Source organism: Micromonospora sp. KC606, assembly GCF_004348675.1.
In the GTDB taxonomy this organism is placed as follows: Bacteria; Actinomycetota; Actinomycetes; order Mycobacteriales; family Micromonosporaceae; genus Micromonospora.
Map to the genome: position 1 here is coordinate 1 of NZ_SMKN01000018.1, position 56635 is coordinate 56635.

Below are 56635 nucleotides of genomic sequence, written 5' to 3' on the forward strand. Positions count from 1 at the left end.
CGGCAGCAGCGGACGGACAAGTCCCGCCAAAGACACAAAGCCAGTCAGACGAAGAGTCACACCCACTGCTGCCGGCTATCAGCTCACCACTGCTGAACCGACCCCGCCATGCTCACAGTCAGCCGAGGACGCCGAACGAAGCCGCGCCTTGTTCCGCGGGACCGGTGACCGCTGGGGCCAGGCCCAAGCCGGCGCCGTGCTCGGCAGACTCGCTGAGATCGCGGGCGACTACCCCGCCGCGGCGGGCTGGCACCGAGAAGGAGTCGAGCTAGCCGAGGACCTCGCACTGTGGCCGGACGTGTCCATGCGCTGGTCCGAACTCGGCCGCATCGCCCTGCTGGAAGGCGACCACGACCGCGCCGACGACCTACACAAACGCGGGCGGGCGGTGGCCGTCGAGCACGGCGACCTGGCCGGTCGGGAATTCGCCGAGGTGGGGCTCGGCCTGTCCGCGCGCCGCCGAGGCCGGTACGCCGAGGCCGAAGCCCTGCTCGGGCCATGGCTGGAATGGAACCGCACGTTCGAGGCGGACAACGGGGCGGCGCTGATCCTCGCCGAGTTGGGCTTCGCCGCTGAGCAGCGCGGCGACCAGGTCGCGGCCCTCGACCTGCACACGCAAGGGCTCGCCGCGGCCCGGCGCACCGGCGACCCGAGGGCCATCGCACTCGCACTGGAGGGGTTAGCTGGCGCCCAGCTGCTCGCAGGCGAGCCAAGGCGCGCGAAGAGCCTGCTCGGCGCGGCAGCCCGGCTGCGCGAGTCCGCCAGCGCGCCGCTGCCACCCGGCGAACGCGGTGACGTCAACCGCATTGAAACCGCCCTGGCGAAACAGCAGCCACCCCGAGCCCACGAAACCGGGCACTACGAACCACATGTTCAAGTCGCTGGTCGGCTCCTTGACCATCCGCAGCCTTGTTAGGCGCGACATCCACCGCCCGAGCAGACAAGATCGGATGCACTCAATTCGGCAAATGCAGTGGCGAGGTGTTTGAGTCGGCGGGTGGCGGCGTGCCGGTCCATCCGCCGAGCGTGGGTGTTGCGCAAAATCGGCCCACTGGTGCGCTCGCCGACGGCCCGGTCGATAGCTCGGGCCACCGCCGGCGGCAGCGGGACGAGCACGACCTTGCCGCCCTTGCCGCGCACGCGCAGGACCCGGTGGCCGTGTTCCTCGCCCAGGTCGGCAATGTTCGACCCGCAGGCTTCGAAGATCCGCAGCCCGAGCAGGCCCAGGAGGGCGACCAAGGCGAAGTCGTTCGGGTTCGAGGACGTGCGGGCGGCGGTTATCAGGGCTTCGAACTGTAGGTGCCCCGGTCCGAGGGTCGGTGACTCGGCCGGCACGGTGGGTCGGCGGACGTAGTCGGCTGGCGAGTGCTCCAGGATGGCGTCGATGACGCAGACCCGGTAGAAGCCGACCACGACGGACAGCCGGCGGGACACGGTCGAGGGCTGGTACCGGCGGACGTCTTGCAGCCAGCGCACGTACCGCTCGATATCCACCCGCACCGCAGCCAGCGGGTGCAGGCCGTGGTCGGCGCACCAGCGCAGGAAGACTCGCAGGTCGGACTCAGTATGGATGCGTGTCTGGCCACGGTAGCGGCCCAGGAAGGCGGAAACTGCGGCTCGCACAACGAGTTGGTCGGCCGGCATGGCACTGGAAGCGGGAGCAGGAGAGGTAGCCATACATTACCGTGCGTTACCAGCGGTGATGAACGCCAGCACGCCGGGAGCGGCAGATCTGGATGGCGCATCATGACGGCGCCAGGCATCATCATCGCGTGAATGCCTACCGAACGGTCGTTCTGGTCGATGACCTCCGTTCGTTCGTAAACGGCCGCAGGGCCGAGGTGGCCCGTACGAGCGCTGCCGGAGTCAAGTTTCTCGAGCGGTACCGGGACGGACGCCTGGACGAGTTGTGGCTCGACCACGACTTGGGTGGGCGAGGACGACACGATCTGGCCGGTCGTGGAAATCCTGGAACAGGCCGCCTTCGAGAAGCGACCCCTCGACATCGGCGTCATCAATGTCCACTCCGCCAACCCAGGCGGCGCCGCGAGAGTCGCACAAGTCTTACAACACTGGGGCTATCGTGTCCACCTCGCGTCGGGCTCCCCGGACGTCGGCTACCTCGACGATCCGCGGTGATCTGACCGGTCCGAACGCGTCGCCGGGCGGCCGCCACAGTCGGACGGCGGCAGGCACGTACCCTGCTTGGACTTGCCGCCACGTCACCAAGAAGGAGTGGCCCGTGCGCTCGACGCTGACCCTCGCGGCGATCACGCTTGACTGCGCCGACCCCCTGGAGTTGGCCGCGTTCTACCAGCGGGCCACCGGACTCGCACTGCACCCCAAGTCCGACGATGAGTTCGCCGGGCTCACCCGGGATGACGGGCTGTTCATCGGCTTTCAGCGGGTCAACGACTACCAGCCGCCCCGCTGGCCTGACCAGAGCGTGCCCCAGCAACTACACCTCGACTTCGCAGTCGACGACATCGGCGCAGCGGAAGCGTTCTGCTGGAGCTGGGTGCGGCCAAGCCTGAGCACCAGCCGGGTGGAGACCGGTTCCGGGTGCTCACCGACCCGGCCGGGCACCCCTTCTGCATAGTCCCGAGCCGGCACTGACAGCGTCCGAGCGCTTCGCGGCAGATCAGCGTGCCGGAGCCGCCGTACGCTTTCGTCATGCCGAGCCGTTACTTTCGCCGTCGTTGGGATGACTCGCGGGGCGACGAGTTCGACGGTTGGGGACACTCCGTCTGGTACTTCGAGGTCGATGACAGCGGGAGGTCGATGACAGCGGCTGGCCTGTCCGCCAAGTGGAGGCGTACGACGCTGGCCCTGTGCTCCGCTACGGGCCCGACCACGAGGAAGACCAGTATGGAGGTCTGGGTCAGGTCAGCCTTGATGACCCGGAGGACTGGAGCGCGTACATGATCGGCCGAGACGAGTTCGAACGCGTCTGGCACTCGGCCGGCGAGTAGGAGTCGGCAATCGCCATCGACGCAGGAGCGCGTGCCGCGGCATCTGGGGTCACCGACCGTGGCAACGCACCGACGACCGGCGCGCACGCAGGGCGGCAGATCCGTGCGTCAGCGCCAGGACGCCGATCGATATGGCAAGATCCGGCCATGAATAGCTTCGATCAACCACTCGACGGCATGAATGCACTGGTTGTCGGAGGTGGGGGCGAAGGAATCGGGCGCGCGGTCTCGCGTGCGTTCGCCGGGGCTGGCGCAGCCGTCGCTGTCGCTGACATCGATCCGGGCCGGGCGCGAGAGGCCGTCGAGGAGCTGACCGGGTCGGGCGCCCGTGCTGTTCCGCTTGCTGGTGACGTACGGTCCCGGCCGGCGGTGGACGCATTTGTTGCCTCCACCGTCGCTGAGTTCGGTCGGCTCGACACGCTCGTGACCGTCGTGGGCGGGCAGGTCGCGTTCGTGCCGGCGGTACGGCTGCACGAGATGAGCGACGACGACTGGGATCTGGCGTATGAGATGAACCTCGGCTATGTGGCGCGCGCGGCCCGCGCGGCGATCCGTGCCTTCCTGGCCCAGGGACAGGGCGGATCCATCGTGAGCATTGGTTCGGTCACCGGCGTCATGGCTGCGCCCATGCAGGCCGGCTACGGCGCGGCCAAAGCCGGCCTCGCGAGCCTCGCCAAAACCGTCGCTGCGGAGTACGCCGGCGACGGGATCCGCATGAACGTCGTGGCGTGCGGCGCCATCGCAACTGCGGTGGCAAATGCTGCGCAGCCCGCCGACGAGGTGCCCGAGATTCCGATGCGCCGGCTCGGTGTCCCCAACGACGCCGCGGCGGCGGCTGTCTATCTGGCCTCGCCGCTTTCGTCCTACGTGACCGGGCAGAGCCTTGTCGTCGATGGGGGTGTCACGGTGCGAGGCCCGTTCTCCGCCTAACGCTGGTCCCGCGCTTAGAACCAACAGCAGCCTGAACGCGGTCACCGCACCGAGCTTCCGGTATCCGGCATCCGCACATCGGCTACTTGTCCGTGCGCCCCCGCAGCTGTCCACGCCCGAAGTCGGCAGCTACCGAAGGCGCCGGAGGTGCCGGCACCGGCGCACGCACGCCCGGCGGCTATGAGCGGAAACGTAATCAAGCGGTGAGAGGCGAGCAGACGCCGGCATCCAGGCGATGCGGGCGTCCGATCCGCCGATCCGGCTCCCCCACGCGTTAGACCTTCTCGCGTTCCGTCACAACGCCGGAGTCACCAGCGACACCACGGGTCGATAGCTTCGCAGCCCGCACTGGACCACACCTTCGCTCGACTCGGGACCCTGAAGCGTCCAGGCGCACGAAGCGTTAATCATGACCATGACAGCCGCGGTCCGGCCGGTGCGCGGACGGCGGCAGATGCGGATGCCGATCAATGGCCTTGTTCCATCCTGGTTTCCTGGTCAAGTGGTGTTGCAGGATTGGGACGATTGACGCTCGGCTTGGTCACTCCGTGTGGATCTTGCTTGGTGATCATCTGTCGGTCTGGCGCAGATCGGCTCCAGTCACGGCCAGTGGTAAAACCTGAGGGCTGAGTCCCGGTCAGTACCACGGGGCGGTGACCGTAACCGGCGGCGAAAGCTCGCCGCTCGTGTAGCCGGAGCCCACCAGGGCGTGGGCCTGAACGGCGAAAGTGCGGGTGCCGCCTGGGGTCAGATCGACGACGAAGGTGTTGAAGGGCATCGACGCGTAGCCCTGCCAGGCGCCGTCGACAAACTGCTTCATCTGGTAACGGAACACGGGCCCGGCCGGGCGAGTCCAGGTGAGTCGCGCACTCGTCGACGTCAGCTCGGACACGACTGGCTGGCCGGGCGGCGGCAGCGGCGTGAGAGTCCCCGCGGACGCAGACGCGGGCGCGGGCTGCCCGGCGAGCGTCGCATCCGCGGGGCCGACCACGCCGCCGGCCAGAGCGACGACTGCCGCGAAGAAGAGCGAAAACCCGCTACGCACCACGATTCCTCCTACGTCAGACATTCATGTTGGTCGAATTATATCCGAGGCTGACCGTCAATGGGCCGCTGCGCTGTAGCCGCTTGCGCAGCCGCCCGCCTCGCCGCCACCGCATGGCATCCGATCGATCGGCGCTGTGGACAACGCACTGATCGCGGCAAGACCGGTTATCGATCGATCACGCATCGTGTCAACGGTCAGGACGAACTGCCCGCTGGCGGCCAGTGGGCGACCAACACGGCCACTACGGAGTGTGGTCGGCGCGAAGGGCGGTTTTCGACGACGTCGCTCCCGGACCTGGCGACAGGGGGCACCCGACGGAGCGACACCGAGCGGTTCCGGCGTGCCGCGTCAGCGCGACAACCCGAGAGAGCACGGCACTTGCGAGTGGCTCCGACAGGCCCTCGGCTAGTCGCCGCTGTCGGCGTACCGTCCCGCAGGCCAGGACGTATGGTCGGCGGCTACACGCCGTGCAGGCGCCTCAGCCACTCGTGCCAGCCGGCTTGCAGTGGGGCTGTTCGGTCGGCTGCTTGTGCGACAACCCTCTCCGCTGTCTCGTCGGGCGTCAGAGCCGACGTGTCGAACCACCAGCCGGCGTCACTGAACTCGCGTTTCATGTCCGCGTCAAGGCGCTCGTAGCCATCGAAGTTGAACCGCTCCTCCAGCGGTCGCGTCTCGTTCCGGTGCTTGCAGACCTCGATTCCCGGAGCGAGGGTCACCAGGCGCACAGGCCGGGGCGACAACAAGGCTAGGAAGAAGTCCAGCTCAGCTCGATCAGCCAGAACCGTGTCCATAAACACGGTGAGGCCGAAGTCGACGAAGTTGCTGGCCAGCGCGCACATGTTGCGGTTGCAGAGCTCATCCTGTCGGAGCGCGGCCTCGGCCGGCTCGCCCATGAACCAGACGAACCCACTGCGGATCATCCTGCAGACGTCGTCCCCGCCCACCACCGCCGCCCGAGGCAACAGCCCCGCAGCCAGTGACGCCACCGTCGACTTTCCCGCCCCCGGCATCCCGGACACGATCACGCACCCGGACAGCGCCCCAACGGTCATGGGCAGTGAAACTTCCACAACGCCCATCCCTCGGCAACCGCATTTATGTACCGGATGCCCTGCTCCATCGGAAAGCCGCCCGGCACCCGCACATTGCCGGGACTACGTGCGGTCCGCTCGTCGGGCACCGGCCCGGTATCGCTCGGAGCCGGCGTTTGTGGACGTTTTCCCGACGAAGACGTTGCCGCGACTGAGCCCTGGCCTTGTCGCAGCCCGACTTGGGTCACGTTAATGATCATCTTCTGATCTCAGCGCTGTGACCTGCTTCGTTGCTCGCGACGGCGCCGGGCCTTGCGCACTACAGTAACCCGAGTCCGCGTACTCACCCTCGACAACATCATCGTCGGCGACGATGACCTTGCGATTCGGCTCGGAGATCCACCCAGCCCGGTGCCGCAGCCGTTCGCCACACTGTTGCTCGAGCTATACGCGAGCCGAGAGAACCTCACCGTGCCAGCAAACGCGTCCTGCCGGTGGCTGTTCCCGGGACGGGGCCCGGGCCAGCCGGTTGGCTATACAGCGTTGCGGCAGTGGGTAACGAGTGTCGGCCTACACGTTGGCCGCGCTCGCGTCTCGGCGCTGCGCCGACTCGTGCTCGACGTGCCGCCACCCGTCGCAGCGACGGCGTTCGGCTTCGCCCAGTTCACCGCACACTGCCACGTCGAAGCCGCTGGCGGCACGTGGAACCGTTACGCCACCGTCAACCGGGCGCCACAGCAGCCCTCGCCGGCAGGGCACGTAGCGCCGGACCGTCCTTTGAATCACGGATCGTGACGAGGCGCGGAGGGTCGCGCGCGTTGTGTGAGTGAGTCCGACCGGCCGGTCCGCTCATCGGCTACGTCCGGACGCCGGCGACCGGTGCCGACATCACCGTCGGTGACGAGCGCTTCGCGGCAGTTGAGTACGTGGTTGGGGTCGCAATCCGGTCGACCGTCGGTGGGTCCTGCAACGATGCCCGGGTGACCTCCTTCATCTCCCATACCAGCGTCGACTGTGCCGATGCGTATGCCTTGTGCCGCTGGTGGCAGGCCGTCCTCGACTACGTCGAGGACCCTGATGATCCGAACGAGCCGGCCACGAGGAATGCATGATCCTCTCTCGGGACCGGACGCATCGACTGCTCTTCATCGAGGTACCAGAGGGGAAACGCGACGAGCCAAGAACCGATTTCGGATTCCCGCCCACTGGCAGCAGCAGGACGGCCGTACGATGGCGCGGCGGCCCTGACCGCCTGACCGCAGGCTGTATGAGGGCCGGTCAGCCGCTGATAATCCTCGAAGATCAACAGCACATGCCTCGGGCGTCCTCGGTCGGTGATAAAGACCGGCCCGCTTCGCTGCGATCTTGGCTCGGCCCGTGTCCTGGTTGAACTCGCGACTCGACAGCGTGGTGACAGCAATGTCCACCCGTCAGCCGTCGCCATCTGCTCCCCCGTCTCCGCCCCCGTCCATCACATACGCCGCGAACGATGCGTTCACGTCGGCGAAGTCGTCGCGCTTCGGCCGGATGTTCCACCGTGAGTCGGTAATTCCCGATGCGAGATTGCGGCGCAGCCCGTCGTCACTGATTGCCGCCAAGCCGCCGAGCGCGACCCGAGGAGCCTCACCCGCACGCGCCGGTAGGCCGTCACCAAGCTGCCTCAGCACCTCGCGTCCCAGGGTCGTGGTGGGGTCGGGTCCGGTGTAACCGTGCTTGCGTACGTAGATGGCTGCGGCAGGAATCATTGCCATGAAACCGAGGAAGATCGCGAGCCCGAGGCCGGGAGACGACTCCAGTTCCTGGAACTCCCGGTAGGCCCGGGCCGTGCTCAACATGCCGATGAGGAAGACCAGGACACCGGCCCCCATCGGGGCGGCAACCGTCATCGCTTCCCACTTCCGGCGTCGCGGGCTAACGATCAGCCGGTCGACGGCGGCCCGGTCCAGCGCCCCCCGTAGGCCCGCCACCGGGGCCCGGTCCCGGACAGCGGCAAGGCCGCGCTCGCCGACGTCACGGACCGCTTCGAGCAGCCGAAGCCCGTCGTCGCGATATGATGCCTCGGCTAGGCGCGCCTCGCCGGCCGGGGTCAGGCCGAGCCGCCCCGGGTCGGCCCGGACCAGTCCGTCATCGATCATCCGGACCACGCCGGCATCGATGCCTCGGACGATCCCGCCACTCAGGACCGCGACGTCCACGTCATTGCCATAGCCTGCGACCAGCGAACGAGCAACCTCGGGACGCGGCCGCCGGTCACGGACAACGATCGCCACCGATGTGACCAGCCCACCGCCGACCACCAGCCCGTAGAGGATCCACCAGACGGTCATTCGTACCTCCTGCGGCGCCCGCACTCGTTCGAACCGTACCGGCCCTTTGCGATCGACTCACGCCGATGGGGTTACGCGAGTGTACGAGGCGTCCGACCAGAAGGTCGAGTTGCACTCGAACGAGTCGATTCACAGCTCGAACCCGATGTACCGCAGGTCGTAGCCGGGGCAGTTGTGGGACTCGAACGACGGGCTCAGCCCTCCGGCGACACCCGGCGGGCGCAGAAGGTCGCGTCCTGGCGCTGATCCTGAGGGAGACGAGCTGCATTCTCCGGGGTACCGCCGAGGTTGCTGCTGGGCCAACAGGACACCACCCACGCCGCCGGAACGTGCTGTCGGCACGATCGTTTCCCGCCGGGCCACGGTGCCATCACCGTCGGTGACGAACGCTTCGCGGCAGAGGTCTTCTACGACTTCTCGGACGCCTTGCTCTTTCCCAGCTACTTCGGCTGGAACTGGGCCGCACTGTCCGACTGCCTCACAGATCTGCACTGGCTGCCGGCGGACGGCTACCTGGTGATCGTCGAAAACGCGCCCCGGCTGCTGCCGGACAGCACCCACGACCAGCACACACTCTTCCGCATTCTCGCCCGGGCAGTTCACCACTGGGCCAGCCCGCTCGACCAACCGGAGGGGAAGATCGTCCCCTTCAAGGTACTGCTGCTGTGTAACCGCGAGGAGGAGGCAGTACATCTGCGGCAGGACATCACCCGAGCAGTCCACAACGCGCGGTGACATCCCGAACCGCTCGCGACCGCCGCCATCCATTCATCGGCATAGCCGCGAGCCATCTGTGGCATCCGTCCGAGGCGCTGCGCGCTGCTTGCGGCAGATCGGTACATCTGACCTTCGTCGACGCCCAGCCACGGGTGAGGCAATGCGCCCGGCAGCTACCCGAACGCATCGACATCGGCAGGGTCGCACACCGGTCGTCTCCAACCGGTGGCGTCGGCGGCGATCAGGTTCCTGATCAGAAGGGGGGTGCGTCCTCGCCCATCAACGCCAGCACGACGCCGCCCTTCCCGCGCTTGAGACTCTGGACCACGACCTTGCCGGTGCTGCCGTCGGGCAGCTCCAACGTAAAGGTCTGCCCGACCGCGTTCTTGGGACCGCTGCCGGCGCTGTTGGCGGGTCGGAAGTCGCCTGCCCACGGCGGGGTCCCACCCTTGCGAGCGGGCTCGGCGAAGAGCGCGGCGGTGCCGGGAGTCCTGATGCCGTCCGAGGAAAGAAGCACTGAGGCGCTGCGATAGGTAGCCATATACGCCAAGGCTATCCCGGACTGCGCTCGTTCGCGCCACGACAACCGTCCCATAACGGCTCTTCGAAGTTGAGCGGGGTTCGCGGCTGGAGCCGACCCGAGCGTGAGGTGCTCGCAGCCCGTCGGTGATCATCTGAGTGTCGAGTTCGGATGGTCACAAGTGAAGAGCTGCGAGCATGGTCAACGATACGACCCGGTTGCTGGGGCTGGACGGCCTGGTGGTGGAGCGGGTCGAGGTGGACGCCGAGGGCGTCGCGGTGGTGGACCTGTCCACCGGTGATGAACAGGCACGATGTTGCCCGGAGTGTGGGCAGCGAGCGGTCCGGGTGAAGCAGTGGGCCACGACCCGGCCGCGGGATCTGCCGGTGGGTGGCCGGCCTGTGCGGCTGCGTTGGCGGAAACGACGCTGGTACTGCCCGACGGCCGGCTGCCCGCGCAGGTCGTTCACTGAGCAGGTCGCCCAGGTACCCGCCCGTTCCCGGCTCACCACTCGGTTGCGGCAGGCGGCCGGGGCGGCCGTCGCCGACGCCGGCCGCACGATCGTGCAGGCCGCCCGCGACCACGGCCTGTCATGGCCGGCCGTCGCTGAGGCGTTCACCGCCCACGCGACCAAGGTGCTGCCGGCCGAGCCGGAGCCGGTCGCGGTGCTGGGCATCGACGAGGTCCGTCGGGGCAAGCCTCGCTGGGTATACGACGAGCAGGCCGAATCATGGACCACTACCGCCGACCGGTGGCACGTCGGCTTCTGCGACCTGTCCGGCGGACAAGGGCTGCTCGCCCAGGTCGAAGGCCGCACCACCGCCACGGTCACCAGCTGGCTCGCCGCCCGCCCACAGGCCTGGCGCGGCCAGGTTCGAGCCGTCGCGATCGACATGTGCACCGTGTTCAAGGCCGCCATCCGGCAGGCGCTGCCACACGCGGTGCTGGTGGTCGACCACTTCCACATCGTGCAACTGGCCAACCGGGCCGTCACCGAAGTCCGCCGCCGGACCACCCTCACCCAGCGGGGCCGCCGCGGCCGCGGCAGCGACCCGGAATGGCGGATGCGCAACCGGTTGACCCGCTCGGCTGCCCGCATGTCCGGAAAGCACGTCGACCGCCTGGTCGACACCCTCGACGCCCTCCCAACGGCGATCGGCGCCCCGATCCTGACCGCGTGGAACGCGAAAGAAGACCTGCTTGACCTGCTCGCGGTCGCCCGCACCCAGCCTGACCGGGAACACGTCCACCGGCTGCTACACCGCTTCTACACCCGCTGCGCCGCCTCTGACCTGCCTGAACTCCACCGGCTTGCCGCCACGATCGAAACCTGGTGGCCGCAGATCCACGCGTTCCTGCACACCGGCATCACCAACGCCGGCTCCGAAGGAACCAACCGCGTCATCAAGACCGTCGCCCGCGATGCCTACGGCTTCCGCAACCCCGAAAGTCAACGCCTACGAACCCGTGCCGCCACCACCCGCCGGCACCGCGGACACCTCAACCCCGCTTAAGTTCGAAGAGCCCCCATAACGCAAACAGCCACGGGAAGCGACCTTGATCTGCTCTCACCCCTGGGTCGACCGTGCGTTGGCCGCAGCCCGAGCTAGACCCCCCCCCTCGCCGAACCTGCGGCTTCGGCGGCCGACAGCCCGCCGGCTCGGCCGACCTCTCGCCACCGCGTCCGCACTCGCCCGCACCAGGCCCAGACACCTCGCAGGTTGTCGGCACGCACGATCGGCGGCATGTGAGTAGGCCGGCTCCCCGGAGAGCGCAAGTCACGAGCGCCGGCGCCAGTGCCGCGTGGTTTCAGTGCCTCAGAATCTGTAACTCGTCGCCCCGGCCCGGATCCTGCCGATCATGGCCTTGACCGGGCTCACGGTGTGCAGGCCGGCAGGGACCTCGTCGTCGTTGCGGGTGGCCATCACATACGCGATGTCCTGTTCCTCAAGCCAGTCTCGCAGCCCCGGGTTCTGCCCGAACGCCTCGTCGGCGCTGAACCAGGCGAACGGCACCCCCGCCGCGATGGCCCGTGAGAGCATCGTCCGGGCATGCTCGGGCTTGGTAGCGAACTTGACGTCGTCGGGCACCGCCGCCCGTTCACACCGCTGCGGATCACAGATACAGGACCTCGGCAGGTACAACTCCCGATCGACCAACGCCCGGCCCTTCGGCGAGACGTAGGCCAGGAACGTGCCAATCTGACAGTTCTCGACCTTGCCCGCGGTGCCCGAGTACTGCCGCTGCGCACCGGCCGACCGCAGGCCCTTCTTCACGAACCCGGTGTCATCGACGATCAGCACACCCTGCGGATCCCCGAGATGCTCGACCAGGTAACCGCGAACATCATCACGAACCAGATCCGGCTCCCAGCACGGGCTGTACAGCATCTCCTGCACCGCATTCGGCGAACTCCGGCCGGCGTGCTCAGCGATCGTCCACCCGTTACGCCGCTCCAACGGCGCCAGCAACCCCCGCACATACGCGAACGCCAACCGACGCGGCTCCACCCGCGAAAACCGGCCCGCGATCACCGCAAACAAATCATCCAGACCCGACTGCCACTCCGCCAGCACCTCACCACCCAGCACGCCCCGTCAAGCATTTCCTGCCGCTGCTGCGTCGGTCCGCGGCCCGGGACATCGTGATGATGGTGTCCGCCGCGGGCACACCCGGCAATTTCGGTCCGGCGCGCACGAGGCCTTCTACGCGGCGAAGTGGGCCCAGGCGGGCCTGGCCCGCATCCTGTCACACCGGCTGCGTCCCGAGGGCATTCGGGTGGTCGGTCTCTACCCGCCGGACTTCGACAATCCCGACCCGTTCACCGCTGGCTGGGACACCGCACCCAGGACCGTGTCCTCACCGCTGACCGCAGACTCGATCGTCCGATGCGTCCTGTTCGCGGTCACCCAGCCCCGGGACTGCTTTATCCGCGACTTCCACTTCGAGCAGGTCTGAGCGCGTCCGCGGAAAAAGCAGCACCGAACCGACCACGGTGACCGCCCCGGTGACCTCCCAGGGCGTGAGCCGCTCGCCCAGGGAGACCATGGCGACCGCGACGCCGAACACCGGAATCAGGTTGAGAAGCATGCCGGCCTCACCCGCTGGAATGGCGGCGAGACCGTAGTTGAAGAGCAGAAAACTGACCGCGTAACCGAGCAGGCCGGCGGCGACCGCCGTGCCCCACGCCGCCGGATCCGCAGGACCCGGCAATTGCTCACGCCCGCTCACCCACAGCGCGATCGTGAGCGGTGCCAGGCAGAGCAGTCCGAATAGGAACTGGTACGCGGTCATGGTGAGGGTGTCCACCCGCGGCGGGAACGCCTTCGCGACGATCGCGTAGCCGGCCGCGGCGAGCGCTCCGGCCACCACCAGGGCATCGCCGAGGTGCAGCCCGCCGCCGAGCCCGCCCTCCAGCAGCCATACCCCGGTGACGGTGAGGCCGAGGCACAGCAGCACCCGAGCGGTGAGCCGTTCCCGCAGGAAGACGGCGGCCAGCAGAACAACGAAGAACGATTCGGTGTCGGCGAGAACCGCGGCGTTGCTGGCAGAGGTGTACGCGAGACCCCAGATCATGCCAACGTAGGTGAGGCACGGCTGAAGCAGGCCCAGCACGGCCAGCCGGCCCCGGTCCGCGACGACCGGCTGCGGCCGGGACCGGTGGCGCAGCAGCAGCACCGTCCACAGTGCTGCCGTGGCGATGGCAAGGTCGACGGTCAGCAGTGTCATTGGGCCGAACGCGGTCAAGCTGAACTTCGAAAGCGACGCCGAGGTGCCCCAGCAGAAGGTGGCGGCCACGATCGCACCGGCGTACCGGGCCCGGTCAAGAGGCATCGTCGAGTTTCCCGGCCAGTTGCCGCAGCACGCCGGGCAGCTGAGCCACGTCGGACGCGGTGGTCCGCCAGTTGACGAAAGCCGGCCGGAAGGCGACCCGGCCCCGATGTCGGGTGGTGCCCAGGTGGACGCGGCCGTCGTCGAGAACGGCGGACCCGAGCGCCGTGTTCAGCCGGTCGGCCTCCTCGTCGGTGACACCCGGCGGCCGGTAACGGAAACACACCACGTTGAGTGTTGCCGGGGCCAGCAGCTCGAAGTCGGGCGCCGCCTCGACCGCGGCGGCGAGCTGCCCGGCCAGGTCCAGGTGGTGCTCGACCATCGCCCGGTAGCCGTCCCGGCCGTACGCGGCCAGCGTCGCCCAAGCCGCGAACGCCCGGACCCGGCGGGAGTTATCCGGGCCGACGTTGCTGAAGATCGGGTGCGGGTCGTCGGGATCGACCAGGTAGGCGGCGCTGTTGGTGAAGACGCTGCCGAGCAGGCCGCGCTCGCGCACGAAGGCGAAGCCGCAGTCGTAGGGGACGTTGAGCCACTTGTGCCCGTCGGCGGCCACCGAATGCGCCTGTTCGAGGCCGGTGGTCAGCCCAGCGGTGCGCGGGGAAAGCCGGGAGAACAGCCCGAACGCGCCGTCGATGTGCAGCCACGCGCCGTGCTCGCGGGCCATCTCAGCCAGCTCGGCGATCGGGTCGAAGTCGCCGGTGTCGGTTTCCCCCGCGGTCGCCAGGATCAGCGCCGGGGCGCCGCCGAGCGCGGCCAGTTCCCGGCTCAGTGCCGCCGGGTCGAGGCGGCCATCGGGCCGGGCGAAACGCCGCAGGCTGGACCGGCCGATGCCGAGGACATCCAGCGATTTCACCGCGCTGGCGTGTACGTAGCCGCCGCCGAACACCGGCATCTGGGGCAGCCCGGCGAGTCCGTCCGCGTCGACGTCGATCCCGTGCCGCAGCCCCCACCAGCGACGGGCTGCGGCGATGCCGGTGCAGTTGGCCATCGTCGCGCCCGTGGTCAGCACCCCGTCCCAGCCGCCCGGCAGCTCGAAGAGATCCTGCAGCCAGTCCAGGACGGCGGTTTCCGCGCGGGCGGCGAACGGTGAGCAGACCCAGGCGGCACCGTTCTGGTCAGCGACCGAGGTGAGCCAGTCGGCGGCGAGCGCAGCCGGTGTTGTACCGCCGGTGACGAAGTGGAAGTAGCGCGGCCCGGACGACCGGGTCGCGGCGTCCAGCAGACCGTCGCCGAGCAGGCGCACGGCGGCCTCCGCGCCCAGCCCGGCCGCCGGCAGCGGCCGGTCGAACGGTGAGACGACCGGTTCGGGGTGGCTCACCGGCCGGCCGGTCAGGTCGAGCAGGTAGCGGTGCGCGTACTCGGCGGCCACCCGCAGCGCGGCGGCGCTGTCGTCCTGGAAGGCGGCCATCACGACAACCTCAGGACCGGGCGGCACTCGTCGATCCACGCGGCCAGGTCCAGCCAGCGTTCCACACCGGTCCGGTCGGCGGAGTTAACCGCGGCCGGCTCGGCGTTCGCAAGGGCGCGTAACCGGTCCCGATCGGCGAGGTCGGCGGCCGGGTGCCCGGCGGCCAGCAGATCCCGGACCTGGGATTGCAGCTCCACGAGGTACTGCGGATCGCGGGTGGACGGGTACGGTGCCTTGCGCCGGGCGAGCGTCGGTTCCGGGAGCAGCCCGGCGCCGGCGGCCCGCAGCAAGCTTTTCTCCCGGCCGTCGAAGGTCTTGAGAGCCCACGGGGTGTTGAACGCGTACTCGACCAGCCGGTGGTCGCAGAACGGCACGCGTACCTCAAGCCCGACGGCCATGCTCAGCCGGTCCTTGCGGTCAAGCAGGATGCGCAGGTAGCGGGTCAAATGCAGGTAGCTGACCAGCCGCATGCGCGCCTCGAACGGGTCCTCCCCGGCCAGCACGGGTGCCTCGGCCACCGCCTCCGCGTAGCGGGCGGCGATATACGGCGTCAGGTCGAGCGCCTCCCGCAACCCCGGGTCGAAGACGTCGAGTCCGGTGTACGGGCTGGTCACGTGGGTGTGGTCGACCCAAGGGAAGACATCCGCCCGCTGGGCGACCGAGTCGTGCATCCACCGGTAACCGCCGAACACCTCGTCCGCCGATTCACCGGACAGGGCCACCGTCGACCGTTCCCGGACCGCGCGGAACAGCAGGTAGAGCGAGTTGTCGGCGTCACCGAAGCCGACCGGCAGGTCCTTCGCCCGGACGACGGCGCGGCGCACGTCCGGATCGGCGATCGACTTCGGGTCAAGCGCGACATTGTGGTGCGCGGTGCCGGCGTGCCCGGCGACCAGTTCGGCGAACGGCGCGTCCGGCTGGTCCCGGAACGGGTCGGGGGTGAACAGGTCGCGATGCCCGACGAAATCGACGGCGAACGTGTTGAGCCGCTCGCGGCCGGCCAGGCGCCGCTGGGCGAGCGCGGTGATCAGGCTGGAGTCGAGGCCGCCGGAAAGCAGGGCGCAGCGCGGCACGTCGGTGACCAGTTGCCGGTCCACGATGTCCTCAAGCAGTTCGCGGATCGCGGCCACGCTCCGGTCCCGGTCGTCGGCGTGCTCGGCGGCGGTCAGCGACCAGTAACGACGAACCTGCGTACCAGCCCGGTTGAAGATGACCACCGTGCCCGGCAGGACCTCGCGCAGCCCGGCCCAGACGGCGTGCCCGGGGGTGCGGACCCAGCTGAACGCCTCCCGCAGCCCGTCCAGCCCGACCACCCGGTCAGCGTATGGGTGCGCGTGGATCGCCTTGGGCTCGGAGCCGAACAGCAGGCTCGGGCCGATGCTCTGGTAGTAGAGCGGCTTCACGCCGAGCCGGTCGCGGACCAGCAGGAGCCGCTCGTCGCGCTGGTCCCAGACGGCGAAGGCGAACATGCCGTTGAGCCGCTCGGCGAGACGGTCACCCCAGGCGAGGTAGGCGGTGAGGACCACCTCCGTGTCGCTGCCGGTGCGGAACGAGAACCCGGCCCGCTCCAGCTCGGCACGCAGCTCACGGTAGTTGTAGACCTCGCCGCTGTAGGTGATGACGACCGGACCGTCCGGGGTCGCCGCGATCATCGGCTGGGTGCCGCCGTCGATGTCGATGACGGCGAGCCGCCGGTGCCCGAGCAGGGCGTGCGGTGTTGCCCAGGTGCCGTCCGCGTCCGGACCACGGCAGGACATAGTGCGCGTCATCGCCTCGATGACGGCTCGTTCGCTGCTCAGGTCGCGGTTGTGATCGACCCAGCCGGTGATGCCACACATGGCGCTGCCTCTCGGGGTGGGTTCAGCGGAGTGCCGGCGGACGGCCGAAGACCGCGCCGTCAGCCGGCCGGATCGGGTGGGCCGGCGGGAGCGGTTGCAGGGCCGCCGCGTCGACCGGGCGTCCGGGGTCCACCCCCAGCAGGTGGGCCAGCCGCACCGCGCCGTCCGGCAGCACCGGCTCGGCGGCCGCCGCCAGCAGCGCGGCCACCGCGAGTTGCCCGCTCACCGCAGCGGCGTGCGTCCCGGCCGGGCGTGCTCGCTCGTGCGCCTGTTCATGACCGAAATCCACGGCCATCGCCACGATCTCGTCGAGGAGGGCAACCGCTCGGCGCGGATCAAAACCTTCCGGCGCGTACGCCTCCCTCAGTTCGGCAACCGCACGCAGCACCCGCCCGTGCAGCACCTGCCAGGCCGCGCCGTCCGGCCGTTCCCGTGGTGCCCGGCCCTCGTGGTGCTCCCGTACGTCGGCGAGGAGCCGGTCCAACCAGCCGTTCCAGACCTGGTGCAGGTGTTCCCGGGCGTGGTCGAGGTCGGCCGGTTCGAAGTTGGTCTGCCGCCCGGTCGGCCGGTCGGTGAACACGTGCCACCGCAGCACGTCGGCACCGACCCTGGCAAGGGCCTCGCTCGCCCAGACCGCGTGCCGGCGGCTCGTCGAGAATTTCTTGCCGGACAGCCGGTAGAACTCGTTGACGACGAATGCGGACGGCAGCGCCAACCCCGGGTCGTACGCCATGAACAGGGCGGGGAACAGCACGGCGTGGAAGTAGCCGTTGTCGAAGCCGAAGAACTGCACCGGTGCGGGGCGGGGCGCCGGATGCTGCAACAGGTAGCCGGGTGCCATCTCGAACCAGACGTAGACGCGCTGGTCTTCGAAGCCCGCAGCGGGCACCGGCACCCCCCAGTCGGACGGGTGGCTGACGGCGATCTCGGGCAGCCCACCGGCGAGCATTACCTCGCACAGGGCCCGCAGATGCGGCGGCATCCGGGTACCGGCCCAGTAGCTCGCCAGCCGGTCCGCGAAGGGGGCGAGCGGCAGGTAGAGGCGTTCGCAGTCACGCAGCCGGGCGGCGGTGCCGCACACCACGCAGTGCGGGTCGCGCAGGTCGCCGCACTCGTTGGGCCGGCCGCACGCCTCGCAGGCGTTGCCGCCGGACTCGGCGCCGCAGTGCGGGCACCCGCCCGCGACGTACGCCTCGTACAGCCACCGTTCGCAGCCGTCGCACCACGGCAGCGGCCTGGTCCGTGGCACGATTGCGCCGGCGGTCAGCAGGGCGGCGAAGAACTCCTGGACGAAGGCCGTGTAGCCGGGGTCGCTGCGGGGCCGGACGACCGGGTCGTAGCGGGTCGCGGCATCGGTCCAGGCGGCAACGATCGCGGCGCCGTACCGGTCGGCCACCTCTTCGCCCTTGAGGCCGTCGCGGAGGCCGCGTACCGGCACATAGCTCTGGTGGTCGTCGAGGCCGGTGGTGAGCCGTACGGTGTGCCCCTCGGCGGACAGGAAACGGCGCAGCACGTCGGCGGCGAGATAGGGGCCAGCCAGGTGCCCGACGTGTAGTTCACCGTTGGGGGTGGGCGGCGTGGCGGTGATCCAGAACGGCCCGGTCATGCTGTGGCCCCCGGCACGGGTTCATACAACGGCCAGTAGACCGACAGCCAGGACAGCCGGGTGCCGGCCGCGCTGTGCACGACGTGCTCCCGGTTGCGCGGCAAGAAGACAAGGTCGCCGGGGCCGATCGGGGTGCGTTCGCCGGCCAGCGTCACCGCCCCGGTCCCGGCGATCACCACCATCAACTCGTCCTGGTCGTGGCAGTCCGGGGCGCTGTCGCGGCCGGCTTCCAGGAAGCAGGCCATCGCGCCGAGCGGCGGCTCCTGCGGCCCGATGGCCTGCGGGATGAGCCGCTGGCAGCGCATCCCGAACTCCTCGACGGCCGAGTCGGCGTCGATCGTCACTTTCTCGATCACGATGTCACCCTTCGTCCGCGACCTGGAAGATCCCCTGGCCATTACGGGTCTGGTAGTAGGCGATGTCGGAGCGAATGACGGCTTCCTCGTCCGCGCGCAGCAGCAGGGTCGCGACCGGGGACTCCCCGGAGTCCGCCACCGTCAGCCGGTCGCCGGGGGTCGGCATGTGCCAGATACGCCGGAAGCTGGGCCGGGCGCACAGCTCGTCGAGCCCGGCGATGGCCACCAGCCGCCCGGCCCGGCGCACGATGAACGAGTAGTCTGCGGCATAGCCGGGTGCGGGCCGGCGGCCGGTGATGATCGCCTCCGCCGGGTCGCCGACGGCGAGGGCCGCAGCCTGGTCGATGGTGCCCAGTTCGCGGCACAGCGTCGATAATGGCTCGCCGGCCACCCTCGGCGAGCATTTCACCAGGCGTACGGTGCCGTCGGCAACGACCACGGCCTCGAAGTGCACCGGCCCCCAGGCTATCCTGGCGACCCGGACGAACTCTTGCAGCGACTTGTTGAGCAGCTCGAACACGGTTGTGCCCGGCCACACGTTGAGGACGCTGGTCAGCCGGATCCGGTTGTCCTCCTCGATCTCGCCGCATTCCCAGCAGTCGGTCAGGTGCAGCCGGCCGGCGACGACCACACCGTTGGCGAAGTGCGGCGTGCCGGGTACCCAGGGGTGGGCGAGTACCGGCCCGCCGTCGCGCCAAAGACCGGCCAGCAGCCGCTCGGGCGGGGGTGCTCCGGGTTCGCTTACGATCGCCGATCCGACCCCTGCGCTGCTTGCAGGCCGCAGGATCAGCCGTTCCCGGTCGAGCCGCAGCGAGACCGGCTGGTCATGCACGGTGCTGGCGAAGGCGAGCCCGGCGGCCACCGCCAGGTGCGCCTGGTCGACCTTGCTGCTCAGGCGTTCGGTGAGCGGGGTGCCGGAGGAGTCAACGGCGACCTTCTGTTCGCGGCACAGGTCCGGCATCCCGGTGAGCGTGCTCATGCCGGCTCGAAGTGGAACTCGCGGATGAAGCAGTCGCGCGGCTGACCGACTGCGAAGGTGATGCAGGCCAGCAGCGACTGCGCGGTGAGCCGATCCTTGGCGGTCCGGGACGCGGTCGTCCACTCCGGAGTGGTGGGGTCGATGTTGTCGAAGTCTGGCGGGTACAGCGAGATGACGCGTACGCCCTGGGGCCGCAGCCGGTGCGCGAGTGTGCCCGTGAAGGCCGCCTGCGCGCCCTTGGCCGCGTAGAACGCGGGGTGACCTGTGCAACCGTGGAAGTTGGGCAGCGCCGCCGCCGAGATGAGGTTGACGATGTCGGGCCGTTCGGAGCGGACGAGCAGCGGCAGGAAGTACTTGACCATCAGCACCGTCCCAGCGCCGCCGGAGGTCACCGTGTCGATGATCTCCTGATCGTCGGCGTCGGCGAGGTCGGCGCCCTCCAGCCAGCCGGCGCCGTTGTTGAGCAGCACGTCAACGCCGTCGGTGCGCTCGGCGACCTGGTCGGCGAAGTCGCGGATCGAGGCCGGCTCGGTCAGGTCGCAGCGGAAGGCGTGCACCTGCTCGTGGCCCCGCTCGCGGATGAGATCGCGGGTGCGGCGGGCCGCGCCGAGGTCCCGCGCGGACAGGAAGACCTCGTAGCCCAGGCCGGCGAAGTGGATGGCGGCGCTGCGCCCGAAGTCGCGGGCTGCGCCGGTGATGACGATCGAGCTCATTGTCGTATCCCCTCCCGCAGGGATCGGGATTCCAGTTGGTGGTAGCCGGTGTCCGGGGTCAGGTCCTCGGCCCAGAAGTGCGATTCGGCGGCGTCCGCCGGCAGCTCGCGGACGCCCCGAGGGTCAAGCGCGTAGCGGGTCACGAAGACGAAACCAGTCTTCGCGCGCAACGCGGAGGCCCGGTCCTGTGAGCTGTCCCCGACGAGTACCTTCCGGGCGCCGGGGATTTCCCGCAGCCGCTCGTGCTTGGGTCGTTCCCCACCGAGCACCTGCCCCAGGTACGGGCGCAGGCCGTTGACCGTGAGCACCTGCTCCGCCTCGGTCGTGGCCGTGCCGGTCGCGACGGCCATCGGCACGCCGCGGACGGCCAGGCCGTGCAGCATGGCCGACGCCCCGCGGCAGAGCGGGGCCGTCGGGTAGATCTCGGCCAGCAGCGCCGCGTAGCGACCGGCATAGGTCCGGTAGAACCGGTCGAAGTCGCCGGTACGCCCCAGGTGCTCGGCGTACAGGCTGGCGAAGTGTTCCCGCCGGGTCCGGCCGAAGGTGCACCGGAACTGGTCGAGGAACGGCCGCACCACGTTCGGGTCGAGGTCGGCGAGTGCCTTGGTCAGCGCTGCAATCTTGAGTTCGTTGGAGTCGACGACGACCCCGTCGAGGTCGAAGACGACGGTGTCGTACCCGGCGAGCAGGTCGATCAGGGTGTGCTCAGGCATGGGCCAGCACGTGGCGCAGCCGGTCCGCGGAGAACTTCGCCGCACCGTCCCGGCCGAGTTCCCGGAGAATGCGCATCTTGCCGGTCACGTCGATCGACGCGTCCTGCTCGAGGTGCTGCACATAGCTGGGGTGGATCTCGCGAAGCCCGGCGAGCGCGTAGTAGACGTTCGCGCCCCAGCCGTGCTTCTGCTGCAGCGGGATCATGAACCGGGCGACGAAGTCGAACAGCGGCTCGACGTCGATGGTCGGGCGCAGCACCGGCAGCAGTTGTTCCATCCGGGCGTTGCCGGCGCCCCGGCCCATGCCGCTCATGGTGGCGTCAGCCCAGGTGGCGCCCGCGTCGAGCACAGAGAGGGTGTTGTGCAACGCCAGGCCCTGGTTCTCGTGGGCGTGAAAGCCGATCGGCGCGGTGACCGCCTCGGCGAACAGCCGGGTGAGCAGGCGGGTCCGCGCCGGCAGCAGCGAACCGAGCGAGTCGGCCAGGTAGAGCGCCTCCAACCCGTCCATCCGGCGAACAGCGTCGAGCACCGTGTGCAACTCGGTCTCGGTGGCCAGGCCGATCTGCATGAGGTTCACACAGACCCGGAAGCCCGCGGCACGCAGGCCGTCGACGAGTTCGACGGCCTGCTCGGCCAGCCGGAACGACACCGCGATCCGCACGATCTCGACGGGCAGAGGGCTGCCGGCGAGCCGGTCTCGCACCACGTCGCCGGTGTCCGCTCGGCCGAGGAAGTCGGCGCCGTCCACCATGACGGCGAACCGCGGACCGCCCTGCCGCGGCAGCACGGCGGCCAGGTGCCGGTTCAGCCCGGCTGGCAGGTTGCCGAACGGGCCCGAGCCGCTGGGTTCCGGGCGGACGTAACCGAGTTCCACGACGTCGATGCCGGTCGCCACACAGGCCGCGAGGTACGCCTCGACCAGGTCCTCGGTGAAGTTCCAGTTGGTGTAGTAGCCGCCGTCGCGCAGGGTGCAGTCGAGGATCGTCGGCACGTCACTCCTCGTCCAGATCGGGCAGCGTGCCGGTGTGGTCCACGTGGTGGATGCGCTTCATCGGCGCCCACTGGGTCGGGCCGGGATGGTCGATGCGCACCAGCAGGGAGTTGTCGCCGCTGTGCATGAGGTCGTCCCACTCCTGCACGCGCGGGTCGAGCGTGTTGGCCCGGGGGAAGTCGCGGTTCGGGTCGAAGTCGTCGTCGGCCTCGATGTACATGAACAACGTCAGCGGCTCGATGAAGAAGATCTGCAGCTTGCGTACGCCGATGGTGTCCAGCGCGCCGCCCGGCCCGACGATCTCCGGCCACACCTTGCGGTGCATTTCCTTGTACTGCTGCGCGGCCTTGTCGTCGCGCAGCCGGATCGTGAAGGCGTGGTTCTTCACAGGTTGAACTCCTTTGCTAGGGCCAACAACTTGTCGTAGGTGTGATCCACTTCGGTCCGGGTTTCCTCGTCAAGGTGGAAGTCGACGGGACCGCGGACGTGGCACGTGCTGATCAAGCCGCGCCGGTGCAGGAAATGCTTGGCGATCGTCACGTAGCAGTCGACGCTGTTCATCATCTGGCACATGAGGTAGGCGAGCGGGTGGCCGAGGCGTTCGGCGTTCGCGCGGTCGCCCGCCTCGAGCAGCTTCCACAGCGCCACCACGATTTCGGCGATCTCGGTGGCCGGGATCGTCCCAGTGAGTCCCCGCCGATGGCAGTCGAGCAGCATCATGCCGCCGTCGCCCTCGAAGATCCGGGCCCGGCCGCCGGTCGCGGCGCGCAACTGGCTGACCCGGGGCGGGGTCGGCGAGGCCTCCGGTTTGAACATCACCCGGTCCGGCCCGAACCGGTCCAGCAGCCGGGCCTGGGGGGCGATGCCGAGCGGCTGTTTGGCGAGCGACTTCGCGTGGTGGATCAGCACCGGGATGTCCACCGACGCGATGACGGCCGCGAAGTAGGAGTACATCTCGTCGTCGTCGAGAGCGAGCGTCGCCGGGTGCATGAGCAGCAGGGCATCCACCCCGGCCGACTCGGCGTGCCGGGAGAACTCGATGGCGGCCTCGGCGCTTTCCGCGCCGGTGCTCATCACCGATACTCCCCGGCCGGCCGCGCCCTTGGCGCACAGCTCGGCTACCCGGAACCGTTCCGCCGTGGTCAGGCGCAGCACTTCGGACACCTGGCCGACGACGAAGCCGTCGCAGCCCACGTCGAACATGTGCCGGGTTTGCCGCAGGAAGTCGTCCTCGTGCAGAGCTCCCGACTCGGTGTAGGGCATCAGCACCACCGGGAGCACGCCCCGGATCTGGCTTGTCATCGTGCAACGCTCCCTCTTGTCGTGGTGAGGACGCCGGCCAGGACGCGGGCTGTCTCGTCGGCAACCCAGGGTCCGAGCCGGATGCCGGCGCCGTTGAGGCCGGCTGCGGTGATCAGGGCGGGAAAGCCGGGCACCGACCGGGCGGGCAGGGTGCGGCCGGCGGTGTAACACTCGGCGGAACGGACCCCGCCGTGCGGCCGGACGCCGCTCGTCCAGGCGAACCGGGCGGCACCGGCCCGCAGCGTCCGCACGGTCTGCGCGGCGTCCAGGGGCTGCGGGCCGCACGGTGCGTCCCGCAACCCGGTGGGATGTCCCAGGTAGACCGAGCCGCTCGCCGGATCGCCCCGCCCGTGCAGGTCGTAGAGGTCGTCGATGAAGGCGGGATGGCCGGTCACTCCGCCGACGGCGCAGAGGTCGACCTGAATCACCCGAGTGTGCAGGTCGTGTTCGACGCCGAGCGCGTCGAGCAACGGTGCGGTACGGGCTCCGGCAGCCAGGACCACGGCGTCCGCGTCGAGCACACCTGCGGTCGTGCGGACCCCTGTGATCTGTGCGCCGTCGCGTTCGACGGCGTGAACCTCCGTGCCCTCCCAGACCTGCCCGCCGGCAGCCCGACCCGCCGCGACCACCGCCTGGACCATGGCCACCGGTGCGACGTAACCAGATGCGGGTTCCCACACCGCGCCGGGTGACGTGTCGGCGAGGAGGTGACCGAAGCGGGCCCGCAGCAGGTCCGGGGTCAGCCAGGTGACGGGCAGTTCCCGGGACAGCTCACCGGCCAGGTGCCGAGCGGCCGGGGCGCGGTCGAGCGCCGGGAAGTAGAGGAAGCCGGCCGGCTGGAACCGCACCCCGGACCCGGGCTGCCTGGCGAGTTGCCGGAAGAACCGCCAGCCGATCGCGTTGCGCCAGGCCGTCTCAGGGTCGTCGTCGAAGCAGCGGACCACACCGCCCGACACACCGGTCGCCCCCATGCCCAGCCGGTGCCGTTCGAGCAGGTGGACGTCGGCGCCGCTGAGGGAGAGCCGGTGGAAGACGAGTGCGCCGACCAGGCCACCGCCGACCACCGCGACCCTAGGCATGCCCGCCGCCCGTGTTGCTGAGGCTCATCGTGCGCAGCTCGCCGAAGCGGGCCGACGCGGTGATCGAGGCGAGGATCTCGCCGGCCCGCACGGCCGAGTTGGACAGTAGCGACGCGGTGATTCCGTGCGTGTGTTCGGTGCCGCCCTGCAGGTAGATCCCACCGGTCGCAGGGACCCGCAGCCGCAGCCGGTAGTCGCGGTCGACTACGGGGCGGCCCGCGGTGTCCCGAACGACCAGGTCGGCGACCCCACCGAGCAGCGGTGTGTGGTCCGGCGGTCGGTATCCGGTGGCGAACACGACGGCGTCCGCCTCGATCGTGCTGATGGTGCCGTCGAGCTGGTGCGCGACGCGCACGACGACCGTGTCGTCCCGCTCGTCCAGGCTGGCGATCCGCGACGCCTTGAGGAACCGCAGGCGCTCGTGGCCGTTGACCCGTTCCTGGTAGTGGCGGCGGTAAAGCTCGTCGATCAGCTCCAGGTCCACGACCGAGTAGTTGGTGTTGGCGTGGTACTTCAGCAGGCGCTGTTTGGTCTCGTCGTCGGCGGCGAAGAAGTCGTCGACCGCCGCCGGGTCGAAGATCCGGTTCGCGAACGGGCTGTCGTCCGCGGGTGAGAAGCCGTACCGCGCGAAGACTAGGTTGATCTCGGCGGTGCCGAACGTGCGGTGCAGGTATTCGGCCGTCTCGGCGGCACTCTGCCCGGCACCGACCACGACCAGCCGGCGCGGTGCGGTGTCGTGCAGCGGCCCGGTGCGGTAGAGCAGCTCGTGGTTGTGCCACACCCGGGGACCCGGTTGCACCCCGTCGGGCATCCGGGGCCGCAGCCCGGTGGCCAGGACCAGGTTGCGGGCCGGCAGCGGCCGGTCGGGCGAGCGCCGGGTGTGCACCGCGAAGTGCGCGATCCGGTCGCCCGCCCAGACGGGTTCGATGTGGGTGACTGCGCACTCATACGTCACCAGGTGTTCGAGCCGGGCGGCGGCCCAGGCGAAGTAGTCGTGGAACTCGGTCCGCGACGGATAGAGCTCCTTGTGGTTGATGAAGTCGATGAGCCGGCCCTTCTCGTGCAGATACGAGAGAAAGCTGTACGCGCTGCTCGGGTCGCGGAGGGTGACCAGATCCTTGAGGAACGACACCTGCATCGTCGCTCCGTCGATCAGCATGCCCTCGTGCCAGCGGAACGCCGGCTTCGACTCCAGGAAGGCCGCCGCCAGTGCGTGCTCGTGCTCGTGCTCCGCAACCGCGACGGCCAGCGCCAGGTTGGACGGCCCGAACCCGATGCCGATCAGGTCGCGCAGGTACCCTCGCTGCTCGATGAGCCCTTCATCAACGATCAAGGCACTTCCCTTCAGGATTGCGGTCGGCGCACGGTGCATCGCTGGCTGCATGAGCGGTTGAAGCAGCAAGGGGACTCGATTTTCACGCCATCAAAATGGTCAAATATTGGCACTCAACAATGAGAATTCATCGTGTGGGAAGAGCTGGAAATCGCTTTTTTGGCGGTGCCACGACGGAGCATACGGGCCCACATCGGAGGGTAACAACCTAACTACCTAGTGGCGTACGTCACAGTGATTGGCATCCACCTTGCGGATAACCTTCGATGCATGGGCGGGCCCGGAGGACGATATGGATAACCTTGTTTTCCCAGCTCAGGGGTTAGTTGGCTGATCGTTCAGGCATACCTGTGTCCGTAGTGGACACCTTCGAAGACTCGATCTTTGCGCACTTGCGGATCATGCATTCGCGCAGGTAATTCACGCATTCCATTCATGCCTAAATCGCCGAACGACCCGGAGGGTCATCCACATGACGTTGCTGCGGGAACTCTCCAGCGTCAACCAGAATGTCGTGCTTTTTGCCAGTGAGGATCCGACGGAAATCACCGCCCGCCTGGCCGTGAACGGTGTGCTCTTCGAACGCTGGACATCGCCGGGACTGCCACCGGACGCCTCCGACGAGGCGATCCTCGCCGGGTACGAGCGGGACACCGCGCGCCTCAACCACGATGGCAGATTCCGAGCGATCGAGATGGTCCGGATGGACCCGGTCGACGACCAGGAATGGCGCGACCGCGCGCACGAGTCGCGCGAGAAGTACCTGAACGAGCACACCCACACCGACGACGAGGTGTGGTTCTTCGTGACCGGCCGGGCCTGCTTCTACCTCCATTTCGGCGACGTCGTGCAGATCGTCGTCTGCGGGCCGGGCGACCTGCTCTCCGTGCCGGTCGGCACCCGGCACTGGTTCGACATGGGACCGCGTCCCGAGTTCTGCGCGATCCGCTTCTACGAGGAGCCGTCCGACGTGTGGGTCGGCGAGTTCACCGGTGACCCGATCGCCGCCCGGATGCCGCGGGTGCTCGACGAACTGGCCGAGCCACAACCGTGAACCTGCCCCGGATCGCCGTCGTCGGACCGTTTTCCGGACCGCGGGCGGCATGGGGATCGCTCCTACGCGACGCTGCGGTCCGCTACGCCACCCCGGAGGTCGCCACCACCTACTTCGACGACGAAGGTGACGCGGAGACCGCCGTCCGGCGCGCCCGGCAGATCAGCCGGGACGGCGCCGTCCGGGCGGTCATTGGACACTTCAACAGCGCCGGGGCCGCCCGCGCGCTGCCGATCTACGCCGCCGCGCGGCTGCCGGTGATCCTACCGCTGGCCTCGGCGGCCGGGGTACTCGACGGGGCCGGCGGTTGGGCCCTGCGCTGGTGCCTGGACGATCGCGCCCAGGCGGATACGCTCGCCGACGCCGTCCGGGCCCGCGGGCACCGGTCCTGGACGGTGCGCGACGACGGCTCGGCGTACGGGCGGGGACTGGCCCGTCTCGTGCGGGCAGCGCTGCCGGCGGCCGTTGGGGAGCCCACTGCCACGGTCATCTGCGGAACGCACCACGGGGTCGCCAGCGCGCTGGTAGCCGAGCCGCACCACGGCGAACTGTTCTGCACCGACGACTGCGACGTGCCGGAATTCGTCACGATCGCCGGGCCGGCCGTCGCCGACGGCCTGGTGGCCCGGGTGTCCGGCGGCCCACAGCGGGTCGTCGACGACGCTTTCCGCGCCCTAATCGACACCCTCGCCGAGCAGCCGTTAGTGTCCGGAAAGGATCTGCTCGGCGCTGTGCGGGCGGCCAGCCGGATCACGTTCACCGAACAGGGCGAGCCCGCCGACGGTCCGCCTTGGCAGGTGGTGCCCTTGGTCACCAGGCCGGCCTCGCGCACCCGGCATCGTTCCCCCGACCGGTTCGACGTCGCGGTGGTCGGCGCCGGCATCGTCGGCGCCGGGGTGGCCGCCCGGCTGGCCGAGGCCGGCCTCTCGGTGGTCTGCTTCGACAAGGGTCCCGGCGCCACGATGAACTCCGGCGCACTGGTCCGCGCCTTCGAGACCAGCCCAGTCATGCGCGCCCTCGCGGTACGCAGCAGCCGGCTGGTCTGGGCCGACGAACGGGCCGCACGGGAGTACGGATTCCGCCGCACCGGTTCGCTCGTGCTGCTCGGCGACGCCGACCTCGCCACCGCGGCGGACTCCCTCGGCGAACTGGCACAGGCCGGCCTTCTCGCCCGGCTCCTGCCCCCGCGGGAGATCGCCGGCCGCTGGCCCAGCATGTCGCTCGACGGCGTCGCGGCCGGTCTGTGGGAGCCAGGCGGCGGATACGCCACCCCGGCGGCGGCCATCGTGTCGCTGCTGGACCGAATGCGCCGGGCCGGCGCCCTGATGCTGACCGACCGCCGAGTCGGCCGGGTCGAGCGGGCGTCCGGCGCCGAGGCCCGACTGATCACCGATTGCGGCACGGTCAACGCCCGGGCCGTGGTCCTGGCCGCCGGGGCGGGCACCCCGGCGCTGCTCGGCGCGGCCGGTGCCGGCCTGCGCAGCAAACGCATCACCTACGCGCTGTTCGGCTACTCTGGCCCGCCGCTGCCGACGGTCGTCGACCTGGTCACCGGTGTCTGGGGCCGTCCGGCTCCCGATCAGTCGTTCCTCGCCGGATCGCCTTTCGAGGACTGGGACGTGCCGGCGGACGGCTCCTCCGACGTACCGGCATCGCGGATAGCCGCCCTGCGCAGGGAGACCTCGCGACGCTGGCCGTGGCTGCGCACGGCGCCGCTGCGGTCCGCCACCCAGGGCGTCGACCTGTACCGGCCGGATGCGCCGTTGCAGGGCCTCACCTCCACCGACCCGGTGACCGTGGTGGCCGCGGGCTGGTCTGGCGGGGGCTTCAAGACTGCGCCGGCCGCGGCCGAGAACGCGGCGCGGCTGGTCGCCGATCTCATCGGCGCCGGCGCCCTACCCGAAGGGATCGCATGAACGACATCCGCGCCGGCCTAGCCGGCCTGCCGCGGTCGACGGCCGGGTTCGGGCCCGACATGGAACGCGCGCAAGAGGTTCTCCTGTCCGGGCACAGCCGGGAGGCGAAATGGGCGGCGCTGCTGACCTGGCTGGCGGCCGGCCAGCCGTGCGTGTTCGGGCGGATCGCGGCCCGGTCCGGCGCCGAACCCGAACTCGAAGTCTGCGTGGTCGACGCCGACGACCTGGAGCGTGGCTGGGAGCACGTCACCGGCGTGGTGCAGCACGTGCGGCACCGGTGGAAGAGCAACGCGATGGGCGGGCGACCAGCAGTCTGCAGGTGTTGTTCAGCTGCCCGGAGCTGGCCCACGCCGCACCCGGCCCGTCGATGATCGACGTCCCGTGCCAGCTCGTCGAGGTTTACCTGCCGGAACGTCCCCGATCCGGACTGGCACCCCTGTACCTCGACTCCGTCCCGCTGCGCCGGCCCAACGGAAGCGTCGAGATGTTCCTGGCCAACGTAACGGTCTTCTTCACCGGCGCGCATCGCACCGCCTTCCACGACCATCGGGCGCCCGGCGGCGTGCTGCTCAACATCAACGCGATCGGGCATCACACCGCCGCGACGATCGACAGCGGGCGGTACGGTAGCCCCGCCGCCGTGCTGGACCGGATGCACACTACCGCGCTGCGCAGCGTTGGCAGCGGCGGACTCGGCGACCCGCACCAGCCGGGCAGCACCTGGCACCTGGACAAAGGACGGCGATCCGCTGCCGCCGCACCCGGCCGGGCCGCCCGCCCAGATCCCCGACGGGGCGGACCCGCAACAACGGTACGGCGGCCGCTACCACGTTGACGTTGCCGTGCCGAGCCTGTTCGCCGATCCGGCTCCTATGACCGGATCGCACGGCGGGCGGGCGGATGGACCAACATGCTCGACTACTTCACCGAGGACCGGCTCCCGCCGTACCGCCATCCGGCTCTCATGCACGGGCGCCCGGTCAGTGCCGAACACGCGTATACCAATCTGTGGCCGTCGCAGCCACGTCCGCCGGAAATCAGGGCCTTCTGACGTGGACAGCAAGCCGATCCGTCAGCTGCTCAGCCGGGCGACTACGTCGATGTGCTCGGCACCGGGGCGTACAAGGCGTCGTACTCCTCGGCCGGGTTCAACGGCTTCGCGCCGATGTGCACGGCGCCGGATATGCTGTCCACCGCCCAGCTACGTCGGAGAGTGCGATGACTGACCGTCCCCTGTCGTTGTCGGCCACCTCCCGCACGCGGTTGCGGCGGATGAAAGAGAAAGGACGGACCCGGCCAGAAGACCTGTTCGCCGTGCTACGGGCCGGGTTCGTCGCGCATCTCGGCGTCGTCGTCGACGGTCACCCGATGGTCGTGCCGACCGTGTACGGGTTCGACGAGGAGAACATCTTCTTCCACGGTTCGGTGGCCAGCCGTAGTCTCACCACGGATGCGGAGGTCTGCCTGACGGTGACCCTGCTGGAAGGCCTGGTCCTGGCCCGCTCCGTCTTCGAGCACGGCATCAACTACCACAGCGCGATGATCTACGGCACCCCGCGTACAGCCACCGGCGACGACGCGAAGTTGTACGGCCTGCGGCTGCTCACCGAGCACGTCGCTCCCGGCCAATGGGACTACGTCCGGCAGCCGTCCCGCAAGGAACTGGCCGCGACGGCACTGCTGTCGCTGTCGCTGGCCGAGGCGTCCGTCAAGATCCGTACTGGTCCGCCGGACGACGGTGACAGCCCCGACGCGGAACTCGGGCTGTGGGCCGGTGAACTCCCGGTGGTCCCGCGCTGGGATCAGCCCGTGCCGGACCCGGCCCTGCCCCGTCCGGTACCCGCGCTGCCCGCCCACATCGCCGGCCTGGTCGGCCGCCGCCTGAATCGCGGCTGACCCGCCGCCGGTCGAGACCGGCCGGTACCGTGATCAGCGAACGCCGCCGATCGTCGCCGCCTGTGGAGGCACCGGGGCCAGCACCGGCGGGGTGCCCACCCGGCGCACGTGCCGGATCGCGACGGTGCCGTCCCAGCGGGGTTCGCCTTCCTCACCGAGCGCCTGCCACAGGCGCGTCGCGAAGTCCGGCATGATCGGCGCGGCGAGCTGTGCCAGCAGGCGGACGGCACCGACCTGAACCGCCAGAGCCGCTGCGGCCTCGTGGCTGCCGGGCGCGTCGGCGAACAGCCGGGCGTGCGCGCCCGCGTGGTCGGCGCCGAGCCGTACCACCTCGGCGAGCAGCAGGCAGGAGGGCCGGTGAGAACTTGGCCGCGGTGTACGCCCGCAGGCATTTCCCCGCAATCCGGTCCAGCCGGTCGAGGAACCGCTGATCACCCGGCCCGGGCTCGGCAACCGGCGCGACCACCCCGTCGTGGTGGGTGTTCAACAGTGTGAACAGAACGCCCAGCCACGCGTTCCAGCTGCCCGCGAGTTCCCCGTCCACGACTGCGGTGAAGCCGTGCCAGGTGAACGTGGTCCGCCGCTGCTCCGGCCGTTGCCTGCCAAGGACAAACCGGACGGCGGCGGCCGGCACCTGTTCGAGCAGATCCTTGGCCCAGATCGCGTGTCCCGGCTGGTCGAGAACTTGGCCGTCTTAGATTCAGACGATCAACGCAAACGGCCTGCGGGGCCCATCAACGCGGTGGTAAGACGTACAGTGATACGACGTGTAGCGGGAGAGCTCGAACAGATAGCGGTAGCATCGCGTAGCCTGACCGGCAGAGTTACCGAGGTCGCCGAAGGAAACCACCGACTGCTCGGCCACCGTCACAACGAACCGGACGTCGATGATGGCCTGCTCACTTCCGGCGGTTCGACCCGACCAGCCCAACGGCTCACGTCGGTCGGTCGAGCCGCCGCCCTCCACCTCTTTGGAGATCTCGGTCGCGGCGATGTACTCGGCGTCCCGAACCCGGTTGCGGTAACCGAGGTCGTCATCGAGGAGGGCCGCTTCGGTGGCTGCGATGTCCCACGCCAGCGAGTCGCCGTCGCGGTAATCCGAGCATCCGGTCAGTACCAGGCAGGCCACCGTCACCGCCACGCCGGTCAACGGCGGGGCCCCACCACGCCGGCGTGCGCCGCGAGCTCTCGCCAGTCGTCGCGCCGTGGCCGGCGATTCAGGTGTCGACATCCGTATCCCCGCTCGCGCCGACACGGTACCGTCCGCATCGCGACCCTGGACTGGATCTTTAGCCGCGAAGGGCGTAGGTGCGGGCCGTCAACTGGACAGCTGGAGGATCTTCTCCAGCCCGGCCCGCAGCCTGCGTCGCGCCGCCGGCTTCACCACAAGCCGGAACCGCATCCAGCCATCGGCGTCGCAGATCTCCAACTCGCTGGCAGTGTCCTCGGTGAACCGCAGAGCCAGCTCGCCGTCGGACAGCGCCCACCCACGCAGGCCAGCCTCCACCACACTGTGGGCGGGCTCGAAACACACCGTGTCAGGCTCGCCCTCATCGGAGTCGTGCTGGATGACGATCCCGCGCCGGGTACCGTCAGCGTGCTCGGCCATCCAGACCGAGAAGATGCCGTCGACCCGGCCCGAACCAGCCAGCCGGAGCGTGTCCGGCGGGCCGCCCGCGCACCATGGGCAGTCGTTCGGCTCCGGCTCCGGCGGTACGGGCACCGCCCAGATCGCATCCTCGAGCACGAACCTGCCCTGCCAAGCGCCCTCACTGTCCATCCACGCCTGCACGATCCGTCGGCGTGGCCCTCGGTGCACCTGGTAGACGAGCCCATCGACATCCACGTCACCGCAGTACGTGGCGCTGCCATGCCCAGAACGGGTGCCCAGCAACGTAACGGTGTAGCCGTCACGGCCGGCGTGGAACGACCAGTGCTCGACCGCTTCGCGGCGACCCGGCTCACCCTCCGCCGGCGCGCCCGACCGTACGCCGAACAGCAGGGTGGACGGGTCCGGCAGACGACTCAGCTCCGTCAGCTTTTCGTAGGTCGGCACGCCCCGAATGGTAAACGTCGATCACCGACTGCCCCGCTCCCGAGCGCACGTCGGTATGGAAGCGGACTCGCTCACATCGACGTTCACTCATCTGCCGCCGACCAGGCATCACCGTACGTGACCAAGCAGGGCAGCGCCCTGCGCCCCGGTTGTAGCCGATGAGAGTGAACCCGCCGGAAGGAGGGCGCTATCACGGCGAGTCAGGCGGTCAGAAGATGTAGACCGTGTAGTTGTAGGGACGGCTTCGTTCGTAGATGGCACGCAACCGTGGCTGCCTGACCTCGGGCAGTCGGGCCAGAACGCTGAGGAAGATTTGGCCGTCGGGCTCGAACCGGTAGCCCGGGAGCAGTGCCGGCAGGGCCTCCGGCGGGATCGGGACCGACCGCCCGGCTTCGGGGCTTGGTGGAACGCGAGGTGCCGCCAGGCGTCCCAGGCCAGCGGGACCGGCTTCACCGGCGGGGCCACCGGCCAGAGTTCGCCGGTCTGCGGATGTTCCGGGATAAGGGCGAAGTCGACGTCGGCGTCCGGAAGGCCGGGCCCGGCCAGGACGAGGGTGCGCCCCGGCCCCGTGCCGACCGGGCCGACGAGACGGTCGAGAGTGGGCCGGAAGACCTCGGCGACCTGGTGATCGGGGATCAGGATCGGGTCGCCGCCCGAGGCAGCCAGCAAGTGTGCCAGCGCCGAGGCTGCGGTGGCCGCCCACATCGGGTGCCAGCCGCCGTCCGGTTCGGACGGCGGGATACCGGGCCGCTGGTCGATCAGGTCCGCCCAGCCGAGCACCGGGTGCGGGCCGGGACCGTCCTCGATTACGCGGGTGGTCAGCGGGTCCAGCCAGATTGCCTGTCGTAGGCCACAGTCGTCGATCCGGATGGCCACCGGCGTGCCGCAGGTGACGCAGACCATGTTGGGCTCGCCGCCGTCGAGGCCACAGCACGCGGAGTCGCCGACCAGCGCCGGGTCGATGACGGCGCCGCGGACGTCCCCCGGGGCGAGCAACACCCGGCCGACCGGCCCGGTGGAGATCCTGAACCTCGGCGCGTACCAGCCGAGCGCCTCGGCCTCACCGGCTTCGAGTTCGGCCCACCGGCGCCATGGCGAACCAGAGGGCAGCGGATTCACCGCGAACGTGCCGGGCTCCAGTGCCGGCGCGAGCGATCCCGGCCCGTTCCCGTACTTCTGGTCCGCGTGCACGGGCAGCGCCACCCTCGACACCGGAACCGTCAGAGCGGCGTCGCAGCTCCTGCAGCCGAAAACCGTCATGTATCCCCCGCGCGTCGACTGACGCCAACCTAGATCATCGGCCCAGCCCGCCGGCCGCGCCGCGGCCCGTGCCGCGCGGACCTCCCGCGACATTTCTGTATCGGCAGGCTGCGCCCTCAGCAGGGCCTCGCAACGACTTCCGGTGAAGCATCCTCATCTGCCGCCGATGGTGCGTCACGTTGAGTATCTGGCCAGGCGACACTCGACGGGCGGTCCTGCCGATGAGAATGCGCTGTCGGGATCCCCTCGGGATACCTGGCTCACGACGCGGCGGGGCGACTAGCCAGCAGTGCGAATGCGTTCGGGAGCCGACCGCGGAAAGCGGCCGCGTCGATGTCACCCATGCGCCAGAACGGTTCCGCATACTCCTCGAGGCGCCGCACTTCCAGACCGGCCCTGACGACTGCGGTGACGGTCTGACCGAGCGTCCACTGCCACATGACAGCCCCATTCGCTGGGAAACTGTAGTCGTCGCAGACGAAAGAGCGCCCGAAGTAGCTGCGGTCGGATCGGATGCGCGGCTCGTCCAGATCCCAGGTCCACAGCTCGGTAGCCGGGTGACCCTCGTGGAGGAACAGGTGACCGCCGGGCCGCAACAGGCGGGCCATCTCGACGGCCCAGGCATCGATGTCGGGCATCCAGATCAGGGCACCCTTGCCCGTGTAGACGAGATCGGCGCAGCCGTCGAGCAGCGGCACGCCGGGGACCGTAGCGATCACATAGCGGCAGGCGACGCCAAGATCGTCTGCGCGCCTCTGCGCGGCACGGACCGCGGTCTCGCTGTAGTCGACCCCGATCACCTCACGAGCGCCAGCCTGGACCAAGGCGATGTCATCCTGCCCGTTGCCGCTCTGCGGGTGGACTACCACGGGCCACTCCGCCAGGATGTCCTGAAGCAGCTCGCGTTCGCTGGCGACAAGCGTGACGCCGGTCGCCGCCTCGGCCAACATCTCGTCGTAAGCGTGGAGTTGCTGCGTCTGGTAGGCCTTGTCCCAAGCGGTGCGGTTGGCGAGCGTCGTCTCATCCATGCGGGAAACCTTTCGCACGAGTGCCCGGGAGGCAACCACTTTGTCCCCGTATCCCTCCCGCCGCACGACAGACCGGTCCGTCAGGATGAAATCTGCCTTATCGCCGCCCCTTGGCCGGGGTCACCGTCCCTGGCGATGCTCACAGGAGCTTGGAGATACCCATGCACCGTGGCGGTCCGGCCGATCCACCGCACCCTGCTCGGTACCCGAATAAATCCGCACGCCGCGACTCGCCGGCTCAAGTATCTGCCGTAGCGCGAGCCCTTTCGGTCGTATGGCGGCGCACTGATCTGCCGCCGAGCGGGCGTCACAGTACGTGACCGAGGAGGGCAGAGACACGGCGCCCGGTCGTGCCGATTTGCGGATGGCCGCCAGTGTGTCGTACGCGACAGGTGCCAGAGGCGCGAGCTGCGGCATCTCGAAGACAGGGATCCACCGGAAGACCGTCCACATCCCGATGCCCACCATCGCTAGGAACCAGACAACGACAGTGATGGCGCAGCCCCCGAACACGATCCCCTCCCACCGTTCGCTGGGTTCGCCAACCGGCCCAATGTCCCGCGTTCCGCCCTTGTCCGCTTGCACGGCCGCTCGCCTCAAACCTTCCAGCGGCTCGGTGCTGGCTGTGCGTCGGACCGGGCCAGGGATGCTGTGCCAACGTGCGATGTCATTCCGGTGCTGCTCCAACCAGGCCGAGATCGAGCGTTGCGCTACCTCGTCGTCGCGGCCAAGGACGAACCACAGAGCACCCGCGGCGGGCAGGTCTTGCATCCCGTAGTGAACCGTTGCCAGAAGGTCGAGCACCTCGTGATCCTGGCGATGCGCCAAGACGCCGTTCAGCCGGTCACGTGCCTTCCAGGGGCGACCAGCAGCGAGATCGGCGCGCGCACGCGCTAGTCCGTCGCTCACCCCGCGATCGTGCCAGCCACATCGGGCTAGATCGAGCGAGAATCCGACGACCACGCCACGCGAGAGGACCACCCAGATCCCGCGCCCCCGACGCCACGACAGGCGGGAAACGCACGGACATGCCGCGATCCGCGCGCTTCGTAGCGTCACGGTAAGGTGGGCGGCTGACGCACGGACATGTCGATGAGCGGACATGTTGCGCCGTCTCTGAGGAGGTTTAGGGGCGTTCGTCGAATTGGGCGCGTGCGTCGAAGACTCGGTCCATGTGCGTCTCCGCCCAGTTCTTGATCGCGATCATGATCGGAAACAGTTCGTGGCCGAGCGGAGTGAGTTCGTAGTCGACGCGGACCGGTACCGAGGCGGTGACCGTGCGGGTGACCAGGCCGTCGCGCTCCAGCGTGCGCAGGGTCTGGGTGAGCATCTTCTGGCTGACGCCGGCGATGCGGTTGGCGAGTTCGCTGTGCCGCTGCGGGCCGTCGGCGAGGGCTGGGATCACCAGTGCGACCCACTTGTCGGTGAGCCTGCTCAGCAGCTCGCGGGTCGGGCACCGTTCCAGGAACGCGTCGTAGTCGCGTTTTGCCTGTTCGCGGCGTTGTGCTGCGGTCGTCGTCGCCATCTTGTCCTCCACCGGTGCCCTAGGCACTTCGCGGTACCTACTTTCTCATGGTGCCCGCTGATTCGTACGGTCTTGGTGATCACGAGAGTCCACCAAGGAGACAACGATGCGCGCAGTCAGCTATGCACAGTTCGGCGGGCCAGAGGTCCTGCACGTGGCCGACGTGCCGGTGCCCGAGCCGGAGCCGGGGCAGGTACGGGTGAGGGTCACCGCGTCCGTCGTCCACCCAGTCGACCTGATGATCCGCTCCGGTCGGTTCCCGGCCCCGCTGCCGACCGGTCTGCCGTACACGCCCGGCTGGGATGTGGCCGGCACCGTCGACGCGGTCGACCCGGCGGTCGAGCAGTTCACGATCGGCGACGAGGTCATCGGTTTCTCGCCATGGCTGCAAACCACGGTCGGTGCCCACGCGGAGTATGTGGTGCTCGACGCCGCCTGGCTGGCCCTCGCGCCCGACGGCGTCCCCGCCACCGAGGCGGCGACCCTGCCGACCAACGGCCTCGCCGCCGCCCAAGCCCTCGACCTGCTCGCGCTCCCGGCGGGTTCGACCGTGCTCGTCACCGGCGCCGCCGGGCAGGTCGGCGGGTTCGTCCTGGCGCTGGCCCGAGCGACCGGCCTGCACGCCACGGGACTCGCCGGAACCGACGACCGTGCGTTCGTGGAGTCGCTGGGTGCGGCATTCCTGTCGCGCTCCGACGACCCGACGGGGACGTTCGATGCGGTCATCGACCTGGCGGTGATCGGTGCCTCGCTGCTGGGCCTCATCCGCGACGGCGGCGGCTACGTGGCCGCGTCGCCTCCGCTTCGCCCGGAACCGGTGCGGGGAATCCGGACCTTCGCGCTGGAGGTGCTACCGGACGGATCGCGGCTGGGTGAACTGGTCAAACTGGTTACCAGCGGCGACATCCCGCTCCGGGTCGCCGGCGTGTACCCCTTCGCCGACGCCGCGGCCGCTCACGACCGGCTGGCCCAAGGCGGCGCCCGCGGCGGCGTGGTGATCGTCCCATGACCCCCAGCCAAACCTCCGCCGTCACGATCAACTGACGCCCCCCACGGTGAGTACGCTGCTCGCGCCACGCCTGCTGCACGGCGCGACGCGGCGTGAGCACCTTCACCTGATCGACCGTGAACACCGCTACCGGCCAGATGTAAGCCGTCACCGGGATGGACCTTTTGCCAGCAGCCCCCTTTTGTGGCGTTGTCGCTCCTATCGGGCGCCGGCGATCTGGGCGATGAGGAGGTCGAGGCGTTCCTCCTGCCCGTCCGGGGGGATGCGGCCGCTGCCCGACAGGACGGCGATGCCGTGTAAGGCGCTCCAGATGACTTCGGCGAACAGCTCGCGTCGCTCGTTGTCCGGGTGAAAACAGTTGACGAACTCGTCGAACGAAGCCCGCAGCGGGGCCGGCGTCTCGGTGCTCGCGAACTTCAGGTCGGTGGGCAGGATGAACATGGCCTGGTAAAGGGCGGGTCGCTCGGCCGCGAACTCCAGGTAGGCGTGGCTGACGGCGCGCAAGGCGCGTCCGGGTTCAGGGGCCGCCTGCCGTGCGTGGCGCAGGTGGGCGGCGAGTTCGCTGAATCCGTCCAGGGCGACGGCGCTGACGATGGCGTCCTTGCCGTTGAAGTGGCTGTACAGCACCGGCTGGCTGTACTCGACGCGTTCAGCCAGCCGTCGTGTCGTGACCGCATCCCAGCCTTCGGTCTCCGCGAGTTCCCGCGCGGCGGTGATGATCAGCTGGTGACGGTGAGCACGTTCACGCTCGCGGCGCTCGCTGATGGCGGACATGACGACATCCTAGCAACGCTAGACATCCTGCCGAAGACAAACTATCGTCGCTACCGCAACTAGCGTCGCTAGAAAGACGCTGCTGTCACCAAGGGGGAAGCCGCCCATGCTCACCACCATCGCCAACGTGCTCGCCGGACTGATCGGCGCAGGCATCATCTTCATCGGCGTGAACGCCTTCCGGGCGCCGCGGGCCGCAGCCGGCTTCGGCATCCCCGACACGCCGACCGAAGACCGCACCTTCCAGGCCTGGCTGACCGTCAAGGCCGTGCGCGACATCGCCTCCGGGCTCTTCATCTTCATCCTGCTGGCCGGAGCCACACCCCACCTGCTGGGCTGGTTCATGCTGGCCGCCGCCGGCATCCCCGCCGGTGACGCCCTGATCGTGTTGCGCAGCAACGGGCCCAAGGCGGCCGCCTACGGCGTCCACGGGGCCACCGCCGTGGTAATGGTGGCGATCAGCGTGCTCCTGCTCGTCGCGTGACCACGTGTCACGCCGCTTCGGCCGAAGATCGCATTCACTGAAGGGAACAACCTCTCTCCATGCCCAGCTTCGAGATCGATCCGATAGGTACGGTCCAAAACGACAGAACGGATGTCCAGCACACCGACCACTGGGGTGCCGTCCGCAGCACGATCACCATCGACGAGCGCTTCGGCGACGCGTGCCTGCAAGGCATGGAGGGCTTCTCCCACGTCGAAGTCCTCTTCATCTTCGACCAGTTCCCAGAGCACGACGACTACCGCGAACCCCGCCCGAACCGCGGCCGCGCCGACCTCCCGCCCGTCGGCATCTTCGCCGGTCGCGGCCCCCGCCGACCAAACCGCATCGGAGTGACGTGCTGCGCCATCGAATCCGTGCGCGGCCGCAAACTGACGGTGGTCGGCCTCGACGCGATCTCGGGCACCCCCGTCATCGACCTGAAGCCAACGATGACCGAGTTCCTGCCGGTAAACGTCCAACAGCCGGAATGGGTCAGCCACCTGATGTCGGAGTACTTCCAGCCGTAAGCAAGGGCGTGACGGTGGAGCCGATTCCCGAGCGCATCGACCTCTCGTATCCACAACTCCGTCGACCCCAACCAGACTCAGCGGCCTTTCCGAAGAGAATCCCGAGCCGGTCGCGCAGCCGTGATAGAACGTACTCTCATGCCGCGAAGCGCTCGGACGCTGTCAGAGGGCGTTCGATTTGTTCTTGATCTACTAGTATGTGCCTCGCCAGGTAGGTGTGGCTTCGCCTGTTATGCGGCGGCTGATGTTGTCGATCATCGCGATGTGGATCATGGCCTCGGAGCTGGCCGGCAGGGTCTCGTAGTCGCGGGCGAGTCTGCGGTGCAGCATCAGCCAGCCCAAAGTCCTCTCTACCACCCAGCGCCGTTTGACCACGTGGAAGCCTCTGGTTTCGGTCTTGCGCGGTACGACCTCGGCGTCGATACCCAGCGTGGCGGCGTGCTCGATGAACTGGTTCTTGAAGCCGGCGTCCACCCAGGTCTTGGCGATGGTCGGGTATGCGTCTTTGGCCTGGTCCAGCACCTGGATTCCAGCGCGGTTCTCGGTCACGGACGCGGCCATGACGATGACCACCAGCAGTAGCCCCAGGGTGTCTGTGACTACGCTGCGTTTGCGTCCCACGATCTTTTTCGCGGCATCGGTTCCCTGTGTCGTGGTCGGCGGGTTGGTAGACGTCTTCACGCTCTGTGTATCGATGACCGCGGCGGTGGGCTGCGGATCGCGGCCGGCCTTGACGCGGGCCAGGGCGGTCAGGTCGACGTTGAGCTGGGCGAAGATGCCTTCGTCGCGCCAGGCGGCGTAGTAGTAGTAAACCGTGGTGTGTGGCGGAAAGTCATGGGGAAGGTATTTCCAGGCAATGCCGGTCCGGTTGACGTAGGCGTTGAGTACCTCCCGGAGTCGGTGCGGGCCGGTTCGCCGGTGGGTCGCCGGTCGAGGCGGGCCTGCTGCCAGGCGAGCAGTGTCGGTCCGATCAGTGCCCAACGGGCGTCGGAGATGTCGCTGGGGTAGGCGCGGCGAGCGGTCATGACAGAGATCTACTCTGGACGGATCCGTGAGGGCTGCAGTCGACACAGGCGGCGATTCAGGGTCAGGTCTACGTCAGACGGAATCTGCAGCTCATATCCAGATGAAGCGGGCGCCAACTCGGCCGCCAAGACGGAACGATATAGCTACTCAAAGGGCGAATCGAATTAATGGGATACGCCGCAAAATAGGTTATACCGTGACAGCATTTCATCGAACGCCCTCTCAGAGGGCGGTTACAGACGTTTAGTTGGATCTATGTCGTTGGCTCCGTTTGGAGGTCATTCTGCGGGTTCGTGGTGGATAGTGATCACTCGATGGCATGAAAGTGAGTGGCGGTCGGTCCTGTTCGTGGGCTTGGGCGTTGGGCCGGTATGAGTCAGCGCAAGCCGTATCCGAGCGATGTCAGCGATGAGCAGTGGGCGTTGATCGGCCCGTTCCTGGACGCCTGGCGAGCCAGGCGGGTCTCGGTCGCGGGCCGCCGCGGCCAGCAGGATCTCCGGGAGATCGTGAACGCGATCTTGTACCAGAACCGGACCGGCTGCCAGTGGGCGTACCTGCCGCACGACCTGCCGCAGAAGCCGGTGACCTACTACTACTTCGCCGCGTGGCGTGACGACGGCACCGATGCCGCGATTCATGACCTGCTGCGCTGCCAGGCCCGGGAGAAGGCCGGCCGTCGCGAGGACCCGTCCACGGTCGCGGTCGACACCCAGTCGATCAAGGCCGCGAACCATGTCCCTGCCGCCACGACCGGCAAAAGATGCGGGTAAACGGGTACCGGGCCGCAAGCGAGGACTGGCCGTGGACGCGTTGGGGCTGATCATCGCGGTCGTGGTCACCGCGGCGTCGGTCACCGACAACGCGATCGGGATCCGGCTGCTCGACAGGGTCGCCGAGCATGTCCCGACGGTGACCCATGCCTGGGTCGACGCGGGCTTCAAGCAGGACTTCGCCGTTCATAACGCGGTCCTGGGCATCGACATCGAGGTCGTCAAGCGATCCGATAGCCTGCCCGGGTTCGTGCCGGTCAAGAAGCGGTGGATCGTCGAGCAGACGTTCGGCACCCTGATGCTGCACCGGCGGCTGGTCCGCGAGTACGAGATCCGGCCCGAGTCATCAGTATCGCGCACGTTATGGGCGTCGATGGCGACCGTGGACCGCCGGTTGACCGACACCAGCACCCGGACCTGGCGAAACCAGTAGGCCACGATGCACCTCGACACGGTCCTCGGCCTGATCAGCGAACGCGAAACCACCGCACGCCGCAACGCCGATCAGATCCACGCCCAGATCACCGCACTCACCAGCGAACTCGCCCGCGTCGACACCGAACTGACCGACCTGGTGACCAACCGCCACACCCTGCGCATGCTGACCGCGGCCGAGTTCACCGCCGACGACCCGACCGTAACCAGCTCCGCCTACCAGCAGATCCTCGCCGTCCTGGAAGCGTCCGCCACCGGGATGCGCGCCAAGGACATCTGCCTCGCCCTCGACATCGAACCGCTCCCGAAACACGTCGAAGGCACCCGCGCCAAGCTGAAACGCCTGGTCAGCCGCAAGCTCCTCACCGAGAGTGAGCCAGAGCCGAAATCGACACACTCCCTCGCCCGGGCAGAGTTGCGCCGCAATCCGAGAATCTCATCCGCCGTGCCGAAGTCACGGAACAGCACCGCAACCGGTTCGACGGATCTGATGCGGAAGCCAGCTCGGACGCACAGGCGAACCAACTCGCGCCCGATCGTTTGATTGCGCACCCGGCCCGCGACGAAGCGAGCGAACTGCCGGCTAGTACCGAGATCCTGATCGGCGACCACCAGGGTGTCCCAATCCGGCTCGGCCATACCGAAAAGCCCTCCAGGACGAAGCACCCGGCGCACTTCCCCCACAGCCCTCGCCGGGTCGGCCACGTGCTGCAAGACACGATCCACTCGCGCGCGATCGACGCTGTCGTCAGGTATCGGCAGGTCAAGGACATCACCCAGGAGCAACTCCACGTTCGCCCGGTCAGTCATCCGTTGCCGTGCTTCCTCCAGCATCCGAGACTCGCGATCGACGCCGATGACCGAGCCTTCCCCACCGACCGCATCAGCAAGCCAACAAGGTCCGTTCCCGGACCGCATCCACGACGGACGTGAGCTTCTCGAGTGCAGGCGCTACCCGCACTGGTGTGCCTGATTGCTCCTTGGAAAGTCCACAGCGGACATAATCGACACTTGCCGGCCCGAACCCGCCAACCCTTCGTTACGCGTCAGATCTGTACGGTGTTCAGTGCCTCGCGGAGGGCGGCGAGCGCGGCTGGAAGCTGCTCCGGGGTCGGTGTTCCCAGCGCGATCCGGATCGCGTGTGGGACATGGGGGGTGGTGGCGAACATGTCGGCGGTGCTGACGCGGATCCCGCGGCGGGAAAGTTCGGCGGCGACCCGGTCCATCCGCTGTTCTGGGTCGATGGCTAGCCACGCGAAGTACGACCTGGGATGGGCGGTCACCGGGAGGTCACCGAGCTGGCGGCGTAGCACGCTCTGATGTTGTTCGGCAGCGTGTCGGCTGGCCGCCTCCAGCGCGGTGACCGTGCCGTCGCCCAGCCACCGCACCGCGAGGGCGGTGACGAGGCCGGGCAGGCTGGCCAGGTTCGCCCGTAGCGCGTGCGCGATCACCGGCCGGGCTGGGACGGGTGTGACAAGCATGCCGAAACGCACGCCGGCGGCCACGCTCTTGGACAGGCTGGAGACCCAGAAGGTGCGCTCCGGGGCCAGCGTGACCAGTGGTGGCGGTGCCGGGTGGGCGAGGAATGCGTATGCGGCGTCCTCGATCAGGACCAGGTCGTGGTCGCGGGCGACGGCGACCAGCCGCTGGCGGGATGACGAGTCGAGAACCCAGCCGAGCGGGTTGTGCAGTGTCGGCATCGTATAGATGGCGCGGATCCGCCGTCGCCGGCACAGCTGCGCCAGCCCGGCGAGGTCGGGGCCTTCCCCGCCGGCGGGGATGGGTATCAGCTTGAGCCGGTGGGTCTGGGCGATCAGTTTGAACCCGGGATAGGTGAGCGCGTCCACCGCGACCGCGTCCCCGGGCGCCAGCACCGCGCGGGCGACCAGGTCGAGCCCGTGCTGGGCGCCGCCCGTCAGGAAGACCCGGTCCGGGTCGGCGTCGATCCGGTGAGTGGCCAGGAACGCGGCGGTGACCGCCCGGTCTTGAGGCCGGCCGCCGGGTGGCTGCTGCCGCAGCACCGCGTCCAGGTCGCCGGCCGCGGCGAGCTGTCGCAGCGCCGAGCGCAGCAGTCGCGCCCGAGGCGGCGACAGTGGTTGGGTCAATGACAGGTCCGCCCAGACGGTGTCCGCGCCGGGTCCGTACTCGGCCGGCACCAGCCTCACCGTCTGGTCGCGGACGAAGGTGCCCCGACCGGGTTCACCGACGACCAGCCCGATCCGTTTCAGTTCCGCCATCGCCCGGGTGGCGGTCGCCACCGCGATGCCCCACTGCGCGGCGAGCCGCCGATGGGTGGGCAGCCGCTGCCCCGGTGCCAGATGCCCGTCATGGATCTGTGCCGCGAGCGCGTTGGCGACTTCCTGGTAGGAGCGCATGTGGCTGACTGTACCGAGGACAATTTCTTGATTGTCCTAACCAGTGGTCCGTAGCGTGCCGTCTCATGATTGTCAGAGGTCGCCAGCTGCCGGTTCTTGAGCTTCTGCGCCGGCAGATCGCCGGCACCGCCACCGGGGCCGAGCAGTGCCGATTCCGTTACCCGACAGCGATTTCGCGTACCCTCGGCCTCCGGCTGGTCGAGGTCGACCTCGGATCGGCGACGGTGGAGATCGACGCTGATCCGGCGGTCCATGGCAACCAGCAGGGCACCGTGCACGGCGGCCTGATCGTCGAGCTCGCCGACGCCGCTATCGGCACCGCCCACTCCACCGTCGTCGGCCCGGACGAGACGTTCACCAGCATCGACCTGCGGGCGGTGTTCCTGCGCCCGGTCTGGCAGGACACGCTGCGCGCCACCGCCCGCCCCGCCCACGCCGGCCGCACCATCACCCACTACACGTGCGAGGTGATCCGCAGCGACGGCAAGCCTGTTGCCACGATCACGAGCATCGTCACCACCCTGCGCGGCGACCAATCCCACGGCCGGTAAGGCGAGCTCATCACCGCCGGTTTTGGCCAGGCGGATTGGGTTCGTGAGCCCCCGAGTACGCCACTGGGTGGTGCGTTCACCGCTTGCCGTCCTGCTGTTGCCGGCGACCGTCGAGGCTGGTCACGTTGCTCGACTGCGTCAGCATCCTGTCGAGGCGGTTGTTGTCGATGGTCAGCCGCCGGATGTGTTCCTCGTAAAGGGCGAGGTGCAGTCGGAGTTCCTCGTTCTCCTGCCGTAGCTTGGCTATCCGTTCGTGCAGGTGCTGTGTTGGCCTGGGTTGTCGTGTTAAGAGGACGTCTGATTTACGTCCTTCATCGGTTATGGGGATTTAGGTGTCTCGCCAGGTTGGGGTGGTTTCGCCGGTGAGGCGTTTGGCGAGGTTGTCGATCATCGCGACATGGATCATGCTGACGGGTAGAACTTCGTAGTCACGGGCGAGGCGTCGGTGAAGCATGATCCAGCCGAGGCTGCGTTCGACGACCCATCGAAGTTTGACCACAGAGAACCCTCTGGCCTGCGGGTCTTGGTGACGGCTTCGACGTCGATGCCGAGGGTGGCGCGGCCAGCGCCCGCTCAGGGCTCACACACGATCAGTGGTCACTCCTGTCTCGTCGCGGTCTGGGTCTCGCTGCCTGTTCGGCGTCAGCCACGGTTGGCTGGTGGTGGTTGTCAACTTCGTGCGCTCCGCGACTAGCCTCGCTAGTTCATCGAGCGTCCTTTCAGAGATGTAGCCAGTAGATGGCCGCGCCCAAGGGTGCCATCGGAGAGTGGCACGTTGTCGGCGCCAGTATGGTAAAGACGACAGCTCCATTTTGCGGCGCGCCGCGTGGAGGAGCAGCTCGTCGAAGACGAGCACCGCGTCGGCCGTGCAGTCGATGCGCTGTCGGCGGGTCAGGTCAATCAGAAGTCGTAAGCCGCTGTCGGAGCGTAACTCCCTGACCAACTGAACCAGCATCTCAGCGTTTAGGTTGGCTTGGGAGGAAGCCGCCAGAAGGCGTCGACGGTCACCCCGCCGCCGGATCACGTAGTTGGTGATCAGCAGTATCCCAAGCGCCGCCGCAAGCAGGTACCAAGCCCAGTTGACAACTATCGCGGCACGGGGATAGGACGTTTCCAGCCATAACGAAGCCTTCAACATATAGGGGACCACAGCAATTGCTGCGGCCGCCCCGGCGATACCCTTGATCTGCCGGCGCCATCGGATCCGAAAAAACGCCATGACAGCGGCCGGCAAGACATCCAGCGGCAAGAATGGCCAGGAACGCAGCCGGGCATCGGTGCACCAGGCCACTGCGGCGTGTGCACTTGCCGGCCAAATCACGGCGTAGAACGACCCGACGAGAAAAACCACTCCCCAAGCCCAATTCCCTTCCGCCGGTCGTGCAGGGCCACCCCTTGCAGCGAGGGCTATCCCGATTCCCACGAAAACCGCCAGGGCTCTGACTCCGGTGTCGATGGCTGCTTTTGTAGTCCAGGACCCGGAGGGCATACTCCTCGCGGCGTTCCCCCTCGCCAAACCGACGTTGAGTACCCAGAAAGCGCCTACCACGCTGATGGCTGTCAACCATCCGGTTGCCCAACCTATCCGCTCACCAGAGCCTTGAAAAAGGGCACCGGAAACGAAGACGAGCGTGACAAGAAAACCGGCCACCACTGGGGTCCACCGGAGCAGGCGCGCGGCGTGCAGCTCCGAAACAGGCTCGTTCAGGCGGGACAACTGCGCGCGGACCGTGGGCCAGTCGAGCAGCAAGCGTCCCTGCGCGGCTTGGTCGATCAGCGCCAGTCGCATGTGACGGCGAAGTCGTGCCGGCACTGTCGGAAGCCAGCCGACGTGCCGGTAGGCGGCGCCCCGTAGCAACACACTCTCTGATGCGAACGACTCCTCGAGGATCGCCTCGGCCGCCGACGCTTCGGCTAGGGGGGTCGCCTGCACAGCCCACAGCTGGTAGTGCCGACGGCGAGAGGCCCAGGCAGCAAGGAGCAGCGTTGTCACGGTGACCCGTAGCGATTCGGGAATGTCCTCCGGCCGCCCGGCGAGGCCGGTTTCCAAGAGGTCTAAGAGGTACAGGCTGTTGGGGGGCCACTCAAACTCCGGCGGCTCGGCCAAACTGGCATCTGCGGCGTGGGTTGAGGGCTCGGCGTTCTCAAGGCCGTGTGCGAGGATCCGGCGGGCCTCGGACACCATCGCCGCTACGGCCTGGCTGTCTTGGGTCTGCAGCATGGCGACGGCGGTCTCTCGCCAACGGCCGTCGAGAAGCAGCGTTTCTGTGGGCACCCGGTTCGGCTCCCTGATGACCACGCAGGTAGCGAAGTACTCCTGGAACCGGCGATGCGTGAAAGTGAAGGGCCTCTCGCTGCCCGAGCCTCCACCCTCCGGAGCCTGGGCGAGCTTGACGTACTCCAGCGCGTCGAGAAACAGGTCCAGTCGAGCAGGGTTGACCGGCTGACCGACGGCATGGCTGTCACCCAGCAGTCGGGCTACCTGTGCCCGCGTCGGGATCAGCCCGACGCCGGGCTCCGCGGTGAGCCGAAAAGCGATTTCCTCGGCGACCGCCCGCAGGTCGCTGGGATTGACCGAGTAGCGCCGCTCGATCCGTTCCTGGTCCCGTTCCAGTCGGCTCTGCACGAAGGTTTCGAAGATGGTGTGTGAGGAGGCTGGAAAGGAGCCGGTTGTCCGGACGTGCTCGCAGAGTAGACCCAAAAGCATCGGGTTGCCTGATAGGCGCGTGACCATTGGATCAGCGCCAGCCAGGGCTGCGTACACCTGGGCCTCGGCGTCTGGCGGCAGGTCGGCCTTGCGGATCAGCTCCCGCTTCTGCCTTTCGGTGAGGCGCTGGACGGTGAATCGGGGCCATCCGAAGCGACGCGGCCCTTTGAACTCGCGGGAGGCGATCACACCCGGGCTTACATTCATCCCGTGCAGGAAGTCGTAGAGGGCGTCTGCGTACAGGCCCACTGTTGCATCGAGTTCGGTGGCGGTGAGAACGTCCGGTATTTCATCAAATGAGTCGAATAGAAAAATCCAGGTGCCGTCGTGCATGCCGCGCGTGAACTCGTCGGACAGGAACTGCTCGACATCGCGGCTGTTGGCTCTATTTAGTTGGTCCAGCACATACAATTGGATGGTGTAGGCATCTAACTGCCCGTCAACGGGACGCAGTTCCTTCAAATTCACGTACAGGGGGATGCGGCTGTCCACCCTCGGGTGGCGCATAGCCCGCGTGGCCAGCGCCCGGGCGGCGTTGCGCAACGCGACGCTTTTTCCCGACCCTGGTTCGCCCTGCAGGATGACCAGCCGCTCGTCGCTGCGTTGGAGGGCACGGGACAAAGACTTCTCCCGCCGAAGAACGTTGCGCCTGCGATGGATCCACCGAGGCAGAAGACGATGCTGGCGTCCTTCCATCTCCACCTCGGCTTCAAGCCGGGCAAACCGATGGTCGCGCCACTCCTCCTTCTCGTCCAGCCGACGCAGCTGGCCCTCGAGGTGATCGGCGAACAGCGACCGTCGCCGCGCCCGACGAGGATCGCGGCGGCGCTCCACCCATCCCTTGACGTAGCGGATGGCGGCAGCCGCCGCCCGCAAGACCGGTGCCAGCGACAGCAACATCCCTGCCGCTACCAGCGTCGCGAACAACCACGGAGCCCAATTTGGATGCCCGAAACCCAGCCAGGATAGAAATAGGAGGAAGTACTGGTAGAGGCTGGCCGAACCGCCCGGATCGGGGCCGGTCTGACTCATGACTGTAGACACCTCCCAGCAGCCCGGAGACCTTCACGCTACCGATCCTGGTGGTGGCGGGAGAGTCGAGAAGTAGACACAGCCGACCGCTACAGGACATCGGCACTGCGCTGGCTGCGAGCGGTGAAGCCAGCGTGACCGAGGCCTTTCGGATCTCCGGGTCCCTGTGCTCGACGAAGTCGCAGCCTCGCCGCCGTACTCGACCCGATCTCGGTGGCCCGAAATTCGTCCACGGCGCTCATGACGCACACCCGAATTTCGCTGGCGTCACACCCGGGCCTGGGCGGGGTCGCGGCCGGCGGTGGCTCGAATGCTCCGGGGCCAGGTCCATGCGGCGCGCAGGATGAAGGCCAGGAGCAGCAGCTCGAGTCCGATGGAGAGGCCGTAGAAGTAGAAGTAGGTCCAGGACTCGCCCTCCGCGTTGTACACCGAGACGGGAATGAAGAGCGTCGCCACGACGAGGTTGGTGGCGCGGTTGACACGGGCGGGGAGTGTCGTGGAGAGCAGGATCATGAGGATCGGGATGGCCACGAGCGTGAGCGCAAGGGCGACAAAGGTTGGGCCGGTGTCGAACTCATGAACGACGCCGACCAGGATGTCGTTGATGAAGCCGGGCTTGTACAGGGCGAGGTAGTCGACGTAGATGTAGAGGAACATGAAGCTGGCCCAGGCTGCGGCGAGCTTCGCCTGGACCGGGATGTGCGCTTCCTGGAGCGCCCCGGCTGGTCTGTCGGTTCTGGTCATCACGTCTCCTGTTTGCTGGCGTCAGCCGGGTCGGCTCACTCGATGTCTTAACCATGACCAGCGTTGACGGGCGCCACATCCGCTTGCGGGCTCGAGCGGTCCTGGCCGCAGGCGCGGGACATCCGCAGTACTTTCGGCTGATCCGCCCGAGCGGCGGCCCCCTCACGTTGTCCGGGAGGGGGAAGCATGCGTGCTGGGATCTTGGCTGAGCCTCGCCCCGCACGCCCGCCGGTGCGGGTCTGGCGGGACTGGGCGCTGTCCTCGGCTCTTGTCGCGATCTCGCTCGTCGAGGTACTGCTGCGCGACGACAGGGCGTGGGCGCCGCTGCTGGTCGGTGTCAGCGTCGTGGTCGCGGCGTGCCTGCTGTGGCGACGCACGCGGCCGCTGGCCGCAGTCACCGTTGCCTTCGGAGCCGTTCTCGCGTTCGACATCGCGAGGATCGCGGTCATTGATGCCACCGGTCTGCTGGGCATCGCAGGGCTGCTTGTGTTGCCCTACGCCCTGCTGCGCTGGGGAGCAGCTCGCGAGGCTGCCCTCGGACTCGGCATCATCCTCATCTGGCTACCCGTCACCCTCATCGCGGACCCGACCTCACCCGCGGAGAAGGTCGCCGGTTACGGCTTCTTCCTGTTCTCGGCCGCGCTCGGCGCGGCAGTGCGCTACCGCACCAGAAGCCACGAAGGCGACATCGAGCAGGTGCGGCTTCACCAGCGCAACGAACTCGCCCGCGAGCTGCACGACACGGTCGGCCACCGCGTCTTGGCCATCGCCGTCCAGGCACAGGCAGGTCGCGCGCTGTCCGCCGCAGATCCGAAGCGCGCGCTGGCTACCCTGGTCACCATTGAGGAAGAGGCATCCCGGACGCTCCAGGAGATGCGAGCCCTCGTAGGCGTGCTGCGCGACGGAACGGACGCCGATCTCGCCCCCCGGCGAGGGGTGATGGACGTCGAACGACTCGCTCGTCCCGGCGGCGAGGTGCTGGGCGTCCGCGTGCAGGTCTCCGGTGACGTCGAGGCCGTTGAGCCAGCAGTCAGCACCGCCCTCTACCTGATCGCCGCCGAGGCGGTCACCAACGCGACCCGCCACGCCTCCGGCGCCACCCACGTCACCGTCGACGTCACCGCATCCCGCAGCCAGGTGCACCTGCGAGTGCGCGATGACGGCAAGGCGAGTACGACCAGCTCCCCGCACGCCGGCTACGGGCTGCGCGGCATGGCCGAGCGGGCGAGCCTGCTCGGCGGCACCCTCCGGGCGGGACCTGGCCCGGACGGGGGCTGGAGCGTCGACGCCTCGCTGCCTCGGACAGCGCGCGCGTCATGACCATCCGTGTGCTGGTCGCTGACGACCAGGACATCGTCAGGGCAGGGCTCTGCATGATCTTGGAGGCCCAACCGGGCATTGCCGTCGTCGGCGAGGCCGCCGACGGCCGCCGGGCGATCGCCATGGCCCGTTCGCTGCGTCCCGATGTGTGCCTGCTGGACATCCGCATGCCCGAGGTCGACGGGATCGAAGCCACCCGCCAGCTCGCCGGGGCCGACGTCGCCGATCCTCTGGCCGTCGTCGTCATCACCACTTTCGACCTCGACGAGTACGTCTACGGCGCGCTGAAGGCAGGCGCCCGAGGCTTCCTCCTCAAGGACGCCGGCGCCGAGATGCTCACCCAGGCCATCCATGCCGCCGCCCGCGGCGACGCCCTGATCGCACCGAACATCACCGCGAGGCTCCTGTCCTCCTTCGCGAACAGCCGCTCGCGCTCGGTGCCAGCTGAGCCTGTCGAGCCGCTGACCGCTCGCGAGGAACAGGTCCTGCTGGCTGCCGCTCGCGGCCGGACCAACAGCGAGATCGGCGATGAGCTGTCCATCAGCCTCAGCACCGTCAAGACCCACATCGCCGCCCTGATGCGCAAGCTCAACGCCCGCAACCGCGTCGAGATCGTCATGTGGGCCTACGAGACACGCCGCGTCGGCACCTGATCGGCGCCCGCAGGCGCTGTTGCGTTGTTGGATCGGTGGGCATGCCGAGCCGCTCCAGCGGGCACTGGTCAGATTGCTCGGGCGAGTTCGGTGAACGCGGCGGCCACCCGCGTCGGGACTACTACCAGCACAAACGAGCCGCAGGCAAAACCCACAAGGAAGCCATGCGCTGCCTGAAACGACGCCTGTCCGACGTCGTCTACCGCACCATGATCAAAGATACGGAGACCTCTCTGCTGCTGGCAGGTTGACAAGAGAGGTGCCGTTAGCGAGACAGCCCCCCATCCTCACCGCGAGTGGCGTGGAGAGTATGTCGAGATACACCGGGTCCCCCGCGTCCGGACATCCGCTGCGCTCTGGTAAGGGTAAGGGCTGCCAACGTAGGAGGCACGGTGTACACGACCATCAGCGGGCTGCTACTCGCGGCTGGCGCAGGGCGTCGGTACGGAATGCCGAAGGCGCTCGTTGAGCGTGACGGACGGCTGCTGGTCGAGCATGGGCTGGCGACCCTACAAACGGCTGGATGTTCACCGGTCGTCGTGGTGCTCGGCGCCGCCGCGGAGACGGTGCTGGCGCGCGCCGAGCTGCCCGGGGCGCTGGCGGTGACCAGTCCCGACTGGCGTGAAGGCATGGGCGCCTCGTTGCGGGTCGGGCTCGACGCGCTCGCGGGAACTGACGCGCAAGCTGTGGTGGTCCTCCTCGTCGACACGCCCGGCGTCACCGCATCGGCCGTGCGGCGGGTCAGCGCCCACAGTTCGACGGATGCCCTCGTCGTGGCCACCTATCACGGCGAGCGGGGCCACCCGGTGTTGCTCGGCCGATCTCACTGGCCTGGCGTGGCGGCCGCCGCGGTCGGCGACGTCGGGGCTCGGCCCTACCTGCGCAAGCATCGCGGTCGGCTGCTTACGGTCGCCTGCGAGGACATCGCCGACGGCACCGACCTCGACCGTCCGGACAGGTAGAGGTCAAGACGGTACGCGTCAGACCATCTCGTGGTGGATGCGGCCAGCCCGCCGGGTCAACGGTTGCCCGGTGCCGCCCCACCGGCTCGCGATGATCTCGGCGGCGATACTCACCGCGGTCTCCTCCGGGGTACGCCCGCCCAGGTCCAACCCGACCGGCGACGCCAGCCGGGACAGCTCCGCCTCGGTCAGCCCGGCCTCGCGCAGCCGCGTCAGCCGCTGCTCGTGGGTACGCCGGGAGCCCATCGCGCCGACGTACGCCAGCGGCAGCCGCAGCGCCACATCCAGCAGCGGCCCGTCGAACTTCGGGTCGTGGGTAAGCACGCAGGTCACCGTTCGTTCGTCGATGAGCCCGGCGTCCGCCTGTGCCCGCAGGTACCGGTGCGGCCAGTCCACCACCACCTCGTGCGCCTCGGGGAAGCGCCTGGCGGTGGCGAACACCGGCCTCGCGTCGCACACCGTCACCCGGTATCCGAGGAAAGCGCCGATGCGGGCCACCGCCGCCGCGAAGTCGATGGCCCCGAAAATGATCATCCGGGGTGCGGGCGCGAACGAGGAGACGAACAGCGTCAGGTCCTCGCCACGACGCTGCCCGTCGTACCCGTACCGCAGGGTGCCGGTGCGGCCGGTGGCGAGCATGCCGCGGGCGTCGTCGGTCGCCGCGCCGTCCAGCCGGTCGGTGCCGAGCGACCCCGCAGTCCGGTCGTGCCATACCACCAGCCGCCGCCCCAGCCGCCCGGCCGGGTCCAGCTCGCCGGCCGCCACGCAGGTGACCACCGCGACCGGGACGCCCGCGCGGATGTCCCGAATCACCTCACCCAACTGCGGAAAGGCATCCCGGTCCACCCGCTCCACGAACACGTCGATGGTCCCGCCGCAGGTCAGCCCCACCGCGAACGCGTCGCCGTCGCTGACCCCGTACCGCCGCCGCACCGGCCGGGCGCCGGCGACCACCTCACTGGCCAACTCGTACACCGCGCCCTCCACGCAGCCGCCGGAGACGCTGCCCACCGCGGTTCCGCCGGGCCCGACCAGCATGGTGGCGCCCGGCGGCCGGGGTGCCGAGCGCCAGGTCTCCACCACCGTCGCCAACCCCACCGGCTGGCCGGCCGCCCACCACCCGCCGAGGTCGTCCAGCACCTCACGCAACCCGCATCATCTCCCTCAACACCTCCGGTACGCCCAGGCACGCGTTCCCGGTCAGAGCAGCTTGTCCGGGGTGATGGGCAGGTCGCGGATCCGGCGACCGGTGGCGTTGTAGACGGCGTTGGCTATCGCCGCCGCCGCACCGACCGTGCCTAACTCGCCGATGCCGCGCACGCCCTCGGAGTTGAAGGCGGTGTCCGGGTGCTGCACGAACTGCACGTCCATCGGCGGTACGTCGGCGTTGACCGGCACCAGGTATTCGGCGAAGTTGGCGTTGGCGAACCGGCCGGTTGCCGGCTCCACCTGGATGCCCTCGCTCAGCGCCTGACCGATGCCGAAGATGACCCCACCGATGATCTGGCTGCGTGCCGTCTTGGGGTTGATGATTTTGCCGGCGTCGACCACGGTGGTGAACCGGCTCACCCGGGTTTCGCCGGTCCAGCGGTTCACGCGGACCTCGCAGAAGTGCGCGCCGAACGAGGCGAACTCGAACCCCTGCCGGTCGCCGCCGAAGCCGACGCCCTCGGTGGCCTCCACGGCCGCGCTACCGGTCGCCTCCAGCAGATCGCCGAAGCTGACCCTGCGAGCGGCGGCGGTGAGGGCGCCGTCGGCGTACCGTACGTCCTGCGGGTTCATGCCGTGGAACGGTGAGCGCGGGTTCTCGACCGCCAGTTGGATCAGCGCGCGCTTGACGGATTCGGCCGCGAGCCGCAGTGCCGATGCGGCGCCGGCCGTCGAGGCGGAGCTGACGGCTCCGGTGTTGTTCGGCAATGCGGAGTCACCGATGTCCGGCCTGATCCGATCCATGGGGATACCCAGGGCGTCCGCGCCGAGCTGGGCCAAAACGGTCCACAAGCCCGTGCCCAGGTCCGCGCCGGCGGTGGAAACACCGGCGGTGCCGTCCGCCTGCAGGCGTATCTTCACCTGACTGGGGAAGCGCGCCGCCGGGTAGATCGCGGTGGCCATGCCCATGCCGATCAGCCACTCCCTGTCGGGAGAAGTGACCTTGCCGGGGACCGGGTTGCGCCGCGACCAGCCGAACCTCCGCGCGCCGACGCGGTAGCACTCGTCGAGGTGTTTGCTGGACCATGGATGGCCGTTGCCGGGCACGACTGTGGTGCCGTTCTTCATCCGCAGCTCAACCGGGTCCATCCGGAGCCGGGCCGCTAGCTCGTCCATGGCGCTTTCGATCGCGAAGGCGCCGGGCTCCTCATTCGGCGCCCGCATGATGGTGCTCGTCGGTATGTCGAGCGTGACGGCTCTCTGCCCGATGTGAATGTTCTCGGACCGGTACAGCGGCAGCGTCGTGGTGTGGGGGCCCCACGGGAACATCGCACCCGAGGTGGACGCGCTGGAGTAGGCGTCGTGCTTCACCGCGATGAGTACGCCGTCCCGGGTGGCGCCGAGCGCCACGGTTTGCGCCACCGCCGAGCGGTGCCCGGTGACGGTGAACATCTGTTCCCGGGTGAGCACGGTGCTCACCGGCCGGTCGAGGGCCCGCGCCGCGGCCACCGTGAGCAGCGTGTGCCCCCAGGTCATCGCCTTGTTGCCGAAGCCACCGCCGACGTACGGGGAAACCACGCGCACTCTGGCCTGATCCACCCCCACACACCGGGCGATGTCCTGAACATGCCCGACCGGTGCCTGGGTGCCGCTGTAGACGGTCACGTGACCATCGCGCCACACCGCCACGGTCGAGTGCGGTTCCATCGGATTGTGGAGTTTGATCGGCTGGCGGTAGCTGCCGGACACGGTGACCTCGGCGGCGGCGAGCGCGTCGTCGATCGAGGCGACCCCGTCGGCCAGGTAGTCCTGGATGGCTGGTCCGAAGAAGAAGGGCTCGGGGACCGCGGCATTGGGGATGTTGTCCTCGAACGAGGCCACCGGCGTCCGGGCGTCATAGGCCACCCGGACCAGCGCGGCCGCGTCCCGCGCCTGCTCGAACGTCTCGGCCACCACCAACCCGACGATCTGCCCGTGGTGACGCACCTCGGTGTCCTGCAACGGCACCCAGTTCGGGCCGAATAGGCCACCCCCCTGGTTGAACAGCTTCAGCGGGTTCAACGGCGTGTAGACAGCCAGGACACCTGCGGAACGCTGAGCCGCCGCGGTGTCCATCGACCGGATACTGCCCCGGCCCACTGTGCTCAACACCAGATAACCGTGGGCCAGCCGGTCGGGGTGATGGTCCGACGCGTACCCGGCCGCGCCCGTGACCTTCAGGCGGCCGTCGACCCGGTTTACCGGCTTCCCGAGCGGGGACTGCTGGGACATCGCTCAGCCCTTCAGACTCATCACGGCACGGACGATCGTCCGCTGCACCAGGGACACCTTGAACCGGTTGTGCGCCAACGGACGCGCGTCCGCCACGGCGCGCGCCGCCGCGGCCTCGACCACGTCCTGGCGCAGCGGACGGTTCCGCAGTGCGTCCTCGACCGCGGGCAGCCGCCACGGTCTTGTCCCCACGCCGCCGACCGCGAGCCGTACGTCCCGGATGGTCCGGCCGGACAGATTGACCGCGACCGCCGCGGAGGTCAGGGCGAACTCGTACGACGTCCGGTCACGGATTTTGAGGTACGTCGAACGGCGCGCCCAGTCGAGCCGAGGCACCATCACGCCGGTGACCAGTTCGCCCGGTCGCAGGTCGTGTTCGAGGTGCGGGGTCGTCCCGGGGAGGCGGTAGAAGTCCGCCAGGCGTACCGTGCGAACGCCGGACCGGTCCCGCAGTTGGACCGCCGCGTCCAACGCGACCAGCGCCACCGCCAGGTCGCTGGGGTGCGTGGACACGCACGAGTTGCTGGTGCCGAGGATGGCGTGCATGCGGTTCTCGCCGTTCAGCGCGGAACAGCCGGTGCCCGGCTCCCGCTTGTTGCACGGCGTCGCAGTGTCGCGGAAGTAACCGCACCGGCTGCGCTGCAGCAGGTTGCCGCCAATGCTGGCCATGTTCCGAAGCTGCCCTGAGGCGCTGGCCAGCAGCGCCTCGGCGATGACCGGGTAACCGGCCTTCACCAGCGGGTAGCCAGCGATGTCGCTCATCCGTTCCAACGCGCCGATGTGCAGCCCTCGCCGGTCCCGGTGAACTCCACGCATCGGCAGGCGGTTGATGTCCACCACCCGCTGCGGCGTCATTACGTCCAGCTTCATCAGGTCCACCAGCGTGGTCCCACCGGCCAGGTACGCCGAACCGTCGCCGCTGCGTGACAGCGCCTCCCCGACCGTCCTCGCGATGGTGAAGTCGTGCGCTCGCATCAACCGGCCGCCTTTCCGTGACGGGCGGCTTTGATCGCCGCGACGATGTTCTCGTACGCGCCACAGCGGCAGATGTTGCCGCACATGGCCTCCCGGATTTCCGCGTCAGAGCGGGCGTTTCCTTCGGCTACCACGGCCACCGCCGACATAATCTGCCCGGAGGTGCAGAATCCGCACTGGAACGCATCCTGGTCGATGAACGCCTGCTGCATCGGGTGCAGCCGGCCGCCGCCGCCACCGCCACCGGCCGATGCCAGGCCCTCGATGGTGGTCACCGACCGGCCTTGCACCGAACCGGCCAGGGTCAGGCAGGACAGCACCCGGCGGCCGTCCACGTGTACCGTGCACGCGCCGCACTGGCCGCGGTCGCACCCCTTCTTTGTGCCGGTAAGGTGCAACCGGTCACGCAGCGCGTCGAGCAAGGTCACCCGCGGATCGATGC

General features: G+C 68.7%; 53 protein-coding genes and 8 pseudogenes (1 of these 61 cut by a window edge). 24 read left to right on the top strand and 37 right to left on the bottom strand.

The annotated features are described in order from the left end of the window. Nucleotides 1-148 precede the first annotated feature (148 nt). Nucleotides 149-916 carry a tetratricopeptide repeat protein gene (locus E1193_RS06950; protein ID WP_207922603.1) on the top strand — a complete coding sequence of 256 codons (768 nt, stop codon included), beginning with the start codon at nt 149-151 and terminating at the stop codon, nt 914-916. On the opposite strand, the gene E1193_RS06955 is transcribed toward E1193_RS06950, so the two are convergent. Beyond that, entirely contained in the window at nt 913-1623 is a 711-nt protein-coding gene (locus E1193_RS06955) for a tyrosine-type recombinase/integrase (protein ID WP_207922604.1), read from the bottom strand. The genes E1193_RS06950 and E1193_RS06955 overlap by 4 nt on opposite strands. A gap of 149 nt (nt 1624-1772) precedes the next feature. Between E1193_RS06955 and E1193_RS06960 the strand changes: the two are divergent. The 4 genes and pseudogenes from E1193_RS06960 (at nt 1773) to E1193_RS06975 (ending at nt 3902) form a co-directional block, all read left to right on the top strand. After that, a pseudogene (locus tag E1193_RS06960) lies at nt 1773-2139 on the top strand (cyclic-phosphate processing receiver domain-containing protein). A gap of 103 nt (nt 2140-2242) precedes the next feature. Continuing rightward, a pseudogene (locus tag E1193_RS06965) lies at nt 2243-2616 on the top strand (VOC family protein). Nucleotides 2617-2831: 215 nt separating this feature from the next. Further along, on the top strand, nt 2832-2972 hold the full coding sequence (locus E1193_RS32965; RefSeq protein WP_243707344.1) for a hypothetical protein: 141 nt from the start codon (nt 2832-2834) through the stop codon (nt 2970-2972). Nucleotides 2973-3149: 177 nt separating this feature from the next. Next, entirely contained in the window at nt 3150-3902 is a 753-nt protein-coding gene (locus E1193_RS06975) for an SDR family oxidoreductase (protein ID WP_132181471.1), read from the top strand. A 637-nt stretch (nt 3903-4539) separates the two neighbouring features. Here the strand turns inward: E1193_RS06975 and E1193_RS06980 are convergent. Then, nucleotides 4540-4950: a fibronectin type III domain-containing protein gene (locus E1193_RS06980; protein ID WP_132181375.1), complete on the bottom strand. Its 411-nt coding sequence runs from the start codon at nt 4948-4950 to the stop codon at nt 4540-4542. Between the two features lie 458 nt (nt 4951-5408). After that, nucleotides 5409-6002: an AAA family ATPase gene (locus E1193_RS06985; protein ID WP_132181473.1), complete on the bottom strand. Its 594-nt coding sequence runs from the start codon at nt 6000-6002 to the stop codon at nt 5409-5411. 959 nt (nt 6003-6961) lie between these two features. On the opposite strand from E1193_RS06985, the gene E1193_RS33690 reads away from it, so the two are divergent. Continuing rightward, nucleotides 6962-7093 (top strand): VOC family protein, encoded by a 132-nt coding sequence (locus E1193_RS33690; protein WP_279433301.1) that lies wholly within the window; start codon nt 6962-6964, stop codon nt 7091-7093. 318 nt (nt 7094-7411) lie between these two features. Here the strand turns inward: E1193_RS33690 and E1193_RS31750 are convergent, their stop codons facing one another. Next, nucleotides 7412-8308 (bottom strand): hypothetical protein, encoded by an 897-nt coding sequence (locus E1193_RS31750; RefSeq protein ID WP_165945664.1) that lies wholly within the window; start codon nt 8306-8308, stop codon nt 7412-7414. Nucleotides 8309-8596: 288 nt separating this feature from the next. Here E1193_RS31750 and E1193_RS07010 point away from each other — a divergent pair, with 288 nt between their 5' ends. Further along, complete coding sequence (locus E1193_RS07010) at nt 8597-9043, top strand: barstar family protein (RefSeq protein ID WP_243707347.1); 447 nt, start codon at nt 8597-8599, stop codon at nt 9041-9043. A gap of 235 nt (nt 9044-9278) precedes the next feature. On the opposite strand, the gene E1193_RS07015 is transcribed toward E1193_RS07010, so the two are convergent. Beyond that, nucleotides 9279-9566, bottom strand: coding sequence for a hypothetical protein (locus E1193_RS07015; RefSeq protein ID WP_243707348.1), 288 nt, complete (start codon nt 9564-9566; stop codon nt 9279-9281). Nucleotides 9567-9742: 176 nt separating this feature from the next. Between E1193_RS07015 and E1193_RS07020 the strand changes: the two genes are divergently transcribed. After that, nucleotides 9743-11059 (top strand): ISL3 family transposase, encoded by a 1317-nt coding sequence (locus E1193_RS07020; protein WP_132181381.1) that lies wholly within the window; start codon nt 9743-9745, stop codon nt 11057-11059. Between the two features lie 303 nt (nt 11060-11362). Here E1193_RS07020 and E1193_RS07025 read toward each other — a convergent pair whose 3' ends face one another. Continuing rightward, the gene (locus E1193_RS07025; RefSeq protein ID WP_165945665.1) at nt 11363-12121 is read right to left on the bottom strand and encodes an IS701 family transposase; all 759 of its coding nucleotides are present in this window, start codon (nt 12119-12121) and stop codon (nt 11363-11365) included. Nucleotides 12122-12144: 23 nt separating this feature from the next. Here E1193_RS07025 and E1193_RS32970 point away from each other — a divergent pair. Next, a pseudogene (locus tag E1193_RS32970) lies at nt 12145-12503 on the top strand (SDR family NAD(P)-dependent oxidoreductase); the annotation flags it as partial. Here E1193_RS32970 and E1193_RS07035 read toward each other — a convergent pair. From E1193_RS07035 to E1193_RS07095, 13 genes are read right to left on the bottom strand one after another with little or no spacing between them, the layout of a single operon-like run. Further along, complete coding sequence (locus E1193_RS07035; RefSeq protein WP_165945666.1) at nt 12405-13343, bottom strand: DMT family transporter; 939 nt, start codon at nt 13341-13343, stop codon at nt 12405-12407. The pseudogene E1193_RS32970 and the gene E1193_RS07035 overlap by 99 nt on opposite strands. A gap of 25 nt (nt 13344-13368) precedes the next feature. Further along, nucleotides 13369-14784, bottom strand: coding sequence for a pyridoxal-dependent decarboxylase (locus E1193_RS07040; protein ID WP_132181387.1), 1416 nt, complete (start codon nt 14782-14784; stop codon nt 13369-13371). Beyond that, nucleotides 14784-16622, bottom strand: coding sequence for an asparagine synthase (glutamine-hydrolyzing) (gene asnB, locus E1193_RS07045; RefSeq protein WP_132181389.1), 1839 nt, complete (start codon nt 16620-16622; stop codon nt 14784-14786). Before asnB ends, E1193_RS07040 begins: the two co-directional genes overlap by 1 nt. 22 nt (nt 16623-16644) lie before the next feature. Beyond that, nucleotides 16645-18228, bottom strand: a complete 1584-nt coding sequence (locus E1193_RS07050) for a class I tRNA ligase family protein (RefSeq protein ID WP_132181391.1) — start codon at nt 18226-18228, stop codon at nt 16645-16647. After that, entirely contained in the window at nt 18225-18584 is a 360-nt protein-coding gene (locus E1193_RS07055) for a cupin domain-containing protein (protein WP_165945667.1), read from the bottom strand. The genes E1193_RS07050 and E1193_RS07055 overlap by 4 nt, the downstream gene beginning before the upstream one ends. Before the next feature lie 4 nt (nt 18585-18588). Beyond that, nucleotides 18589-19563 (bottom strand): hypothetical protein, encoded by a 975-nt coding sequence (locus tag E1193_RS07060; RefSeq protein WP_132181395.1) that lies wholly within the window; start codon nt 19561-19563, stop codon nt 18589-18591. Further along, nucleotides 19560-20276, bottom strand: a complete 717-nt coding sequence (locus tag E1193_RS07065) for an SDR family oxidoreductase (RefSeq protein WP_132181397.1) — start codon at nt 20274-20276, stop codon at nt 19560-19562. The genes E1193_RS07060 and E1193_RS07065 overlap by 4 nt, the downstream gene beginning before the upstream one ends. Next, the gene (locus tag E1193_RS07070; protein ID WP_132181399.1) at nt 20273-20989 is read right to left on the bottom strand and encodes an HAD hydrolase-like protein; all 717 of its coding nucleotides are present in this window, start codon (nt 20987-20989) and stop codon (nt 20273-20275) included. The genes E1193_RS07065 and E1193_RS07070 overlap by 4 nt, the downstream gene beginning before the upstream one ends. After that, nucleotides 20982-21980: a hypothetical protein gene (locus E1193_RS07075; RefSeq protein WP_165945668.1), complete on the bottom strand. Its 999-nt coding sequence runs from the start codon at nt 21978-21980 to the stop codon at nt 20982-20984. Before E1193_RS07075 ends, E1193_RS07070 begins: the two co-directional genes overlap by 8 nt. A 1-nt stretch (nt 21981) precedes the next feature. After that, complete coding sequence (locus E1193_RS07080; protein WP_132181403.1) at nt 21982-22368, bottom strand: L-rhamnose mutarotase; 387 nt, start codon at nt 22366-22368, stop codon at nt 21982-21984. Continuing rightward, the gene (locus E1193_RS07085) at nt 22365-23282 is read right to left on the bottom strand and encodes a dihydrodipicolinate synthase family protein (protein WP_132181405.1); all 918 of its coding nucleotides are present in this window, start codon (nt 23280-23282) and stop codon (nt 22365-22367) included. The genes E1193_RS07080 and E1193_RS07085 overlap by 4 nt, the downstream gene beginning before the upstream one ends. Continuing rightward, a complete protein-coding gene (locus E1193_RS07090; RefSeq protein ID WP_132181407.1) occupies nt 23279-24361 on the bottom strand; it encodes an FAD-binding oxidoreductase in 1083 nt (360 codons plus the stop codon). The genes E1193_RS07085 and E1193_RS07090 overlap by 4 nt, the downstream gene beginning before the upstream one ends. After that, nucleotides 24354-25694, bottom strand: a complete 1341-nt coding sequence (locus E1193_RS07095; RefSeq protein WP_243707349.1) for a SidA/IucD/PvdA family monooxygenase — start codon at nt 25692-25694, stop codon at nt 24354-24356. The genes E1193_RS07090 and E1193_RS07095 overlap by 8 nt, the downstream gene beginning before the upstream one ends. Nucleotides 25695-26166: 472 nt before the next feature. Here E1193_RS07095 and E1193_RS07100 point away from each other — a divergent pair, with 472 nt between their 5' ends. The 5 genes from E1193_RS07100 to E1193_RS07120 all read left to right on the top strand — a co-directional run bounded on the left by E1193_RS07100 (nt 26167) and on the right by E1193_RS07120 (nt 30560). Continuing rightward, nucleotides 26167-26748, top strand: coding sequence for a cupin (locus E1193_RS07100; protein ID WP_132181411.1), 582 nt, complete (start codon nt 26167-26169; stop codon nt 26746-26748). Further along, entirely contained in the window at nt 26745-28664 is a 1920-nt protein-coding gene (locus E1193_RS07105; protein ID WP_132181413.1) for an FAD-dependent oxidoreductase, read from the top strand. Before E1193_RS07100 ends, E1193_RS07105 begins: the two co-directional genes overlap by 4 nt. Beyond that, nucleotides 28661-29035 (top strand): hypothetical protein, encoded by a 375-nt coding sequence (locus E1193_RS07110; protein ID WP_132181415.1) that lies wholly within the window; start codon nt 28661-28663, stop codon nt 29033-29035. Before E1193_RS07105 ends, E1193_RS07110 begins: the two co-directional genes overlap by 4 nt. Further along, a complete protein-coding gene (locus E1193_RS07115) occupies nt 28984-29499 on the top strand; it encodes a hypothetical protein (protein ID WP_132181417.1) in 516 nt (171 codons plus the stop codon). Before E1193_RS07110 ends, E1193_RS07115 begins: the two co-directional genes overlap by 52 nt. A gap of 383 nt (nt 29500-29882) precedes the next feature. Next, nucleotides 29883-30560: a pyridoxamine 5'-phosphate oxidase family protein gene (locus E1193_RS07120; RefSeq protein WP_132181419.1), complete on the top strand. Its 678-nt coding sequence runs from the start codon at nt 29883-29885 to the stop codon at nt 30558-30560. 33 nt (nt 30561-30593) lie between these two features. On the opposite strand, the gene E1193_RS32975 is transcribed toward E1193_RS07120, so the two are convergent. From E1193_RS32975 to E1193_RS07155, 7 genes and pseudogenes are all read right to left on the bottom strand, one after another. Continuing rightward, nucleotides 30594-30995: a hypothetical protein gene (locus E1193_RS32975; RefSeq protein WP_243707350.1), complete on the bottom strand. Its 402-nt coding sequence runs from the start codon at nt 30993-30995 to the stop codon at nt 30594-30596. A 265-nt stretch (nt 30996-31260) separates the two neighbouring features. Beyond that, nucleotides 31261-31710, bottom strand: coding sequence for a hypothetical protein (locus E1193_RS07130; protein ID WP_207922605.1), 450 nt, complete (start codon nt 31708-31710; stop codon nt 31261-31263). Nucleotides 31711-31878: 168 nt separating this feature from the next. After that, nucleotides 31879-32616 (bottom strand): hypothetical protein, encoded by a 738-nt coding sequence (locus E1193_RS07135; protein ID WP_132181421.1) that lies wholly within the window; start codon nt 32614-32616, stop codon nt 31879-31881. 208 nt (nt 32617-32824) lie between these two features. Next, nucleotides 32825-33876 (bottom strand): annotated as a pseudogene (locus E1193_RS07140) (hypothetical protein). A gap of 260 nt (nt 33877-34136) precedes the next feature. Then, nucleotides 34137-34904 carry a class I SAM-dependent methyltransferase gene (locus E1193_RS07145; RefSeq protein WP_132181423.1) on the bottom strand — a complete coding sequence of 256 codons (768 nt, stop codon included), beginning with the start codon at nt 34902-34904 and terminating at the stop codon, nt 34137-34139. 120 nt (nt 34905-35024) lie between these two features. After that, entirely contained in the window at nt 35025-35813 is a 789-nt protein-coding gene (locus E1193_RS07150) for a DUF6584 family protein (RefSeq protein WP_132181425.1), read from the bottom strand. Nucleotides 35814-36030: 217 nt separating this feature from the next. Continuing rightward, the gene (locus E1193_RS07155; RefSeq protein ID WP_132181427.1) at nt 36031-36429 is read right to left on the bottom strand and encodes a helix-turn-helix domain-containing protein; all 399 of its coding nucleotides are present in this window, start codon (nt 36427-36429) and stop codon (nt 36031-36033) included. A gap of 106 nt (nt 36430-36535) precedes the next feature. On the opposite strand from E1193_RS07155, the gene E1193_RS07160 reads away from it, so the two are divergent. Further along, the gene (locus tag E1193_RS07160) at nt 36536-37438 is read left to right on the top strand and encodes an NADP-dependent oxidoreductase (RefSeq protein ID WP_132181429.1); all 903 of its coding nucleotides are present in this window, start codon (nt 36536-36538) and stop codon (nt 37436-37438) included. A gap of 198 nt (nt 37439-37636) precedes the next feature. Here the strand turns inward: E1193_RS07160 and E1193_RS07165 are convergent, their stop codons facing one another. Then, a complete protein-coding gene (locus tag E1193_RS07165; protein ID WP_132181431.1) occupies nt 37637-38212 on the bottom strand; it encodes a TetR/AcrR family transcriptional regulator in 576 nt (191 codons plus the stop codon). Between the two features lie 106 nt (nt 38213-38318). Between E1193_RS07165 and E1193_RS07170 the strand changes: the two genes are divergently transcribed. After that, entirely contained in the window at nt 38319-38696 is a 378-nt protein-coding gene (locus tag E1193_RS07170) for a DUF4267 domain-containing protein (protein ID WP_132181433.1), read from the top strand. 59 nt (nt 38697-38755) lie between these two features. After that, nucleotides 38756-39223, top strand: a complete 468-nt coding sequence (locus E1193_RS07175) for an SAM-dependent methyltransferase (protein WP_132181435.1) — start codon at nt 38756-38758, stop codon at nt 39221-39223. Between the two features lie 192 nt (nt 39224-39415). Here E1193_RS07175 and E1193_RS07180 read toward each other — a convergent pair. Then, nucleotides 39416-40248 (bottom strand): annotated as a pseudogene (locus tag E1193_RS07180) (IS5 family transposase). A 372-nt stretch (nt 40249-40620) separates the two neighbouring features. Between E1193_RS07180 and E1193_RS33930 the strand changes: the two are divergent. Beyond that, nucleotides 40621-41452 (top strand): annotated as a pseudogene (locus E1193_RS33930) (IS5 family transposase). A gap of 6 nt (nt 41453-41458) precedes the next feature. Beyond that, nucleotides 41459-41998: a hypothetical protein gene (locus E1193_RS07190; protein WP_243707360.1), complete on the top strand. Its 540-nt coding sequence runs from the start codon at nt 41459-41461 to the stop codon at nt 41996-41998. 131 nt (nt 41999-42129) lie between these two features. Here E1193_RS07190 and E1193_RS32990 read toward each other — a convergent pair. Beyond that, nucleotides 42130-42372, bottom strand: a pseudogene (locus E1193_RS32990) (methyltransferase domain-containing protein); the annotation flags it as partial. Nucleotides 42373-42500: 128 nt separating this feature from the next. After that, nucleotides 42501-43829: a PLP-dependent aminotransferase family protein gene (locus E1193_RS07200; RefSeq protein ID WP_132181437.1), complete on the bottom strand. Its 1329-nt coding sequence runs from the start codon at nt 43827-43829 to the stop codon at nt 42501-42503. A 65-nt stretch (nt 43830-43894) separates the two neighbouring features. Between E1193_RS07200 and E1193_RS07205 the strand changes: the two genes are divergently transcribed. Further along, nucleotides 43895-44380 (top strand): PaaI family thioesterase, encoded by a 486-nt coding sequence (locus E1193_RS07205; protein ID WP_132181439.1) that lies wholly within the window; start codon nt 43895-43897, stop codon nt 44378-44380. A gap of 328 nt (nt 44381-44708) precedes the next feature. Here the strand turns inward: E1193_RS07205 and E1193_RS07210 are convergent. From E1193_RS07210 to E1193_RS07220, 3 genes and pseudogenes are all read right to left on the bottom strand, one after another. Then, nucleotides 44709-44938, bottom strand: a pseudogene (locus E1193_RS07210) (IS5/IS1182 family transposase); the annotation flags it as partial. A 22-nt stretch (nt 44939-44960) separates the two neighbouring features. Further along, nucleotides 44961-48119, bottom strand: a complete 3159-nt coding sequence (locus tag E1193_RS07215; RefSeq protein ID WP_132181441.1) for an NACHT domain-containing protein — start codon at nt 48117-48119, stop codon at nt 44961-44963. Between the two features lie 267 nt (nt 48120-48386). After that, entirely contained in the window at nt 48387-48863 is a 477-nt protein-coding gene (locus E1193_RS07220) for a DUF6326 family protein (protein ID WP_132181443.1), read from the bottom strand. A 186-nt stretch (nt 48864-49049) separates the two neighbouring features. Between E1193_RS07220 and E1193_RS07225 the strand changes: the two genes are divergently transcribed. The 4 genes from E1193_RS07225 (at nt 49050) to E1193_RS07240 (ending at nt 51798) form a co-directional block, all read left to right on the top strand. Beyond that, the gene (locus E1193_RS07225; protein WP_132181445.1) at nt 49050-50183 is read left to right on the top strand and encodes a sensor histidine kinase; all 1134 of its coding nucleotides are present in this window, start codon (nt 49050-49052) and stop codon (nt 50181-50183) included. Then, the gene (locus tag E1193_RS07230; RefSeq protein WP_132181447.1) at nt 50180-50836 is read left to right on the top strand and encodes a response regulator transcription factor; all 657 of its coding nucleotides are present in this window, start codon (nt 50180-50182) and stop codon (nt 50834-50836) included. The genes E1193_RS07225 and E1193_RS07230 overlap by 4 nt, the downstream gene beginning before the upstream one ends. Before the next feature lie 41 nt (nt 50837-50877). Then, nucleotides 50878-51087, top strand: coding sequence for a hypothetical protein (locus E1193_RS07235; protein ID WP_207922606.1), 210 nt, complete (start codon nt 50878-50880; stop codon nt 51085-51087). A 141-nt stretch (nt 51088-51228) separates the two neighbouring features. Next, nucleotides 51229-51798 (top strand): nucleotidyltransferase family protein, encoded by a 570-nt coding sequence (locus E1193_RS07240; RefSeq protein WP_132181449.1) that lies wholly within the window; start codon nt 51229-51231, stop codon nt 51796-51798. Nucleotides 51799-51816: 18 nt separating this feature from the next. On the opposite strand, the gene E1193_RS07245 is transcribed toward E1193_RS07240, so the two are convergent. The 4 genes in view from E1193_RS07245 to E1193_RS07260 are tightly spaced (at most 60 nt apart) and all read right to left on the bottom strand, a layout consistent with a single transcriptional unit that may run on beyond the window. Beyond that, nucleotides 51817-52938 (bottom strand): XdhC family protein, encoded by a 1122-nt coding sequence (locus E1193_RS07245; protein WP_347877015.1) that lies wholly within the window; start codon nt 52936-52938, stop codon nt 51817-51819. 60 nt (nt 52939-52998) lie between these two features. Beyond that, entirely contained in the window at nt 52999-55218 is a 2220-nt protein-coding gene (locus tag E1193_RS07250) for a xanthine dehydrogenase family protein molybdopterin-binding subunit (RefSeq protein WP_132181453.1), read from the bottom strand. A 3-nt stretch (nt 55219-55221) separates the two neighbouring features. Continuing rightward, on the bottom strand, nt 55222-56193 hold the full coding sequence (locus E1193_RS07255) for a xanthine dehydrogenase family protein subunit M (RefSeq protein ID WP_132181455.1): 972 nt from the start codon (nt 56191-56193) through the stop codon (nt 55222-55224). After that, nucleotides 56193-56635 carry the 3' portion of a (2Fe-2S)-binding protein gene (locus E1193_RS07260; RefSeq protein ID WP_243707358.1) on the bottom strand. Its footprint extends 46 nt past the window's final position, so 443 of the gene's 489 nt are visible here — the last part of the coding sequence; the start codon falls outside the window, past its right edge; its stop codon occupies nt 56193-56195. Before E1193_RS07260 ends, E1193_RS07255 begins: the two co-directional genes overlap by 1 nt.

Excerpts from the sequence above, each read along its gene's own strand:
- E1193_RS06975 (WP_132181471.1), top strand. The coding sequence starts at position 3,150 with ATGAATGCACTGGTTGTCGGAGGTGGGGGCGAAGGAATCGGGCGCGCG.
- E1193_RS06985 (WP_132181473.1), bottom strand. The coding sequence starts at position 6,002 with ATGACCGTTGGGGCGCTGTCCGGGTGCGTGATCGTGTCCGGGATGCCG.
- E1193_RS31750 (WP_165945664.1), bottom strand. The coding sequence starts at position 8,308 with ATGACCGTCTGGTGGATCCTCTACGGGCTGGTGGTCGGCGGTGGGCTG.
- E1193_RS07015 (WP_243707348.1), bottom strand. The coding sequence starts at position 9,566 with ATGGCTACCTATCGCAGCGCCTCAGTGCTTCTTTCCTCGGACGGCATC.
- E1193_RS07020 (WP_132181381.1), top strand. The coding sequence starts at position 9,743 with ATGGTCAACGATACGACCCGGTTGCTGGGGCTGGACGGCCTGGTGGTG.
- E1193_RS07040 (WP_132181387.1), bottom strand. The coding sequence starts at position 14,784 with ATGGCCGCCTTCCAGGACGACAGCGCCGCCGCGCTGCGGGTGGCCGCC.
- asnB (WP_132181389.1), bottom strand. The coding sequence starts at position 16,622 with ATGTGTGGCATCACCGGCTGGGTCGATCACAACCGCGACCTGAGCAGC.
- E1193_RS07050 (WP_132181391.1), bottom strand. The coding sequence starts at position 18,228 with ATGACCGGGCCGTTCTGGATCACCGCCACGCCGCCCACCCCCAACGGT.
- E1193_RS07060 (WP_132181395.1), bottom strand. The coding sequence starts at position 19,563 with ATGAGCACGCTCACCGGGATGCCGGACCTGTGCCGCGAACAGAAGGTC.
- E1193_RS07065 (WP_132181397.1), bottom strand. The coding sequence starts at position 20,276 with ATGAGCTCGATCGTCATCACCGGCGCAGCCCGCGACTTCGGGCGCAGC.
- E1193_RS07070 (WP_132181399.1), bottom strand. The coding sequence starts at position 20,989 with ATGCCTGAGCACACCCTGATCGACCTGCTCGCCGGGTACGACACCGTC.
- E1193_RS07085 (WP_132181405.1), bottom strand. The coding sequence starts at position 23,282 with ATGACAAGCCAGATCCGGGGCGTGCTCCCGGTGGTGCTGATGCCCTAC.
- E1193_RS07090 (WP_132181407.1), bottom strand. The coding sequence starts at position 24,361 with ATGCCTAGGGTCGCGGTGGTCGGCGGTGGCCTGGTCGGCGCACTCGTC.
- E1193_RS07100 (WP_132181411.1), top strand. The coding sequence starts at position 26,167 with ATGACGTTGCTGCGGGAACTCTCCAGCGTCAACCAGAATGTCGTGCTT.
- E1193_RS07110 (WP_132181415.1), top strand. The coding sequence starts at position 28,661 with ATGAACGACATCCGCGCCGGCCTAGCCGGCCTGCCGCGGTCGACGGCC.
- E1193_RS07120 (WP_132181419.1), top strand. The coding sequence starts at position 29,883 with ATGACTGACCGTCCCCTGTCGTTGTCGGCCACCTCCCGCACGCGGTTG.
- E1193_RS07145 (WP_132181423.1), bottom strand. The coding sequence starts at position 34,904 with ATGGATGAGACGACGCTCGCCAACCGCACCGCTTGGGACAAGGCCTAC.
- E1193_RS07155 (WP_132181427.1), bottom strand. The coding sequence starts at position 36,429 with ATGGCGACGACGACCGCAGCACAACGCCGCGAACAGGCAAAACGCGAC.
- E1193_RS07160 (WP_132181429.1), top strand. The coding sequence starts at position 36,536 with ATGCGCGCAGTCAGCTATGCACAGTTCGGCGGGCCAGAGGTCCTGCAC.
- E1193_RS07165 (WP_132181431.1), bottom strand. The coding sequence starts at position 38,212 with ATGTCCGCCATCAGCGAGCGCCGCGAGCGTGAACGTGCTCACCGTCAC.
- E1193_RS07170 (WP_132181433.1), top strand. The coding sequence starts at position 38,319 with ATGCTCACCACCATCGCCAACGTGCTCGCCGGACTGATCGGCGCAGGC.
- E1193_RS07175 (WP_132181435.1), top strand. The coding sequence starts at position 38,756 with ATGCCCAGCTTCGAGATCGATCCGATAGGTACGGTCCAAAACGACAGA.
- E1193_RS07190 (WP_243707360.1), top strand. The coding sequence starts at position 41,459 with ATGCACCTCGACACGGTCCTCGGCCTGATCAGCGAACGCGAAACCACC.
- E1193_RS07200 (WP_132181437.1), bottom strand. The coding sequence starts at position 43,829 with ATGCGCTCCTACCAGGAAGTCGCCAACGCGCTCGCGGCACAGATCCAT.
- E1193_RS07205 (WP_132181439.1), top strand. The coding sequence starts at position 43,895 with ATGATTGTCAGAGGTCGCCAGCTGCCGGTTCTTGAGCTTCTGCGCCGG.
- E1193_RS07215 (WP_132181441.1), bottom strand. The coding sequence starts at position 48,119 with ATGAGTCAGACCGGCCCCGATCCGGGCGGTTCGGCCAGCCTCTACCAG.
- E1193_RS07220 (WP_132181443.1), bottom strand. The coding sequence starts at position 48,863 with ATGACCAGAACCGACAGACCAGCCGGGGCGCTCCAGGAAGCGCACATC.
- E1193_RS07225 (WP_132181445.1), top strand. The coding sequence starts at position 49,050 with ATGCGTGCTGGGATCTTGGCTGAGCCTCGCCCCGCACGCCCGCCGGTG.
- E1193_RS07230 (WP_132181447.1), top strand. The coding sequence starts at position 50,180 with ATGACCATCCGTGTGCTGGTCGCTGACGACCAGGACATCGTCAGGGCA.
- E1193_RS07235 (WP_207922606.1), top strand. The coding sequence starts at position 50,878 with ATGCCGAGCCGCTCCAGCGGGCACTGGTCAGATTGCTCGGGCGAGTTC.
- E1193_RS07250 (WP_132181453.1), bottom strand. The coding sequence starts at position 55,218 with ATGTCCCAGCAGTCCCCGCTCGGGAAGCCGGTAAACCGGGTCGACGGC.
- E1193_RS07255 (WP_132181455.1), bottom strand. The coding sequence starts at position 56,193 with ATGCGAGCGCACGACTTCACCATCGCGAGGACGGTCGGGGAGGCGCTG.